A 57,671-nucleotide genomic window follows, 5' to 3' on the forward strand; every position below is an offset into this window, starting at 1 on the left:
CCGCCTCCACCGGACCGGGCCCCCGCTCCGACGATAAGCCGCCAGCGACCACAACAACAGTGCCCCATAGATTTCCGCAGATCAGAGCGCTGGAACTCCTACGCGATCAGTTTGTTCACAGGCACTAAGGATCGTCGGGAGCCCAAAGCATGCATGCATGCAGTGCAGACATCGCCCCTGCCTGGCCGCTAGGGTGTCGCGGGTGACGACATCGAGTTCGGGGAATTCCGCCGCTACCGATGTGCTGCCTGTCGAGCAGTATGTGGCCGGGTTGGCACGCAAGCGCATGGCAGCCGGGGTTTTGTTCCGCGACCCGGCCGAGCGGGTGCTGTTGGTCGAGCCGTCCTACAAACCGAACTGGGAGATCCCCGGGGGTGCCATCGAAGCGGATGAGGCTCCCTGGGCAACAGCGCAACGCGAGGTGATCGAGGAGTTGGGCCGGCACCTAGCGGTGGGCAGGTTGCTGGTTGTGGACTACGTCCGCCCGCAAGACAGCCGTCCCGAGGGCGTGGTGTTCGTCTTCGACGGCGGTGTCCTGGCCGAGGACGAGACGGCCTCGCTGGTATTGCGCGACGGTGAGATTCTTTCCGCCTCGTTCCATACCTTGGAGCAAGCCGGGGCGCGGGTGAAGCCGTTGCTCGCGGATCGCCTCTCCGCGGCGCTCACGGCTGCGCGTGAAGGTGTGACTGCGTTGTGCGAGCAGGGGCGGCGCATCGCCTGACCGGTGCGCCGCCTGGTTGGCTCGATGTGATCATGCCGGGGTATGCAGTGCTTCCAGGGCTCGTAATGGCGGCGCTGCCATGGTGTTCGGGTGGGTTATGTGTTGTTTGCCTGCCGCGCGGTAGAGGCTGTCGTGGATGCCGTCGGCGTAGAGCAACCCGTTCAGGTCATGGCGGATCTTGGCCAGGTGGCCGTCGGCTCGGAACCCCGCCGCACCCACTAACAGCACCAGCTCGCCGGCAGCCTGGTTGGCTACGTCGACACCGTGTGCTTTCGTTGCCGCACCCCATCGTTCGGCGTGAGGATGCCCGCTCTCCTCGAGCCGCGAAGCGACTACGGCTCCGAGTAGTGCGGTGACAATTTGGGTATGCGTGCGGCCGACCGTCATGAGCGTCGAGTCCCGCAATCGGAACGTCCCGTTCGCCGTCTGCCGGGCGGTGAGAGCTGTTGTCACGGTATCGAACACTGCGGCGGCACCGCCCAGGGCGGTGGCGGTGACCAGTGGCCGGTAGCTGGCGAAGTGCTTGCGCAACAACGCCATCCCCTCACCCCTCAGCACATCGTCGGGCCGGACCGGTACGGTGTCGAGATCGAGGATGCCCCACGTCCACCCGGCCAGCCCGGCCGGGGAGATCATCTGCCGGTGCAGCCCCGGTTCGCTAGCGTCGACCGCGGCGGCGGCCAACTGTCCGTCCGGGGCACGGAAGAACACCACGAACACCGCTGCTTCGGTCAGTCGGCTGATCCAGGTCTTGCGTCCGGTGACTTGCCAGGTGCCATCGGGCAAGGGCGTGGCGCTGGTGCGGGTGCCCGCCGGGTTGGATCCGCCGTGCGGTTCGGTCATCGCGATTCCGGCCAGCTCGCCGGCGAGCAAGCGTGGAAGCCACCGCTGACGGGCTACCGGGCCCGCGTGGCGTTCGATGAGGGCTCCGTGTCCGAGGCCGGTGGCGTCGCGTAGGTCGATGTCGCGGTAGCCGCACACGAACTGCGCCAGCAGCGCGAACAACGCCGGTTGATCGGCGGTGTCGAGCGCACCTCGCTCTGCAAGCGCCGCACGCACGGCCTGCAACCGGCGGCTGCGCTCTGGTCCAGGGGACAGCTCCGGCTCAATCCGGCAGGTTTCCAGAACGTCGCCCAATGCGCTGGCCAGCGTCCGCAGCCGCCGCCAGTCGATCCTGTTCGCGGTGTCGAGCACCGGCGCAAGCGGTTCCAGCCAGGTGCCGACCGCCTCCTGAAGTCCGATGGTGCTCACGGTGCCTCCCCCTGCACCCGTGCGGGGTGGCCGTAGGCCATGGCACCGGCTGGGATATCGTGTGTGACAAGGGAACCCGCTCCGATCAGGGCGTGTTCGCCGATCGTGATTCCGGCCAGGATCACCGAACTGCTGCCGATCTTGGCGCCGGTGTCGAACCGGGGCGCGAGCAACGTCGGCTGGCGGTGTGGGTCGCGCCAGGTCAGCGTCTTGTCGTTGATCGTGCGCACGCCGGCACCGAGGAAGACCCGATCTGCCACCAACGTGGCGCTTGTGATGTGCGAGCCGGGAGAGCATCTCACCTCCCGGCCGATGCGGGTAGCGCGCTCCACACAGAGGTGATGGCCGAGCACGGTGTCCGAGCCCACCTGCACGCCGCTGCGCAACAGCGAATAGTGCCCGATCACCGTGTTCGCCCCGACGTGAACGTCCGCGTACACGACTGCGCCGCAACGGATCACCGCGCCGGGACCGATCACGGTGGCGCTGCCGTTGCCCGGGTAGATCTGTCCGACCGCGTATCCGTGCTCGGGCTTACCGACGACGGAGTGTTCCTCGACACGAGCGTTTTCGGAAACGGTGGCCCCTCCGTGCACGACCGCGAAGGCACCGATCACGGCGTGGCGCTGGATCACCACCGGGTGCAGGACACCCAGTTCGTCGGCCGGGATGAACACAGCGAACCGGCTGATCTGCACGCTCTCATCGGCGTACAGTAATCCGGCTCGGTCGAGTTCGGCTACGGTCAGCTCCCGCCCGGTGGTCGATATACTCGACGCCGGTGAGGGTTTCGCAGGAATTGTCATCGCTGTACCTCCACCGCGGCAGGAAATGGGTGGGCTGCCGCGATATTTCCAGAACACGCCCGATCGCGGCCTCTGACCATCTGTTTTGCACGGCACGGCAACTCTTTGCGGGGTATGCAAATCGGCTGGCGCGGTGGATGATCGGGCGGATACGCTCTATTTCCCGGCCTGAACGAGGAACACGGGCATGGATCAGGCCCGCGCGATCTGGAACACCCCCGCCGTCCGCACCGCTGCCGAATCCGGCGACTACGGCGCGGTCGTTCGCGCGGTCCGGCGGGCCACCAATCTCACCCTCGCTGAACTTGCCGAACTCTGTAGTTACTCGATCTCTTCGCTGTCACGACTCGAGCGCGGCAAACAGCACCTCGGCGACGTTCGTGTGCTGCGCAGCCTCGCTGACGCCCTGGATATCCCGCCTCATCTGCTCGGATTGGCCAACACTCCACCGCAAACGGTGCGGCCGCGCCGTCCCGCCGCTATCGTCGGCGTCATCTCAGCGCCGGACGAGGAGAGCGAGCCTATGCGTCGTCGCACGCTGCTGACAGGACTGACCGGCCTGGCCGGCGCCGCGACCCTCGGCACTTCCGCGCTGCCCTCGGCCATCGGCAACCCCTTGACCGGACTGGAGCACGTCCTACTGGTGCCACCCTCGACCGGAAACCCTGTCGGACTACCGAGACTCGGGCACGATCTGGCCGCCGTGCGGTCGTCCTTCGACCTCGGCCGCTACGCCGATGTCGCCGCCGACCTCCCGAACTTGCTATGCAACGCCCTGGCCACGGTCGCCGCAGCCGACAGCGGCGACGACATCGGCGCAACCAACGCCGTGCTCGCGCAGATCTACGTCCTGGCATCCACAGTGACCGTCAAATTCGCCCACAACCAACTCGCATGGACCACCGCTGACCGTGCGATGCAGGCCGCTCACATCAGCGGAGACACGCTGACCCAGGCCGCCGCACACCGGGCCTGGGCCATCGTTCTGCGCCGCACCGGTCACGCCGACACCGGCACACGCCTGGTAGTCGACACCGCGGCATCCCTGCAGTCCAATCTGCACCGTGGACCCCAATACTTATCGGTCTACGGATCACTCCTGTCCACCGCGGCCTACACCGCTGCCGTCGACGGCGACCGCGCCACCGCCCACACCCTCATCGGCGAGGCCATCGAAGCCGCAACCAGACTCGACAACGACGCGAACAGCTCTCGCACGGGATTCAGCTCAACGACGGTCGGGTTGTACCGGATCAGCATCGCCAGAGTCCTCGGCGACTCCGGCACAGCCATCGAAGTCGCCCGACAGATCAACCCGGCCACCATCGCGTCAAGAGAGAGGCGAGCGCAGTACTGGTCCGATGTCGCCCGCGCATTTCACCAATGGGGCAAGCCCGAAGCGTGCTATCGCGCGTTGCTGGCTGCCGAGCAAACCTCCCCGGACGAAGTCCGTTACCGCAAGCAAATACAGCACATCACCCGCAGTCTGCTGCGCGACCCTGCGGCCACGTCCCTGCCCGGCGTGCAGGCATTCGCTCTTCGCACCGGAACCAAAGGCGCAGCACGATGATTCGAAGTATGGATACACCAAACACACGGGCTCTTTCTCGCCGAAATCGCCTAGGGTGCCGAATCGGACTTGATTGCTGACGACCACCGCGAGCCATCCGAAGATCGCGTAGAAGACGCCGCTGACGGTGAGTGTGCCCAGTACCTCGGCCCATCGGCCGGTGGCCGCAGCGATGCCGATACACACGCCCAGATGGAGCAGGGCCACTGTGACGACCACGAGAACCGGCCCGCGCGCCACCGTGTTCCGGCGTTCCGGCGCGGGCGCGGACGCGGCCGGGTACGGCGGCGAGTGCGGGTCTACGGCGAGGTCGGGCGCCCGCGGAGCAGATGCTTCCTCCGCGAACCTGACAGTGACACCGAGTACGCCAGCCCAGGAAGGCCGCAGGATGTCCTGCGGCCCTTCCTGTGCGATTAGGCCGAATGCTTCTCCCGCCCATTCTCGATCTGCGCCTGTTCGGAAAACGCTCAGCCACCTTCAGGTCACTGCGCCGATTCCGGCCGCATTTCCGTGAGCGAAACCCGAACTCACCCTGTTCAAGCGCCGTGAGGGCGGTACTCAGCTATCGAGAACTCCCATACTCGATGGTTGCCGCGTACTAGACCAAACCGAAGATGACGCCCGCTGCGGTGATCGCGACTCCGAGGATCGCGACGGAGAGATCTTTTACGGCCTGGACATCGAGGTCGGATTTGAGGTCGGCCAGCGCATCCGTGACGGCAGTGTCGGCGTCTTGCTGTGTGAACCGGGGCACCCGAACAGCGTCGGCGATCCCTTCCTGAAGTCGCTCGAAGTCATGGTGCAACTCGTTGACCGCGAAGAGCAGACTGTCCGCCTTCTGATCGGCATCCCACCCAGGGAGGAAGCCGTCAGTTTTCAACACCATCGCACTGTCCGTGGCGGTCACCGCGGTCCAGGCTTCGCCCTCGTGCCGGGACAGCGCCGCGTTGATGGATCCGGCGACTCCGGCGACCCCCAGGGCCAGCAGAGCGAGAAGATCAGGGCGATGGTGAGGATGCTCATGTCGTTCTACTTAACTTTCCTGCCACCCTTGGGCTCATCCCCGCGCGTGCGTGGAGCACTAGTTCCGCAGTTCGCGCAGATAGGTCGCGAAGGGCCCTCTTGCTGCGGCAGCCGCGCGGCTGCCGGGACATCGTCATCTGATGAAGCACTGTGCCTTGAGGGTCTGACAAGCCCGGCCCCGTGCCGCACGGCTCTGTCCTTATCGTCTCGGTGTCGGACCGATCGCTGGGCCTCCGCCGGGGGAGCTGTCCAGCGCCCGCCGCTACAGCGACTCCGGCGCTGATCGCCGCCACTGCTCGGGTATCGGTGTGAAGCTATATGTTGCCCGTTGCAAGTGGGTTGATAACAACTTCCAGTACGAACTGCTCACATCGGACCATCCTCTGGCTCAGCTCCAGCGACTTCATAGGCGCTGTCGAATTGCGAACCCACTCGGTCACATCGAGGCGGCTGGTGATGGCTTCCGTGATGTCCAGGTGGTCCCGGACCTGCTGTGCCTCCCAGCCTGCAGGGCTCTCCAGGTTCAAGATCGGTGTCGGTACCGACTCGTCGATCGGGATCAGCTTGTGTGCCTCGGCGAGGATGCCGCCCACGGGCTGTAGCGGCTTCCGGTGTCCGATCTTGATCTTTTCGATGTGGGGAGCGAGTGCGTGGCCTTGTCTGTGGCGGTCGATCCGGGCGAGTTCTTCGAGCCACCACAACACGTTCGAGCCATGGTCGGGCTGCGCATTGAAGGGCTGTACCTGCCGAAGCAACGCGAATGACTCATCGGACAGCGCCTTCATCCGCCCGCGGTGGTTCGTGTCGTCGTACTTCGCCGGGTCGGTGAATACAGGAAAGAAGATGCCACGCTCGGCCGGCGGCGGATTCTGGCCGCTATCTCGCACTGCGAGGTAGTACACGATTCCATCGAGCGCGGCGCGCAGTTCATACAGCCATTCCCCGAACAGGGCGCTGAGTCGAACCGGCATCGGAGTCAGCGTTTCGACCACGAAGGTCCACGATGTGTCCGTGTCTCCCCGAACGACGTCGAACCGGCGCGGATGGTCGGTCAGGTGTCTGGCCCATTCGGCCCCGATCTCGGCCCTGATCTCGCTGGCCCGGCGCACACGTTCACGACAGACATCGACGGCCCACTGCCCGTCACCGATTGAAGACACACCTGCACGGTACGCGTTGTCGCTGTTCACAGCCCTCGACACCACGAAGACGCACGACGACCATGAACAGGGACACTCGCGCCGTGGCCCGCTACGTCTCCAAGAGCGGGCGGCGCCGGATGGATAGCTGCATGCCGCGGAATCGACGAGGTAATGCTCAGCGGTCGTCGGCGGTGAGGGAGAACACCGGAGGTTTAGACCTCGCGGCCGCGACGCCAGCGCCCAGTGACTCCAGCATGTCGCGCCAGTAGGCCCGCCAGATCGCCCGGGTGGCGTCATCGGACAGTTCGGCGTCGACCTTGACTGTGCCCTCTTTGCCCTTTTCCTTGAACGGCCAGGGAGGCTGTTCTCCGCTGGCCAAGCAAATGCGGGCAAGGACGGTGCGCCGCACGATATCTCGCAGCCTGTCGACGGCGTACCCAAGCCGAACCAGGGTGTTCTCCTCGTCCTTCTCGCTGGGCACGCACTCCATCACTCGCAGCTTCCCGTTCAGGGACTTCACCGATACTTCTCCACCGTGGACGATGCTCGATCTCAGGCCATAGAGCTGCTTCAGATCCTCGAAAAGCGCTGCGGCGGGGTCGTCGTCGTGCGCAAGCAGCGCGGTAACACGGGTGCACAACCGAAGCGTCAAGCCCTCTCCCTCGTTCGTCCCGAGTACCAGCCCCTCCAATGAGGTGGCGAGATCTACGATCTGTTCGCCGAATCCTGTTGTGTCGTCGAAGTTCACGAACTTCTTGAGTGCTTCCCGGAAAGAGCTAAGCCAGATATCCGGACCGCCGGTCTTTGACTCGGCCTCCGCGACCAGCGCGGTCAGGGCGGTGATCGCTGGGCCTTCCGTTCCGTCGAGTCGTGCCGTTCGCCGCGTCGTCGTAACGTCGCTGTTCCGGGCCAGAAGGTTAAGCGAGGCCGGTTGGGCGGCAATTTTGCAGCTCGGTCCGAATACCTGATACGTGCCTTGCACGTTGGCTCCGGTCAGAAGGCAGACGCCGAGTTGGAACCGGTCCAGCGTCTGCGCCAGGCTACCAACGCCGAAGTAATCGACACCGGAGATCTGCTCGCGGACGATCAACAAGGCGTGCGGGGGCCGATAGGGCTTGGAGAGGCGTCGTTTCCAGGCATGATCGGCGTCAGGTATTTCCTTCCTGATGCGCAGCGTCATATGTGTGCGCCCGTCGGGAACGATGGTGACACCGTTGATCTCGATCTCACGCCCTGAATCCGGCACGAGATGAGAGACGTGGCGTGCCAGCACCATGTCGTAGGGCTCTCCGGACACCACCTGGATCAACTGCGCGATGGCAGCAGCCACTTGCGGACCGTTCGGATCGTAAGTGTTCTCGTAAGAACACTCGTGCACGCACAACTCAAGAAAACTCGTCAGCAGTAGCGAGGCCGCGAATTCCGGCCCGCCGGAACCCTGGTAGCTATCGCGGATGGCGTCAGGCGCCGCCGAAATCACCGACTCCGCGAGCCGCGCATACTCCGGAAGCGTCTCGATTGGGGAGATTTCAAAGTCGAGGCCGGCCTGGAGATGGCGATGGGAGGTAGATGTCGGGATCGCTCCTTCTGCTCGCAATCTTTCGAAGCAGACTGTTACGAACGCCTTGGCGGTCGACTCGAACTCGTTCAACGAACTCCTCGGTGGGCGTGAGTACCTTCTGGCCGTGGTGTCGAACAGCTGACCGAAACTGTTACGGAGACGCACCCAGTCACCGTGCCTGGTGAATCCGACCGCCCTGGCGATCCGAACTTCTCGCGCGTGTCAGTCCTGAGCGCCGACGATCGGAAGCCACGGGACAGCGTTGGGGCGGAAGCTCTGCCGCTCGGGCACCAAGCCGGTGTGATCATCGAGGCTCATCAGGGTGACGCCGACCAATTCGGCGTCACCGTCGTCCTGGGCGGCCACCGAACTTCCGCAGACACCGCAGAACCCGCGCTGGGAGTCTGGGACGGTGTTGTACCAGACCGGTTCTCCGCCCGGCCCGGTCCATTCGAAGCATTCGCGGGGGCAGTGGAGCCACGACATGACGGGGCTACCGGACAGCCGTTGGCAATGATCACAGCTACACAAGTGGACGAACGACAGCTGGCCTGATGCTTGGTACCGGATGTTGTCACAAGCAGCCGCCAGAGCGCATGCTGCACATACCCTTTCACGGAGTCGGTACTGAGCCGGGAAATGTCGAATGCCTCGGTGACAGCCGTCAGCGAGATCATTTGGCGCTCTCGGCCGGGGTGCTTCTCGCCTCAGACGTCGTCGATCCTAGTTGTGGTTCAGCTAGGCCAGGACCCGCGTAGACTGACCCGAGCCGCAGCGGGGGTCGTCGGCATCTCTGGACTGATCCATCGTGTCGCAGATACCCGGGAAAGGGGCGTGTGTAAGGCACCAAGGCGCGGAGGCGAAGTCTGTGGCCTGCTGGTGTCATCAGCTTGTGGTCCGGTAGTCCCTTTTCGTCGATTCTGCTGTGTACGGCCAGAATTCGATCGATTATGTGGGTATCCGGTCAGAGGTGGGAGGTGCCCGTGTCAGAGCTCGCGGTATTGATGATCGATGTGCAGAACGGCTATATCGCCGAGGACGGCATTCGGGATGTTCTGGGCTGGCCACCGATATGGCGCTTGGACGAAGTCCTCGGTGAGTGCGCTGACCTGCTGACCGCAGCTCGGGCAGCCGGCATTCCGATCGTCTACTCACGACAGGTCACGAGCCCAGCAGGTAGCTTGGCCGCTAATCCACGCGCAGCGCGGCACATGCTGTCACGGACATCAACATTGCCTGAATCGACAGCCGCACAACAGGAATGGCGAAGTGAAATCATCGACGGTGTTGCTCCCGTGCCTGGGGATCTGGTGCTCGAGAAGACCCGGCACAGCTTCTTCGCCTACACCGAACTCGATCCGGTCCTGCGAAGCCTCGGTGTTCAGCGGCTTCTCGTCGCGGGGTTGCAGACGAACGTCTGTATCGAAGCGACAGTGCGTGCTGCGCTGGAACGCAACTACGACGTAGCCGTCGCCGAGAACGCGGTCAGCACCGACGGGCCGGACCTGCACTACGGTGCGCTCAACTCGATGCGTGTCCTCTACGTCGAGGTGGCTCCGTGGCAGGAACTCATTGCCGAAGGCGCGCAGTGGAATCGGGCTTTCACCACGCCGAACTACGGGCGAAACCCGGAATACTGGGACGAGACCGTACTCGAAGTGGTGCCCCGGTGATCGGCCAAGGGCTTGTTGTCCAGGAACGGATCGCGAGCGCTGAGGAGTATCGGGCGCTTCGCTCCTCGGTTGGGTGGACAGTTCCCGAGTCGGCGAAAAGCGAAGCAGCGCTGGCACGGTCGCTGTTCGGGGTCGTTGCATTATGCGACGACAAGACGATCGGCATGGGTCGCGTTGTCGGTGACAACGAGCTGTACGCGACCATTGTGGATGTGGTTGTGGCGCAACAGTGTCAGCGCCGGGGCGTTGGCCGGAAGATCGTGGAAAGGCTCGTCGAATGGGCACGGGGGCGAGAGATCGTCCACCTCGGTGTGGTTGCCGATGACGCTGTCGTCGGCTATTACACCAACTTGACCTTCCAGCCCAGCGGCCGCTACCTTCGACTGCCACCCGTCGATTCCCGTCGCTGACGCGCTGAGCCCAGTCGCTTGATGCTTTCGGATCACCGGGCGAGCCGCCACAGAATCTGGCGGGAGGTCACCCCGCCCCGTGTCCTGGAAAGGATGTCGGCGGGCTTCAGATGCGGTGCACGCTATTCAGTCTGGTGGTTCTCGTGCCGTTCCTGTTCGGCCGGCCACGCACGTGAGTCCCCAGTTCTGCCGTAGGATCCGAGTCGGACTGGATCAAGTCACCAACACGGATGCGACCGGGCCGATTACCCAGAAGAGCCCCGCGAGTACATCGCTATTCCTGGTGGGGCTCTTCGCTTCCCGCTGCCGACTACTCGCCGCGGTGCGGGGGCCCGGGGTGATCACGTGATCCAGTATCGGAGAATGCGGGTGCCGTCGCTCCAGGTGAGTCTCGATTCGAGTTGGCCCGCACAGGATTCGATGATGCGTCGTGAGCCGGTGTTGGTTTCGTCGCAGCTGATAAGGATGTCACCGATGCCCAGTTGCTGGGCAATTGGTATCGATCGGCGCAGGATCTGGGTTCCGTAGCCGCGGCGCCGGTGCTCGGGCAGCACCGCGTAGCCGATGTGCCCGCCGCGTTGGCGCAGGTAGTCGTTGAGGGTGTGGCGGATCGAGGCGCGCCCAACGATTACGTCGGCGACGGTTGCCAGGAGAAACGTCGCGGGGACGATCCCCGCGGGAAGGTTGATGCCGTGCCGGTAGTTCTCCAGAGCGGCAAGATATTCCGGCCATGACATCGCGGCCGTGAGTCCGAGCGCGAAGTCGAAGCCGTCGTCGCGGGCCATCGCCCGGTGCGTGGTACGAAGGATCTGTTCGTCGGATGCGCGCGCCGGACGCAGACACACTCGATCAGCCGATGATCCACCTGATCCGTTTGTCACCAACACTCTCGCAGACCCTAGGCGCGGGTGCTGACCGTGTCGAGCGAATAAGGAGAGCTGGTCGGCCTCGGCGGCGGCGTGTTTCGACGGCACGCTGACCACGAGACGTTTCTTCGCGAGGCGGCGGTCGAGCGTGGGAGGTCGGTCGAAGGAGGCCACGGTTGCTCGGTCGCGGTGCTAGCGTGCCCGCCATGCTGATGTTCGCGATCGAGTCAGGTGAAATGGTCGAGTCCATTGAACGGCAAGCGAATTCCGCCGGAATCCGACACGGAGCGATTGTTTCGCTGATCGGGGGAGTGGACGAGTTCACAGTCTCGACGATGCCCGCGCACGACGCGACCGAGGACATCGTGTCGACCTATCGCATTCCGGGCGAGATGCACGGCGCTGGAGAAATCCGCGACGGCAAGGTCCATGTACACGCCACCTTCGCCATCCAAGGCGACCGTGCCGTCGCAGGCCATGTGCGCTCGGCAATCATCGGAACCTGGTTCGCTCGCGCGTACGTGATCCCGCTCGCCCAGACATGATCGGCCATGGGTCACCGTAGTCGACTGTGTCACTTCGTCATCGACGTCACCGATTTGGACGAGGCGACCAGGTTTTGGAGTGCGGTTCTCGGCGCGGTCGAGGAGCCGGTCAATCCGTCGAGTCGCCATGTCTACCGCCGCTTACGGTTGCCGGACAACGAGATACGGGTGCTGCTGCAAGCGACCGCTGATATCAAATCGACCAAGGAGCGGATGCATCTCGACATCGAGGCTGACGACGTGGAAGCCGAGGTCCGCCGCCTCGAATCGGTCGGTGCTGTGCGCTGGGATCATCAGCGCGAACGTGGTTACGACTTCTGGGTGCTGCACGATCCCTGGGGGAATGAATTCTGCGTCCTGCAAACCGAATTCCCCGACGTGCTGGCCCAGCGGCCTGAATGGGACTGAGGCGAGCAACCTCGGACGCTGCTCTCCCGGCGGGTGGAAATCGATGCGGTCGAACACCGGTGCCGGAGACTCTGCAAAACCTGGACAACCCGATAAGCGTAGAGCGGGCGCGAAGGCGCTGGCACCGAAATCATCGAGCGCACTGCGTGTTCGGGTCGGGAGTCACTGCAGCCCGGACACGTACCCGCACAGGCAGATTGGGGAGCGTCCGTGAACCGATCGGTGTACCACCCGGACACTCGAACCGGAAACTGGCTGTCTCGGGTTCGAATGAGGTGTCGTAAAACGTGAAGCCCAGCACTGTCTTTGGCCCTGCTCGTCGGCGGAACCCCTGTGCGTGGGGGTGTGAGAACTTGGATCGCCCAGCGAAACCTTCACTGTTGCTTCAGAATCGGCTGCATGAGTAACGATGATCTGGCCGACGTTCTGCGCGCTCAGGAAAGCACCCGTAACCACGATCCGGAGGTGGACGCACAACCTGATGTGCTCGTGAGTGAGATCGAGGACCCCGCTTCGCCTCAGGAATTTGGACGAACGAGCGCCCCAGCAGTGGTTGGATGACAAGCTGAGATAGGCAATCGGTTATTCCCGTAGCTGGTCAGTGAGGGGTCTACACGTTCCACACGGCAACGGACCGGGTGACTTTTTCACCCCTCGATATCGATCTGCCCGACGAAGAGACGAAGAGACTGTGCTGATGGTGGCGGCGGCCGATGAGCGTCTGCGGCCGCGATACCCGACGCCGCGGCGGCAATCGCGACATCCAACGCCGCCACATATCGCTGTGAGTCACAACTCAGCGCTGCTCCCGCGTCAGGTTGGTGGCGACCGCGAGCGTTCGGAAAAACCTGGGATTGGTGGTGGGGTTTCTCAGGTGGCGGTGTCGCCTGGTGTTGGGTCGGGGACGGCGTTGTGGGTGGCGGCGACGATTTCGGCGTACTCGGGGTCACGCGGGTGGGGGATGTTGTTGTTGGTGAAAGCATCGACGACTGCGGGGTTGTGGGCGTATTCGTCGAGGCAGGTGAGGGCGCCGGCGTAGGACCAGTCATCGTGGAGCATGTGGTGTATGAGAGCGGTGAGAGCGGTGGTGGTGAGCTCGGGTGAGGCATCGCTGTTGATCAGAATGTCGGCTATGGGTGTGAACACGGTGTGCCCTGCGGAGTTCCAGGCCATGGGTGGGTCCTTCCGATGCTGGTGCGCTGTCTTGACGTCGGAAATCCGTGTGCAGCCGCCTGCCGGTGCCCGCCCAGTGTCGGACCGCATCACCGGGGGATCGATGAAGCTGTGTCCACCGTCGCGTATGCGCGCACCGGGGCGGGTCTATTCGGTGTCTTTCGGCGCTTGGGGGGTGGTGATGGTGAGCGTGCGTTCGGTCGAGCGGCGGGGTGAGGTCACTGTGGCGTCCGGGGCTGCTGCGAGGATCGCTGCGTGGACGGCGGGGGCGAGGTGTCCGGGGATGGTGGCCGAGATGGTCACTGTCGGACCGTTGTCGAGGACCTCGACGGGAGTGCCCAGTAGCTCGGCCAGGCGTCCGTCGGCGATGGCGGCGACGACGAGTTCGGCGGGTTCGGTGAGCTCGCCTCGGCCGTCGTGCACCGTGCGTCGCCCGAGTCGGAGCACGACCGCCCATCGGCCGCCGGATTCGCGGTGGGCCTGCGCGTCGGCTACTTCGTTGCCGAGCCGGCCCAGCACCGCTCGCACCGCGTTCTCGACGATGCGAGAGACCGTCGTGGGTTGAGGCGGAAGGTGCGGGATGTGAGGCACTCGGAACGGGCGATCGGGTGTGCTCATCGCGAGAGCCGGTTGATCTGGGCCGGGGCGAGATCGGGGTGCGGCGGCTTTCCAGTGGACTTGTCCCACAACGATATTGACATTGCTTCTCCCGCATCGTTCTCGGTGAACAGAGGTCGTCCTGACGTTACTGCCGGCCCCTGACGTGCCGGCCCCGATTGGATCTGGTTGATCGCGCACGGACCTATGTCCCACTTCGAACCGACCCGGACCCGAGTTCCCACCGGCTTCGCCAATTCGTCACCCCGCCATCGCAATACACTCGATGCATGTACGTTCCGTGTGCGGTGTTCCGGCGGACTCCCCTCGAGCGGGCCGACGAACGCCTTGCCTGGGACCGGGACGATCAGTACTTCTTCGCGGCCGGCGCATGTCACGTTCTCGCGTATGCGTTCCTGTCCTGCCACAACGGATTCGGGGCGATGGGGCTTTGGCCCGCCGGTGCTGAAAACCCCGGCCATGTGTACGCCTCGAACGGGGTGTGGGCCTTCGATCACTCCGGATGGACACCGGAACCGGAACTTCTCCTGACTTCCCGCGCGGCCGAACCCGGCCCCGACTATCAGGCCCGGCCGATCGATTTGAGTCTGGAAGAGCTGTGCGCCCGGTACTGGATGCGCGGCCGCCGCGAGTTCGCCCACGACCCTTGGCAGCGCGCCCACAACTACATCGAACGGTTTCCCGACCCACGTCCTCGTGAGTGATCAAGATCGAATATCGTTGTGCCGCTGGCAAAGCGATTCCTTCCCTGTGGGAGTCGGGTTCCTGGTTAGCTCGGGGGGTGGCGATTCCGGAGGATCTGCTGCCACTGGTCGACCGGGTCGAGCGGGCGATCACTGGTGTGGCTGGGGCTGTGCAGGATGCGCGTTTTGACCGGCGTAGTGATGAGCCCGGCAGCGGGTTGCGTGTGGATCAGGCCGTCGCTGGTGTTGAAGCCGCGTCTCGGGAATGGTTCGCGGTCTCTGGTGAGCTGCAGGCGTCCTTGGAGCTCAAACGCCGGTGGCAGCCTCGGCTCGGCTCGGAGTGTCAGGCAGCGGAATCCGCGCTGACCATGTTGCATCTGGCGGTGACGTGCGAACTGGCTCTCGCGCAGCCGCTGGACTGGATCGAGGGCAACCCTCGGCTGCAGGACATTCCCGGCTGGCCTGGCGGTGAGGACGCGGTCCTGACGGAGGCCGCCTCCGGTGCCGGGCGCCTGCTCGCGCTGTTGCGTGGCGGTACTGACGACGACAGTAAGCAGGAGTCGTTCAGTGTTTACTCCGACAATGAAATCGCTTTCACGATTCGCGCGATTCTGTCCCAATCGAGCGATGCGATAGGCAGAGTGTTCGCGGGGCTGTCGGCCGTACCGCTGGTCGGTGTCGTTGCTCCCGACGCGACCGACAAGGTCCGGGAGATGCTCGAGCGGCTCGGCGACTGGGCGATCGAGCGCGCGATCGACGTCCTGCCTCAACGGGTCACCGCGTTGGTGCGGATCGCGTTGGGGCGAGCACGAGGATTGCTGCTGAAGGTGCTCGGCGCCTTCCGTGACCGGGTGGTCGCCGACGTCGACGTGTTGGTCGGCGATGGTGCCGCCGCCAGCGAATTCACGATCGGCACGTTGTTGGGCGGCATCTACGCCGTCAGTGACGTAAACGACCGGGCCTGCGAGGCCTTCAACGCCCCGAACATCACCAACCGGGACCGCCAGCAGCGCGGAGGGCGACTGGTCAAGCTCAAGAAATCGAACAATCGATGGGTGGTGGGCCCCGTCGAAGTGCTGGCGCTCGGACTCCCGACGCTGTGGACGGTCACCATTCCCCTCGGTGGGGTCGGTGTCGCGGCGGCCGTGCCCGCGGCGGCGATACTGCTGGCCTGGGTGGTGCTGATGTCCGGCGATCAGCTCGACGCCAGTCACTATCCCAATTTCTGGAAGGGTGTGGTCCGCCGCTCAGCGGGAGAATGACCGCGCCGGTGATGAGCATGTCGGTGTTCGCTTCCGGCGGCATCGTGAACCGCTGAGCGAGGGACCGGTGTGCTCGACTCCGCAGTATGCCGAATTCCGGGAATCGGCTCGGTGCCCGGTGCGGGTCAATGTCGACCGAGGGCGGGTTCGGTGCGCCGGTGGCGGCCGCCGACTTCGGACACCGCGTCGGTGATCGCCGGGAGTATGAGCGTGGGCGCATCGGTAAGGCTTCGCAGGTGTTCGACGAACGCGGCGATGCTGCCGTAGCGGGTCAGTACTTCATCGGCCAGCCTGCGCACTGCGGACTCGTTCATCGTGCCCCCTCAGATCACCGCGTCACCGCGGGACGAAACCTGTTGTCGGCATTGTGCCCGACAAGCCCACCCGTGCAGCTACTTTCGAGATATCTGCGACCGCAGGTGCCGGACACTGCGGTTTCGTGCCAGGTGACTGTGAATCCTGCCGTGTGGGCACTGATTTGAGCTAGCTTCTGCACCGGTGAACAGTGGGAAGCGGTCCGGATCCCGGGCGCGGTTACCGGTCCGCAGCGCGAATCAACATGACCGGCGTGACCATATCGCGAAGATGAATTCCGAGATTGTGACCGCGGCGTTGAGAGCGAGCTCGGCGTGTACGCGTTCGACGGTGCTCGCGGTGGCTCGGCCGTGTCCGGTTCCCGCGTCGTTGCGCAGCTCGGCCAGTCCTTGGACGACGGTGGTCATGCCCTGCACCATCTTTCGGACGCCTTCGCTCGCGTGCGGGCGGTTGACCACCAGCTCGTCATCGAGCGCGGCGGTGGCCACTCGAAACAGTTTGGGCAGGTCCCTGGGACGTTCCGCGGAGCCGGATGTGCCCTGGATTTGGTCGAGAACCTGATGGCAGATTGACTCGATCAGTTCTTTGCAGGATCCGATTGTCAGTTCCGGGTCGTTGTCGATGAGGCCGTTTTGTATGCGCTTGAGGTGCGCGTCCAGTCCCTTGCGGTCGCCGAGTTGGACGTCGCGGTCGGCGGTGAGTGCGGCGGGGCGCGGGCCGTGGAAGCTGTTTCGGGTGGTGGCGCGATATACGGCTCGGCCGTCTTTGAGGGTCTTGTCCACGGTCAGTTCGTAGGCGCTGCCGGCCAGCGCCTGGTTGACCTCGTCGACCAGTTCTTGGGCAGTGGGCGCCGAGTACTGGACGCGTGGGTGTACGGCGCGCTCGATGAATCGCAGGAACTCATCTGCCGGTCCGTGCCGGAGTTTGAAGCGGTCGTCGTAGAAGGGCCAGTCGTCGCCCCAGTCCGCAAAGCCGACATGGCAGGTGATGTCGCCGAGCGCTGACTTGTAGCGGTTGTCGGTGCTGGGGAGCTTGTCGAGGTCGTAGAGCCCCTTCAGGAATGCGACATCGCCGATGTCTCCCGCCCAGGTGCGGCCCGCGCTGAGAAGGTCGATGAGATCTTGGCGGATGGCATCGGGCAGCGCCGGCTCGGCGTCGGTGTCATCGTCCTCGACGACGTCATCGCTGTCCCATGGGTCAGCAAACGGATCTCCGGTCACGGCAGGCAGTATTTCACCCGAGTGCTGGGCTTTACCAGCAGTTTCCGACCGCCTCCGGGCGTGACGGCCGGCGGCGGACGCCGCGGGCGGTTCCGCAGCGGGGCGGCCGCGGGCGGACACAGGATCACCGAGGAGGCAGTCGGAACGGGCGATCCGGCGTGCTCATTGCGAGAACCGGTTTATCTGGGCCGGGGCGAGATCGGGGTGCGGCGGCTTTCCGGTGGACTTGTCCCACAACGATATTGACATTGCCTCCCCCGGCATCGCTCTCGGTGAACAGACGTCGTCCTGACGTTACCGCCGGCCCCTGACATGCCAGCCCCGATTGGATCCGGTTGATCGCGTAGCGGGAGTTCGACCGAGGACGATCACCGCAATCGGTCGGCACCAGCTTTTGCGGCGCCCGCGTGGTGTCGAACGGCCCCAGGCGGATGTGCCCTTGTCGAACCGCTTCCGAAGGTGTCCGCGGTGGCGCAATCTGATGCAGTGCAGCGTAATTCGCGCTTCAGGTGACTTCTGGGATGGGGAGGCTGGGATGACGGCAGCGATGGTGGCGGCGGTGGCCGCCACGCTGGGGATTGTCGTGGGGCGATTCTGGGATGTGCGTTCGGAGAGTGCGCGGTGGCGTCGGGACCAGATGGTGACGAGCTATCAGCGCCTGGCTGAGGCGTACCGGCGCACGGTGGAAGGGATCCGCACGGTGGCCTTGGCGGATCCGGCCGATCCGGCCCTTCCCGGTCTGGTCGCCCAGGTCCGCAGTGACAGCGAGTGGGATGACGGGTACGTGGCGGTGTTGCTGCATGGGTCACCGGAGGTGGCAGAGGCGGCCTTGGCGATGGATGTCGCGGTGACGGAACTGTTCTACGAGGCTCAGGATCGCCGGCACGGTGTCGAGGACTGGTATCGGATCCGGATTCCCGCTGGGCGGGCCCAGGAGGGGTTCATCGATGCTGTGCGCGCCGAGTTGGATTTGAAGCCGATCCCGGTGAAGTACCGTGCGGTGGCTCGGCAGGTGCCGGCTCCTGCCTCGGAATGAGAGGCTGAGGCGGACGGAGCAGTCGAGATCTGCTGATATCGGCTAAAACTGACGTCGCTGGGTGGTGTGTTGTGATGCTTCGGCGCGTGTTCTGAACGCACTATTCTGCCGAGTTGAGTGTGTAGATCAGCTCGGACTTAGACCAGGCCAAGCTCCCGAAGATAGATGTACCAGGGGTCGATCAACCACCAAGCCTCGCTTTGAATTTCGTGCGGGCCATGGATATCCCAGTATCGAGAGCCCAATGCCACCGTGTTGATGAACTCCGCGACACTCTCACACCGAAGAACGAAGCCGCTGTCCAACGCATGGCGGAAGTATAGAAAATCGAAGATGAACACGGCTTCGGTATCGACGTCGATCACGATCGACTTGCCCTGGTCCTCGACCCGGCCGATGGTCAGTGTGTTGCCGACATCGAGGATCTCACCGTTGTGGTCGATCAGCGGTTCGCTATGAAACCCTGTGTGCCCGTGGAACACCAAGTCGCCGAACTGTGGCGCCTGGGTCAGCGCCAAGAGGGTCCGCAGACCTGCTGGTAGATGGTCGGCCACCGCGATGCCTGCGGGCAGTTCCAAGGGCGAGACTACGTACATCTCGTCGAACTCCCCTTCCTCTTCCAGCCGGCGCTCGAGTTCTTCGACCGCGCCCCGACTGCGCAATAACTCGATCTTCGCGCACATTTCATCCAGATGGTCTGTCATTACGTCCCTGAAGTGGCAGTGCTGAGACTCTTCGTCTCGCTGGACGTTGATGGTAGATCCGAACACCGACACCGAGATTCGAGCTACCGCTGGATATCCGCTCATGCCGCTGACCGCGCTGATCGAACCGGCCACCGCGCGCTCGCGGAAGATCAACTGGCCGTGCTCATCCAAGGCCGGCGGAACGCACCGTACTGCCGATGATCGGGCATTCTGTTCGTGTGTTCGACGACCACCTACCTGTGTGCGACGGCCTCACGAGCTACTTAGCCGCCTGCCGCGCGGCCCGAAGCGATCTCCCCTGAGATCAGTCGGCAGAGGGTCACCGAACACGGTGACGTCCCGATGCGGGCTGCAAGCCAATGCCCAACTGCCGCAGTGGAATCACTGCGTCCTCCGGTAGATTCAGTGGTATGAGTTCCGGTGGCGATGAACTTACCGCCCGTAGTTATGCTGGCGTGGCCCACGGGGATCAGAAATACGGTGTGCAGCCGTATTCGAGTCATCTGGCGGCCGTGCGTGCGGTTCTGGATGACTTCGGGTACGGCGGGGATCTGGGAGTAGCTGCCTGGCTCCATGATGTTCTGGAGGACACGCACGTCACCCGGGAGGAACTCGAATCCACCTTCGGGTTGGCGGTCACCGAACTCGTGTGGGCCGTCACCGGAACAGGCAGCAGCCGTATGGACCGCAACGAGGACATGTATCGGAAGGTCGTCCGTTACCCGTTGGCGGTGATACTCAAGCTGGCCGACCGCATCGCCAATGTCGAGGCGAGCGTGGGCACCCACTGGCTGTCGATGTACCAGGGCGAACACGCGGAATTCCGTGCGCGGCTCGGTGGCAGCCTCATCGACGAAGATTCGGTCGTGCGTATGTGGAGTCGGCTCGACCAGGCGATCAATATCGCTGGATAGCCATCGAGGCGGCGGCGGACCGGACTCCGCAGCTATGCTCGTGACTCATACGGGAAGATCAACGGGCTGAGTCGATCTGAGGCCAACGGAACGTCCGCAATTGCCGATGAGCTGTCAACTGTGTCGTCCATCGGGACACACGGCTCCTTGCTCGTCACCGCGACACGCACGCGCCGCCACCACCATCACTCGATCAGGGGATGGTGTGTATTCGCTGACCCGCCGCAGTGACGAGCTCGTTCAGCTGGTCCACCCGCTCAACGGGTACGAACGTGACGGCATAGTCGTCACCCTCTGTGACAAAGGAGACCAGCGCGAACCCCAGGGGGCCGCAGTGTTCGCCGACCCGGCTGAGGAACACTTCGGTGAAGTCGCCTGAATGCCAATCGGCCGCGGACGTGACGAGGTCTGGAAACCAATCCCAAGGCAGGTCTCTCGGAAGGAAGATCGAGCGTTCCAGTCTTTCTCGTATTTCTTGCGCGTCCTGCTTCCACCAAAACTGTGCGAAGACGCCGATCCCGCCGTAACTGCAATCACCGAGGCAATCGAGCAGTCGACTCCACGAACTGAATCCGCGATCGGTGGCAGGATCCCGCAGCATGTAGCGAACTGTGTCGATGAGCCACTCATGATCGCCCAACAACGCCTCGGCGATTGTCAGCAGCGGATTCGGGTCGCCGCTAATCGAAGCAGACGAGGCTTCCCGCAACTGGTCGAATGGCACCTGCCAGTCATTACATTCGACCCATCCATCCAGCTGCAGATCCATTGGCGAGGCGACACCGAAAACCTCACGCAAGATCTCCACCGCTTCCACTGAGACCTCGCGATAATCGTCCGGGCCAGGCCGTTCTATCGAACACCGCCAAATGACGTCATCGGAATCCGGTGCGTACCAACCACGGTCGCGAAGGAACTGCCGCCCCGAGTCGTCGATCTCATCACACACGTGGACGTTGAGGCCGTGGCCGCCCGCGCTGTCATTCTTGCTGAAATCCAAGAATCTCTCGCCTGAACTGAGAATCAGAGCGGTATAGATGGGACACCGGCACAACACTCCCGCAAGACTTCTCGTGAACGCGTCCCATTCCTGGCTACTCATCGACACCCTTCGATCCGGCAACTCAATTGCGCCTCAGCATGATCGCATCACTCACCGACAACGCTCGACCGGAGGGTTGCCACCGAAGCGTTGGCCGCAGCAGGGACAGAGCAGCCGGGCTCGGCAAGATCAACAAGGTCGCGCTGTCATGCCGCGACCCGCGCGTTGGTCGGCCGTCCAAACTGGTTGGCTGACAGCTCTTCCGGATACGCGCCCATGCCGAGTTGAGGGGGAAGAGCGTCGACAGCCAGAACCCGCTACGCGCCGTCGATTCAATCGTGTTCCCGAACACTCATGACACCGAGCCCCCGCCGCGCAGGCGGGCGTACTCAGTGAAACGAACCGACATCTCCGCGTCGAAAGCGGTCGCCCGTTCCAGGGAATCGAACTTGTGGAACAGGTCTCGTTGCAGGTACCACTCCATCAACGACACCGCCTCCTGGGCCTGTCCCTGCGACAACGCCAATATCACGACATCACGCAACCGCGCAGGATCCGGATTGGACCTGTCCGGGTTCGTCAAGTTCGGCATGCGAGCCAGCTCCACAAGCTGCGCCAGACTCGCACGCTGTTCGAACCACTGAACGACCGAACCGCGCATCATGTCGATGATCTGGTTCACCCCATAATCCACATCGCCCTCGACGCTGATCCAGACCGTCGCCTGCCCCGGGTAGCTCGGATGCCGAAAAAACCCGAACTGAACCGACTCCAGGCATCCCAGCAACCGCGCCTTGGCATTGCTTTCCAACGCCTCGGCCGACAGCTCCGCTCGCATCCGAGCAACCGGTTCTGCCATCAACCTTGCGCGGCCCTCGAGGCCCACGCTCCCGCCGTTGCCTCGCAGCATGTAGGCCTCGACGACTCGCCTCAGCTGGGTATCGCTGTCCTCGGGGGAGGCGAACCATTCCCTGCGGTAGCGCGGATAGCGCTTGCCCGGCTCTGCCGACGTGAGCCCTTCCGGCGGCACCGACGGAGCGAAGCCCTCTGCGGCCAACCGCTCACTGAGACTGACCGTGATCATCTTCATCAACCGTGCCGACACGCTGGCCGCCATGGTGCGTCTCCCTCCCGATCAGCGCGTACACCCGCACCAATGCACCCTATTGCCGCATACCGCGCTGTTCGGAACGGCCAGCGCGGCACTTCGGAAGATCAACCAGCAGTATCCATCTGGTGTCGGCCGAACGCATGCTACTGCCGCTGATCGCGCTGACCGAACCGGCCAGAGCGGGAACGCCGAAGATTGCCGGGCTGTGGCGGTCCGCGGTCAACGGATGGTCTGTCTTATCGACTTGCGGGAGAGCGCGAACGGAGCCGGAGCGACGCTCGGTCGAGCCCGCGAATGTTGCATGTACTCGGTCGGTCCTGATAGTGAATCAGCACAACGGGTTTCGCGGGATCGACGAGTCACGATGCACTCCCGGGCGATGGGTCAGCCGGTCACCTTGGCGAACCAGCCGCCTGCCGGCAACTCTGGGCGCTCCGAGGGGGTCGGAGTCCACACGGAGCCTGTCTGCTCGGGCCACAGCACCTGTACACGATCGACCGCCTGCCGCAGCGGCTCGGTGTCGATCTCGACGCGGCTCTCGGGAACCCCGGCCGCCGGCCACGCGACCCAGATCGCCATCTGGCCCGCCGGCGGAATCGGGGCGAGTTGGAACGTGAAGGTGCTGTGCGCCGGACCCCCGCCTCCACTACCCGATGTGAGCACGGGCGCCGTCGCCGTCCGTCGCGTCGCCTGGTTGTCGATGTTGGTCGAGGCGCTGCCGTCAGGGAATTCGACACCGAACAGACACCGATCTCGCATGCTGGGCCCGCAAACACTCAGTGCGGACATGGCCGTGACCGGACTCGGTGCCTGAACATGAACGTGGACACACAGTTCGACTCCTTGGCTGTAGACCCGGGCCCCGTTGAGCGAAATCACGATGTGGTCCGTGCGCGCGAGCACCGCTTGGAGCGGCACCACCGCGGGTACCTCGTTGGTCGGCCGAGACCACCAGCGGCCGACTGCCGGTGACTGCGTGGCGTTTTCGGTCTCTTTGCCCATGGAGCACTCCTGACTGAGGTGATCCACCGCTTCCCCGCCGGTGGACCGAAGGCGGATGTCCCGAGGTGCGACAGGTCGACCTCGCCGACACGATATCCACACCCCCCGACAATCGCGGTGACCTCATCGACTCGTGACCGACGCCAGCAAAAACTGGTTACACCCAGACTCTCACCCAGCCACGCTGACAACCCGGGCACGCAATTTCTCCCTGATCGGGGGCCGAAACACGGCCATCCGCCGCCCACCCAACGCGCCAATCTGCCGCGACCCGGAGCCGCACCGCTCGTGTGACCAATGTTCGCGAGAATCGTTGTGGCACAGCGTGTTCCGAATGGGCGAATATGACATGTTCGAATATTGCCCATCCGCCACTCAAATTGCCGTCATCGGAATAGCCGCACGTTGCTGAAAAAGTAAGGCGTGGTAGTGAACTCGGGGTAATGCCGCTCACCCGAAGCTGCGGCAACCATGCCCCAAGTACAGATTGTTGGGCAAGGTCGACAACCTCCGCCAGGAACCGGAGCTGGTAGACGAGGAGAGGCGTGCCCTGGAATGCATGCCAACAATGAGCGAGGACGCCGAACGCCTTCTCGCAGCGCTGGTCTCGCGCCTGCATCTGCACAGCCCTACCGAAAATGGGGAGTGGGAGCACTGATCGACGATCCGCTCCGACGCCCACGACCACCGGCATCTCGAGCTGGGCGGGATCAGAGCTTTCTACTCGTTCGGTGCTCCAGGCTGTTGTGGAGGGGGCAGATGTTGCGTGTAAGTCGCGTTGTGTCCGCCCTGTACGTTGACCCCGTCTCCGACTTGGGCGTTAAGTACTGTTGACTTGTCACCCGCCGTCGGCGGCAGTGGAGCTGGAGCCGGGACGGCTCGTCGGGTGAGAACGACTCCCCAGCTCGCCACGCCGAGTGATAGGACACCGACTATCAGGCTGAAGATGGTGGCCAGCTGGGAAGCGCTATTCAGTCCAACATCCACGAAAAGCCAGATGCTCGCTCCCAAGCAGACGATTCCGAGGCCAACGAGACCTCCGCCCACAATCTTTGTACTCACGGGGTGAGTATGACGCCGAATTCCATTCGCCACGCTGTGATCGCCGCGACTGCAATACCGGACCGATAGGTACTGCGCTGCGCCCCGCGATCCGCCCCATCCGGGACACGAGTTCCTTACCATGGAGCGACATACGGACGGGAGCGGTCACCATGCAGGCGTCTGGTTCACTCGATAGTCGGAGTCCATCGCGCCCGTCCGACTTCGATGACCGCTAGATCTGCCGCGCCGCAGCCAGAGGAGCACGCGGCCGAAGTCCACCTGCAGGCGAGCCTGGTAGGTGCAGGCACCAGCGTCCAGGCCGGGCACGACGCATCAGCAGTCTTCATCCATGGTGACGCGGTCTTTTCGACGATCGTGGTCGGCAACAACAACACAGTTAACAGCGCCGCAAGGGTTTTCACCCTCGCTCCGATCGGTCCGAAACCGGCCATGCCAGGCAACACTGGACCCGCGGCACTGTTGGATCCTCGATACGAGACAGTCCCATTCCTGCCTACCCCGGATCAGGCCGTCCTCACCGAGTGGCTCACCGAACCTAGTTCGCTCAGCGCATGTTTGGTTTCCGCGCCCGGCGGCTACGGCAAGACACGGTTGGCGTGGCAGATCTGCCGAGACGCCGAACGCGCCGGGTGGCGCACTGCCGTAGCCAGGAACTCCTCGGATCTGCCGGCGCTGACACCGAACGACAGCGGCGTCACGCTCCCCCCGACCGAGCAGACTCTTGTGTTCCTCGACTATGCGGATCGATGGAGTCGTAGCGATCTGCAGGATCTGGCCCTCGGGCTCTCAAGGCTTCCTGGGAAAACCCGACTTCTTCTTACCGCGCGTTCTGAAGCGTTCTGGCCCATCGCTTCTCGCTCTCTGCGCGCACTCGGTTTTCAGCTCAGCCGGATCCGCCGGTCGGACCTGTCTGCGCGTCCGGAGGATTCGCGAGCGCACTACATTGCCGCGCTTCACGCGTACGGCACCGCACTGGGTCTCGGCGATCCGGACTCGGGCGTGATCGACGTGCAGTTGCCGCCATCGGTGAACTCTGCCCTTGAAATCCATGTCCTTGCACTACTCATCCGACTTGCCCAACATGAACCTGCGAGTTCGATCGGATCGGCATGGCCTGAGCTGTCCCGCGAACTGATCGAGCGTGAACTCGACCATTGGGCTCGAATGGCTAAAGACCCACCCGCTCCGATTCGGACAGATGTCGCCACCCTGTTTCGCGCGACGGTCTTCGCCACGCTGACCCGCGGCCTGGATTATGTCGACGCGCAACGGCTTCTCACGCAGCTCGGGTTCGACCTTGTCGACAGTCTCATCACCGACCATGCGGCCTTGTACCCGGCTCCAGATCGTAGGATCGTGATGTGGCCCTTGTTGCCTGATCGCATCGGTGAAGATCTGCTGGCATGCTCGCTCAGCGCTGCGCCGGAGGACTCCTTCCTGGCTGGATGGGGCGGGCCAGCGTGCGACAACCTCGTGCGAGCACTCTTCGCACTGAGAAAGCAGATCGACATTCCTGATCACAGCTCGATCCCCTTGGTCGAGGCTCATCTGGGACCTGCGTTGGCCGTCTTGGTCGACACGGCCGCGCGCTGGCCCCACGTTCGGGACGTGCTGCGTGAGGTGGTCCAGGCGAATCCGCAACTCGGAATTCTGACCAGCGGACCCACAATGGAGAAGATCGCCCAGTACGTGCCACTGCCCACGCTGCGCGAAGTGGCCACCGCCCTTGACGATTTCGCAGTCTCGCCTGTCGGAGCGGTCAACCTGACCTTGCACAACAGCTGGGTCGAGGTGCTCTCGGTCATCTCCACGAACGAGCAGTTCGACGATCTGCCGGCGGAGGAGAAAATCCAGATCCTCGACTCGCTGGCACAGTCCATGATGGATTCGGGACGATTCGATGAGGCGCTGACTCACTCGTCGCGAATGATGCGTTTGGTGCTCGAACACTGGGTAGCAACAGAATTCGGCCCGACCGAGCTGGTCAAACCCGACGACGTGGAGCTCCGACCCGATATCGACGTTCCACCAGCGGTTCACATGATTCTTCGTCACGCGAACCGATCCGTATCGGCAAATCAGCCGGAGGTTGGAACGTACTGGAGCGCGGTCGCTGCGCACCTGGCCACGAGCTTGCCGCCGGAGGATGCAATCCATGTGTCGGTGACGAGCGTGTACGCCGGTGCACTCGCCGCGGCCGGAGACCTCGACAACGCCGTGACATTGGAGAAGGCCCTGTTGGCGGCGTTGGTGAATCGCCAAGATCAGCTGGCCGACGAATCCGACCTTCGGATGATCGCGGCATCGATGCAAAACCTAGGCGTCCGCTTGCTACGAAAACGCGACTACGAGCAAGCCGGGGTATTTTTCAAGGAGGCCCTCCGAATCCGTGTGCACCTCCACGAAGAGATGCCCTGGCTGTTCGGTCCCGAGGTCGCCGAGTCGGCGCACAACCTCGCGATCACCGAAGGTAATGCAGGAAACGTCGACGGAGCTCGGATGCTGGCCGAGCAGGCGGTTGCGATCCGCCGCAATATGGTCAAGGCCGTGCCGGGCTCTTTCACACGTCAGCTGTTGATCTCGGTGAAGTTGCTGGTCAAGATCCATGTGAAACAAGGCGACACTGCACAAGCGCTTGAGCTCAACGACGAGTACTTGATCGAGTGGCGTCGCGCCGCCGCCCAGTTGGGTAGCAGCGCTATCCCCATACTGTTGGACGGCCTCGAAAACAGACTCGAGATCCTGCACCGTGTCGGCCGAATCGACGAGTTCCCGATCGATGTTGCACGGTTGCTGCACGGGACCCCTGGGCGAGCTGCCTTCGCAGAGTCCAGTCAAGGATTGATAGCGCTGAGTCTGGCAGGCCGTATCTTCCGTGCGCACCCGCAAGTCGCTGCCGACCTGACAGAAACGTATGCTCTCGTCCTGCAACATATTTCACCAGAATTGATCGACGCAAACACCGCTGTCTACGTCGCACTGGGATCGGTGACCGCCCAGGCGTTCGGTGCCACAGACGCAGCTTTGAAAGTGCTTGTTCGATCACGCGGATCTCGCGAGATCGACGAGTGGGTCAAACAACTCCGACCTCAATATCTGGAGGTCGTACCCCAGATCCTGCACCAATGGGAGGCGCTGCGCACCAACGACGATCAATCCCGATCGATCGTGCAGACCGCCGCCCCGTTGATTCCCGTACTGCGCGCTGCAGCGTCCATCTCACCCCGGATAAAGGTATCCGTGGCCGAAATAGCGCACCTGTCAGCCGCCTTGGGCATCGAATTGCATGAGGACTCGGGCACGACCGAGCTCGCAACGCTGGCCGTGAAGTGCAGTCACGAACTCGTCGCCGAGGGCCACCGCCCCACAGACGACCTATTGACAACGTTGAACACCCTGGCCCTGGCCTATCTGGATCTCGAGAACCCCGGAGCCTTGGCTGCTTCCATTCAAGCGGTAGCCCTTGCCCATCAGAGGCGTGAACGACATGGTTCAGCCATGACCGACAGCGACTTCGCGATGTGCATGGAGACCCATGCTCGCGCGTTGGCGGTGGCAGGCGACAAAGACCGTGCCCTCGAGGCATCGCGAGTGGGGTTCACTGTCCGACTGTCGATGGTCAAAGCCGGCGGCAATCAGATGCTCCCGGCCTTCCTCCTCGGCTGTCAAATAGCCGAAACCCTGCTCGTGAAGATCGGATTGCGGTCCATGATCCCTGCCCTGTGGCACAGCGCCGAGACGGCACTGGAACCAGAACTCTGGCAGGAGCTACAGCAGTTACGCGAACCGCAGAGCTAACTGGTGCTCGCACACGCGCCCCTTCAGCAGGTACGGATCCCAACTCATGTTGCACCCCCGCACGAGACCCGCATGGTCTCGAAGGCTAGACCAAAGCTCCGAAGCCAGAGTGCTGGCTAGCCGTGGACGACCGAAGGGACACGATGCATTCGGCAGAATAGTGCGTTCGGCGGACGCGCCGAGTCAACTGAACACGCCAGTCGATGGCCTCGGATTTCGCCGATGCCACCGGATCGTGACCGTGCTTCACGGGGAATCGTCCGCCGATGATCGACGTCGGATTCACCTGCACAGCAGTCGGGTGTGGAGGTCAGGTTGTGGAGGCGGCGATCCCTTGTTTCCGGGTGTTTTCCCCCGGTTGTGCAGCCAGCTGCCGGACGACGCCGCGCCGATCGTGACGGGCCGGCCACGGAGCTGGCGATGTCGGGCTGGATGAGAGTTACTCTGTGGCGTTCTTGCCGACCGTTCGCGTCAGATGTTCGGCGAGGCTGTTGATCGGTGGTAGTTCATTGTTGTCGAGGGTGAATCGTTCGATACCGTCAGCGATGCGCAGTGAGTGCAGGGCGGTGGTTGCCGCAGTTCGGATGTTTTGACGGGTGAAACCTGTTGCCCAGTCGATAGTTATGGCCGTATTCGAGTCAGCGCATCGGCGTTGCACAATGCCCGCCTTCATGTCGAAGACTCCCGGGCCTGTGGCGATGCCGTCGTCCGCGATTTGGAATCGCCATTCGGTGATCGTTCCCAAGGGCCAGACCGTATCGAAATGCCCGACGACCAACACGCGTGGTCGCGGGGCCTGGGCTACCAGGTGCACGTTTTCTCCGGACCACACGAGATCTACGGGTCGCCCCAGGGCTTTGTCCAGCCAGGGTGCAAGCAACTGGGCGCAGTTACGCAGAGCCTCAGGGGAATTCGAGGGAGATTCGCACTCCACCAGCTCGCCCAACTGCTTCAACATTGTCGGCATCATCGCGGTGGCCGACTCCAGCGTGTGGTGTTCGTTTCCCATGCGAATTAATCATCGTCCGATCTTGCGCCGCGTGCACGCTCAGTCGCCTCTGCGGTCTGGCGGATCGAGCCCCGTCCTGACAGCGCTGCTGCGGGCGCGTCCACGACGCCCCGGCCACGACAGCACCACCGCTGCGGCGGGGAGGACCGCCACGACCACCACGAACCGCCACAACGCAGGGCACCTCATCATCGCCTCACGCACCGTCTTACCGCGTTCGCTCCACATCGCCTGTCTCCGTCCCGTACTCGTCCCGAATGGATCGAAACCCACTCCAGCACAGGAAAACCCGTAGATAGGAAGCCCGATCAAATCCGATGAAGAAGGCGCGGAAACGATCGGAAGTGGCGCGAGACCGCCACGATTCACGGTCTGGGTACCCCAGCCCAGCACACAGAGAATTCGGAAGGCGATCGTTTTCCGAACGGTCCGCTACGGCATGTAGTAAGCCAACGTCTGTACGAGTTGTTGCTGCAGACCCGGAATCGGCAGTCTGGCAGGGATCGGCTCTTGATCGGAGGATCCGACTCGGGGCTGGTCCTTGACGAGGTACGCACGGCCATCGATCCCCACCATCGGCATCGGCGGGCAACCGCAGGAGTATCTACCAGAGTCTGATACGCCGGAGCATGGTGCGACGGCGCTTCGCGAGGTCAGACCCCACCCCTGCACAGGCACAAGCTCGTCGTGGGTGTAGTTGTAGCTCTTAACGGACCGATGTTCGGCCGGTTCGATCCCCAATTGGCTGATCACGGACACGAATTCGTTCAATGCCCGCTGCTCTTTCTCCACCAACGCCGCGGCGACGGCATCGAGCTCAGCGGCTTTCGCTGCCTGTTTAGCTTTTGCGCGCTGCGCATCCTCATACAACCCCATGGCGGCACCTACCTCCGTGATTCTCGGGAATCTCGGAGTCGTAGACCCGCTGATTCCTCTCTCGCGGGCATCAGCCCGTCTCTTGACAGTGTGGGCGCATAACCCCAGTCATCGGGCGTTGCCTGCACCGATCAGTGCGAGTTGATCGTTTTCCGAACGACCGCCGCAGGAGGTGGCACGCCGACACTCCCCGCATTTTTGGGGAGCTGGACCCTCAGATAATGGGGGGGTGTGCAGACAGTGAGAGGTCGGATCCACCCTCGAATCCGACTCGGCTGGACCACGATCGGCACCGCGGTCGGGGTGAGCAAGCGGGGCGCGCTTGATTGGTACACCCCGCAAGGTCGCGGACCAGGAGCAGTACGTCGGTAAGCATTACGACGCCGACCCTGCCCGCGTAGTCGTGCCCGAGTAGCGCTGGGCCGCTGCCGGATTCGACACAACTGCGGAGACTCACTTCATGCCGGGTACGGGTGTACCCCAAACGACAGGCTGGTCACGAGGACCGAAATCGGCTGTGCCCCCGTGGGAGTCAACTGTTCCCAGCGCGCGCCCGCCGAAACCAAATCTCGGCTTCAGCGAGGTCCCCCCGGGTTTTCAGCAGGATCCCGAGGTTGTTCATCGCGGTCGGGTGGCCGGTGGTGGCGGCTTTGCGGTACAAGGTCTCTGCTTCGATGAGATCGCCCTGCTCTTTGAGCAGGAACCCGAGGTTGTTCATCGCGTGCGCGTTGCCGGTGGTGGCGGCTTTGCGGTACCAGGTCTCGGCTTCGGCGAGCTGCCCCCGTTCTTTGAGCAGGAACCCGAGATTGCTCATAGCGTTCGCGTCGCCGGTGGCGGCACTCTTGCGGTACCAGCTCTCGGCTTCGGTGAGTTCGCCCCTGCTTTTGAGCAGGGTCCCGAGGTTGTTCATCGCGTCCGCGTTGCCGGTGGCGGCACTCTTGCGGTACCAGGTTTCGGCTTCGGTGAGGTCGCCCCGTTCTTTGAGCAGGACCCCGAGGTTGTTCATCGCGTCCGCGTACCCGGTGGTGGCGGCTTTGCGGAACCAGGTCTCGGCTTCGGTGAGTTTGCCCCGTTCTTTGAGGAGGATCCCGAGGTTGTTCATCGCGGTCGGGTGGCCGGTGGTGGCGGCTTTGCGGTACCAGGTTTCGGCTTCGGCGAGATCCCCGTGCTGATGAAGGTGGTATCCGAGACCGAACATCACCACAGGATTGTGCGGGTCCGCGGCATGTGCGCGCCGAGCCTCGGCGACCTCCCGATCCTCTTCGACAGGTGCTGGAGACGGCGCACGTGTGGTGGCGGTGACCGCACGCACCAGGTCCGCCGCCAACTCCTGACACGAGGGGTACCGGTCAGCGGGGTCCTTGGCCAGCGCGGTCGCGATCACCGCGTCCACATGCACCGGCCGATCCGGGCGCAATATCCGCACCGACGGGACCGGCGCGCTCATGTGCGCGGTCAGGAACTCGATCGGCGCCCGTGCGGGGAACGGGACCTGCCCGGTGAACAGCTGGAACATCGTGCACCCGAGGGAGTAGATATCCGCGCGATGATCCACCGGACCGTACGCGAACCGCTCCGGTGCGGCATACGCGAGCGACAACGCCACACTGGTGGCGGTGGTGGCCGAACCGACCGCACGAGCGATCCCGAAATCGGTGAGCACCGCGATACGACCATGCCGAGGGTCGTGCTCGATCAGCAGATTCGCCGGTTTCACATCCCTGTGCAGCACACCGTGGGTGTGTGCGTGATCGAGAGCATGCGCGGTATCGATGATCAGCGCAAGTACCTCCTCGGCAGGCAACCCGCCAGGCGCGGCAGCCAGCAGCCCGGCCGCGTCCCCGCCGGCGATATGACGCATCGAGAGCCACAACGCCCGATCCCCGGGGTCGCTGCGGTCGTACACCTGCACGATGTTCGGGTGATCGAGTTGGGAGGCCAGTTCCGCTTCCCGATCGAACGCCGCCCGCGTCCCGGCCTCCGCAGCCCACTGCTCGTGCAGAACCTTCAGCGCCACATCACGTTTGAGCCGCGGGTGCCGGGCGAGGTAGACCACACCCATCCCGCCCGTGCCCAGGCGCGCTTTGATCACGTACCCCGCGAACACCGACCCCACACCCACCACCAGGCCCACCCCCGATCAGTCGCACCGCATTCCCGCGGTGCTGCAGGCAGGCTACGGGCCATCGCTTTCACCTGGCCAGCAAAACTGTTAATCGCACTGGCCGCCTTCAATTCTCGACAGGCCACGATCGGGATCGGGCCGTAGGTGTGGATGTGCATGCGCAGCAACTTGGGGCGGGCTGGTCTCGTCCATCCTCAACTCTCTCCGCATCGTGTTGTCCGGCAGTGCCCCCCGACACTACGACAGAGTCAAGTTTATAGATCGGCTCCGGGGTCGGTGGTGTTCGTACGGTCGACCGTGTCGGGTCCGATATCGCGCGCGGGGAATTGCGATTCGACGCTGTCGGTGTCTCGGCGGTGATGCTGTTCGGCTTCTGCTGCGTCAGCGGTGAGTTGGAATCGTCGTTGTTGTTCGTGTTGTAGTTCGCTCAATTCATCGATCAGCCAGTCGTTGTCGGGGCTCGATGATGTGTCGGGTTGGAGTTGGGCGGGCCCGTAGAGCAGCGCTTCGGTATCGGCGAGTGCGAGGCGGAGGGTGATGTCCTCGATGCGTTGAGCCAGTTCGGTGTCGGCAAGCACGCGGAGCGGGTTTGCGCTGGCGGGATCAGGGGCGGTGGGGCTTAAAGGGGTGATGGCATCGGTGAGGTGTTGGGTGACCCAGGTTTCGATCTGTGCGCGGAGGTCGGCGGTGGGTGCGCTGTACCAGTCACGACGCAGCATCGTCAACGCCGCAGATGTGGGGTAGAGGTCGGCGATGTGTGCGCAACGCGCCGCAATATGGTCGCGTGGTTCGTGGTCGGGGATCACGGGGGCGTCGTTGTCGCGGCACTCGCCGCACAACCCGTCGTCGCCGCGGCGGCCCGGGGGTGGGGTGGCGTCGAGGACAGCCCGCTCGAGACCGCAGTGCACGCAGCCGAATCCGCGGCTGTCGGGTACTGCGGCGAGGTCGTAGTCCAAGGGGTGCTGGGTCGGGCGCGGGTCGTGGGGGTTCGGGTTGTAGTACCGGTGGGGTGCGCCTTCGGGCAATGGCAGATGACGTGGTGCGGCATCGATATCGGCGCGTGTGTCGAGGTATTCGGCGGTGCCACGGGCAGCGGCGATGTCGGCGGCGGTGGGCCGTACGCGCGGCGAGTTGTCATCGATGCGGGGTTCGTGGTCGCGGGCGGCGTGCTCGGTGCCGGCGACGGTGCGCGAGAGTGGGACCCCGAAATCAGGGTTGTAGGTGTGCGGGTCGGTGTCGGGTGTTGCGGCTTCGATGAGCGTGCGGTGCTGGGGAAACTGTTCGGCGGCCCACCGCAGTCGAGCCTTGGCGACCGGGAAACTGTTTTGGTAGAGCGTGGTCGCGACCCGTTGGAGCACATCGAGTTCGGTGTCGGTGGCTGTGCGGGAAGCCGCGATGAGTGCGTCCTTGGCCTCGGCGATGCGTCCGGCGTGGAGAAGGGCGGCGACGACGCGAAGCTCAGCGGTGACCGCACCGCCGGGATCGGTATCGCGAGGATGGTCGTGTGGGCCGGCTCGACGTTGTTCCTCGGGCCGCGAGGCTGCGGCGCCGTCGTCATGTTGTGGCATGGTCTGGTCCGAATCTGTTTCTGTGGTGCGGCTTTCGTCACGTTCTGTCGCAGTGGCCGGTGATGGGGTGACGGGGTTCAGGAGGGCTTCGATGCGCCAGGCGATTGCGGTGGCGTACTGGTCCGGTCGCGGTCCCGGGTCCTCGTGCACGGCAGCGGCAAGTAGCTCCTGGGCGGTGGTGAGTAACTCGTGTGGATCCCAGCCCTCGGTGGTGCCGTGGTCGACCGCGGCAACCAAGCGCGGCCAGGCCGGGCTGGCAAGGACGGTGTCGGTGAGGTCGTCGCCGAGCACATCGTGAAGGTGGGCGGTCCAGTCGGGCCGTAGATGGGTGTGATCGGTCGAGGTCTGTAGCGCGGAAGGGTCGAGTCCGAGCCGGAACCAGAGTGCGGCAGCGGGCATCTCGTCGGGCAGCGGCCGTGCGCTCGCGGCGTGCGTGAGTAACGTGTCGATGTCGAGTCCGGTTCGGGCGGCGGCGTCGAGTCTGTCGGCCAGTTGCGGCCACCACGGGTCGTCGAGAACGCGGGCGTCGAGGCGTTTGGCCAGCGGCGACCACATGTCGATCGCGGTATGGAGGTCGCCGAGTACGTCAGTTACCCGTGCATCCAGTAGCCGTTGATGGTCGTGCTCGCGGGCCGTGAAACCGGGTGGGCCCGTGGGCCGTAGATCGGTGTCGATGGTGTGGCGGCCCGCCCGCCAGACCGCGAGCTCACCCAGTAGTGCGTCGTGGCCGAGCAGCGGTCTCGCCCACACCGGCGCCGTCGTCGCTGTCCAGCCCTGGGCATCGGCGCGGATCTGGTCCGCGAGATGGGAAGTCAGGCGTGCACGGGCGCGCAGATGCTCCGATACCAGACCCTGCGGCAGGTTCCGCGGCAGCCCCCGTACCCAGGGCAGAGGTTGAGTCTCGCGGGGATAGGCATGGCCGGTGTCCAGCCGCCAGTGCAGCACCGCGGCGGGATCGGCGGCGGTGCCCAACTCTCGCGCGGCGAGCGCAGAAGCGAGCGCGTCGCGAGGGTTGCGCCCGGATAACGCGATGAGGGAGAGGACCTCACGCAGTGCCGGGTAGGCGGGTGTGTCGGTGAGTCCCGGCCACAGGTGTTCGGCGTGGGCGTCGAGGGCGGTCAGCTGCTCGGTGCCGAGTGTGTCTTCGGCGGCGAGTGCGAGTGCGTCGTGGTAGGCGTCGATGGCGTGGCCGAGGCGTTGGTGCGGGTCGAGTGCGTCGCGTAGTTCGGTGTGTGGGGAGTGGTTGGTGTTGTCGCGGGCCAGGATTCGCTGCAGGACTTCGACGGCGGTGCGGGGGAACATGCCGGGTTCGGTCCAGAAGGAGGCTTCGCTCCCATCGATCGCGGTGGTGACGTACACGGTGTTGGTGGTGGCGCCGCGGGTGAGGGCGACGTAGAGCTGGTTGCGCGATTCGGTGCCGGTGAGCACGACGTGGCAGGTGCCGGCGGTGATTCCTTGCGCGGAGTCGATGGTCATCGCGTACCCGAGCCGCACATGCTCGCGCACATAGTCAGCGGGCAACACCGTGGTCTCGCCGGTGCGGCGGCCGGAACGCAGATGGGTGACGGTGAGAGCGCCGTCGGGATTGACGGCAGTGACTGTCCACCGGTAGCCGTTGCGGACCCAGTCGTGTTGTCCCAGGCGCAGTCTGGGGTTGTTGCGGCGGGCGCTGACGATGTCACCGAGCGATGCGTGTAGCCCGTCGGCCAGTTCGGCTTCCACACCGACCGTACTGTCGTTGCGGGCGATGCGGTCGGCGCGGGCTTGGTCGTTGAGTGCGGTGACGATGTCGTTGGTGGCGGCGAGCATCACGGTGTCACGGCCGGCGAGCTGGTCGGCGATCCATCCGGCATAGGCTTGCTCGCGCACCGCGGCCGGTGACCCTGAACGGATGCGTTGGTGGTCGAGGTAGAAGCCAAGGGCGCTCGGATCTCCTTCGCGCAGTGCGAGACTGGCGGAGGCTTCGATGGTGGAGGCGAAGCGCACCACCTGGGTCATGGTCGAGGCGCGCGCGGCGTCCGTGGTGTCGGCTGCTGAGCCGCTGGCTTCGATCGCGGGTAGTTGATGGTCGTCGCCGACGCACCGTACCGGCGCTTGGCGGTCGAGAAGGAACTCGAACAGCGCCAGTCGTTTGTCGTCGCCGAGGCGCACGTGCTCATCGACGATGACCAGTGTGCGTGGGTCGATCTCGAGAACCCACTGCGGCAGCGACGGCGGAAACGGTCGATCGCCGTCGCCCGTGGCCACGGCGGTGGGGGAGTGCTTACGCAGTACGTCGAGGAGTTTGTCGATCGTTTCGGTGCGGGCGTTGATCGCTTCGCCGAGCACTGCCGCCGCGGCGGCAGTGGGCGCCAATCCGAGCACGGTGCCGCCGTCGACGCGCCACGCGTCGGCCAGCACGCGCATCGCAGTGGTCTTCCCGGCACCGGCGGGTGCGTTGGTGGTGGTGATGAACCAAGGGGAGCGGGCGAAATCGGTGATGACCGAGACCTGTCCGGCGTTGAGCCGCCGCCCGGCGTTTGCCCGATCCAGGTGGTAGGCACCGATCGCGGAATCGACATCGTCGGCTGCCAGGGTGTGGGCGCCGACGCGTAGCGACAGCTCGATCAACCGCTGCGTGGTGCTCAAACGATGCACGCTGGTGTAGGTCTGGGTACCGGCGCTGGTGTAAACGCTGGTGCGATTGGTGCGCTGGTACAGGGGTGGAACGTCGGCGAGGACGGGTTCGTGGGCCAGGTCCGGATCACCGCGCGCGACCGCGTGCCGTTGTGAAAGCGCCTCGGCGACCACCGCGTCGACCGTGGTGGCCCACTCGTCTCTGTTCAGTAGTCCGCGTAGCTGTCGTTCGGCTTCGGCGCGGACGTGATGCCACTGCCAGCTCGACCGCTCCCCGGACACTGTCGCCACAATGCGCCCCCCGATCTCCGTGATCTGGGTGGCGGTGAGTCGGCGGCGCGGTGCGGGCCGGTGAGACAGAACGGTCGACACCGTCTTCGACAGCATTTCCGGTGAGCCGAGGACTGTTTCGGCTTGCCGGCGCCAGTCGGCGCGTTGTTCGGCCCACGAGCGTGATCGGTGCCGTGCCGGGCGGGTTTCCAGGGTGGCGCGCTCCATCAGCGCGAACATTTCTTTCGGCATCGGTTCACGCCCGACTTCACGCTCGAACTTGGCCGCGAGCGTCCCGAGGCACGCGGTGATCGCGGCATCACGACGGGACCAGTACTCGATCAATACCACTGGCACACCCTCGATTTCACGGATCGGCCGCTTGGCCGGATCGGTGCCGGGACGTTCACTGAACGACACCGCGAGGTCAGGCTCGAGATGGTGTTCCAGGCGGGTGTTGTAAATCTCGCTGACGGTCACCATCAGCCGGTAGATGACCACGGCGTCGAGGGTGAGCCAGCGGCCATCGAGGGTGCGGACCCGGTTGGCGATCAACAGGTGTGTGTGCAGATCGGGGTCCCCGCACCGTGATTCACGGTGAACGAACCGCGCGGCGATGATCCCCTCGACATCGACCTGCCGTATCCCGTTGGCTCCCAATCGGGAGTAGATCGCGTGCTTCTCCAGCCAGGTGACCGCATCGTCGATCGCCTTGTCGTGCGCGGCGGATATCTTGTCCGAGACTGCTTTCGGGGCGATAGCCCACAACGCTGACACGCTCTTGACCGGGCTGAAAGTGATGTCGAATCCGGCGACCGCCGCCGATCGCGGGCGCGAGTTGCGGGCCACCCACCCCGACAACTCACGCGCATCCAAAGGCGGCCGCCCGATCATTTCGGTGAACATCGTGGTCGCGACACGGCTGCGGATCCGGGCACGGACATCGTCGTCGACGGCTGCTGATCTGGGCAGGCCACCGGCGGCGTTGTGCTCGGCGAACGCGGCTGCGCAACGTTCCCGGAATTCGTTGCCGCCCTGGTACACCCGGAAAGGACGCCCCAGCCGGGTGGCCGTGTCCGCGGCGCGCAGAGCATCTTTGGGTTTGGCGCCGGCGGTGATCTCGCGGTCGAGGACCGCGGTCTCGATGGCGTCGGCGTTCGGGTGGCGTCCTTCGCCGAACAGGCTCTTCATCTGCGCTTCGGTGACGAGGTCTCCGCCGTTCAGGCCCACCGCGGACAGGCCGCTGCCGTGCCACCGACCGGGTGATTCACCCCGTGCCGAGTAGTAGTCGGCGAGCGTCCCGGGGCCCCGGTGGGTGGAATCATCGGCGGCGACTTGGCGCAGGTAATACAGATAGCCGTTGCCGGCCAACACTTTGTGCAGCGTCGCTGTCACATATCCATCGAAACCCTGTGCCACAGTGCATGTCCAGGGCCGAAACTGATGAAGAAATTACCAGTTCGACTATTTTGCCTGGTCGTAATCGAATTGTGTCCCGCTATGCAAGAGGTCTGAATGGCGCGAATAGGAGGAAGAAGGGGGGATTGGGGTGTGGGAGAAGAAGTAAACATTAGGTGAGGAAGTGTGATTGAGAGGGTGTGGGGGAGTTGCTGTGAGGGATATGGGTGAGATGGGGAGGAGAGAGGATAGGGGTTCGGCAGGTAAGCAGAGTGGACTGCTCACCTGCCGAAATCGACCCTGAAGGCGGACAGCCTGTTACGTCGGGAGAGTAACCGGACCGGTTGGGGGACAAGTGATCTCGATCGGAGGGTTCAGGTAGACGTGCAGCACATGAAGAAGCAGGCAGAAGGCGCAGTAAAACGCGGCGAAAGCGAGCATGTAGAGGAGATAAGCGATCGTGTACCGCAGGATCTCGGATGCAGGCGGCATGGGGCAGCTCCTTCGTGAATGTCGGGTAGGTGCGTGGTGGTGGCCGGTCCGCCGCAGGCGTGAGCCCTGCGGCGGACCGGAGAACGGGAAGGGTTGAAGTCAGGCGGCGTGCTCGCGGCGGGCAGGCACGTCCAGGCCGATCCAGACCAGGCACTGGGTGCAGAGGCTGTCGGTGTTGACAGCGGTGATGCGGGTACACGCATCACAGCGGCCAGTGCGCTGACCCGCACCCAGCACCGGGCCGCGCCGCCGCGGCTGCCGCCGCGCCGGAGCCACCGGTGGTTGCGGGTCGGGGTCGGACGGTGCGCCACCGGGAAGGGCTGCGGTGTCGAGGAATTCGTCGATGAGCGCGATCAGCCACTGCGGCGCACGACCACGAACTTCCGCCAACAGGCCCCGCGCCGCGGTGGGGTAGATATCGGCGAAGAACCGGAAGTACGCGCGAGCGAGATCACGCGCGGTGAAACCGGCAGGCAGCGGCGGGAGCCCGGGGCGGTCGTCGGCGCGGCACATGTCACACAGTCCGTCGTCGCTGCGGAGTTCTCCGGCGCGGGCGTGGATCAGGTGTTGGTCGGTGTCGCTGCGTTCGATGAAGCAGGACACGCACCGCCATCCGCGGACCGGGGTCATGGCTTCATGGTCGTAGTCCAGGCCGTTGCCCTGGAAGGGAATTGCGGTGCGCCGGTCGGTGTAGCCGCGCAACGTGGTGCGGGTGGCGGCGTGGGTGAGGGCGTTGTCGTCGCTGATCGCGGATTTCCCGGCGATGGCGAGTGCGTGCTGGTGTTGCTCGGCGACGTAGTGGGCGTAGGCGTGATTCCAGAGCGCGCGTGCTTCCTCCGCATCGAGGGGTGGCTTCTCGGCGGGGAAGCGCGGTGTCCACGAACCGATTTCGGGTCGGGCGAGCAGTCCGCGTTCGCGGGCACGGTTCTCGGCGGCGCGGGCGTCGGTGAGTTCACTGTCGACGGTGTCGGTATAGAGATTCTCGGCAACGTATTTGGTGACGAGCTCCGGCTCGGTGACAACAGGGCGGCGCTTGCTGCGCCGGGCGGCGCGGTACTTGATCTGCTCGGGTGTCTGGCGTGACTTCTCGGTGCCACGGTTGGGGGCGAGGTAAGTACGTGCGGGTGGGTTGCGCCATTGCCGCATCGGTGTGCGCGGCAACTCCGCGGACGGCAGTGCGACGTGCAGGGCGGAGTATTCCTCCTCGACACTGGTGTTATTGCGCTGGGCGCGGGCTTGCATCTCCGCGACCCGGTCGGCGCGGTCACGGATGAACAACCTCGGATCGGTGTCGGGCACCAAGGCGACCAAGCGGCGCTGGTTGTCCGGCTCGGCGGCGTACTGGGCAGCAAGCCTTTTCATGGCAGACTCGAACGGGTAGAGAGTGAAGGTGTCCACGAGCCGATCCAGAAAAGCTCGATCCTCGGCGGTGGCCAGGGTGAGCGCGGCGGGGAACGCACGGCGTGCGGCGCGGCGGTCGGTGGTGAAGGTGATGTCGAGTGCGGCAATGGCGTCGATGAAGGCACTGGTTTCGGTCACGAGTGGTTTCCCATCTGGACGGTGATGTCGGCGAGCACCCCGGCGCGTGAGCAACCTCGACACCCGGGATGGCCGGCTGGTCCGGACGACCAGCCGAGGGCGCGAGACCGGCCCCGGGTGCGACGCGCGGCGGAGAACGCGCCAGAGCGTGCGGAAGCGAATTTCCGTGCGCTCACCCACGAGACAGGCGCTGACGGATCAGCAGGGGCGCACGGGGATTCGGTTGCGCCGGGCGCGGGCTCAGTGGCGCGGCGCGGTCGGGGCCGGTAGCCCTCGAGATGGCTGGTCGTCCGGACCAGCAGGACATCCCACCCCCCACCTATCCCTGCACCGGCGACCGCCGGTGCAGGCAAGGACGGTGAGGCAGGAGACTCAGAAGGTCGGGTCGTCGGTGAAGCGGTTCGACCCGACGACCGCGAGTGCCGGTGCGTGCCACGGGTCCTGACCCTCGGCGGGCTGATCGACACCGTCGGCGGACTGACCGAACCCGTTCCCGGCGGTCGTACGCCGCGTCGGTCCCGCGCCGTTGCCGGTCGCGTTCTTCGTTACCTTCGCTGTGGCGTATCGCAGCGAGGGACCCACCTCCTCGACGTCGAGTTCGACGACGGTGCGCTTCTCGCCTTCTCGGGTTTCGTAGGAGCGTTGCTTCAATCGTCCCGAGACAATGACACGTGCCCCGCGGGTCAGGCTCTCGGCAAAGTTTTCCGCGGCTTGCCGCCAAATACCGCAGCGCAGGAACAAGGCTTCGCTATCGCGCCACTCGCCGGACTTCCGGTCGAAGTAGCGGGGTGTGGAGGCGACGGTGAAATTGGTGACCGCTTCCCCTGCTGGGGTGAATCGCAACTCGGGGTCACCGGTCAAATTCCCGATGACCGTTATAACGGTGTCCTGAGCCATAATTCGGCTCCCTTTCTCGAAACAGTTGATACGTCGCCGCTGTCGGGTCGGGATCAGCGATGGATCGCGCCGGGATATCGGTTCGGATGCGCGGCATGTCGGTGGGTCAGGCAGCGGTGGCTGTGGCGGCCGCGTCGAGATTGATGTCGGCGTCGATGTCGATGTCGTGAAAATCGATGAGCCCGGCGGCGGCTTGCTCGACATCGACGAGCTCGAACTCGAGCTGCTCGCCGACAGCGGCGAGGAATCGCAGATACCGCTGGAGGCCGCGGTCGTTGTAGCGCCAGGAGTCCTTCCCGGCGCGCGATTCGAACGCACCCAGCACCATGCCGAGCACGATCACCCACGACCGGCTCGCGGTCGCGGACTGGATCGAGGCGACCAGCTCGCTGGTGAATCCGGAAACCCCGAGCAGGTTCAGCGCGGTCCGAGGGGCGTGGAAGGACCCCAGCAGGTCCGACTCCCAGGCCAGGGATTCGGCGACGAACTGGCCGGCCTGCGGCGGCGGGGTACGCCGAGACAGCAACCGGCCCAGGAATTCCTCGCGCCGCTCCTTGGCAGCGAGACCACGTTTGTTGAGCTCGCGCACCCGCCTCCGCTCCTGGCGCGCCGCATCCCTGTCCGCAGCGGCCTGCGCGGCCTCGGCACGCAGTTGCTCGGCACGCTCGCTGCCAGCTGCCCCGTTGTTCTGGGCGAAAGTGCGCACGCGCAACCCGGACTCGGATAGCTGCTCGGCCGCAAGGAAGTACAGGGGAGTCCAGCGGTCGCGGTATTCGACCGAATCGGCGTGAGGGCGTCCCCCGGCGGGCGGGGATTCGGTGTTGCCCTGGGTGTCCCAGTCGACGTGGTCGGGGTCGACGAGTTCGCCGGTGAGGGTGTCGACGAGTTGCCCGTTCTCCTCCACGTCGACATACACAAGCCATCGGTGCGCGTGCGCGGCGATCAGGTCCTCGGTTACCGGCCTGGAATCGACGGTCTCGAGCAGCTCGGCCGGAAGGATCTGCGGCTCGGTCGAGCTGGTGTCGGGTTCAGAGGTGAGGACACCGAAGCCCAGGGCCGCGTACAACAGGGATGCTTCGAGTCGAGTGCGGGTTTCTCGGCGGTCGGCGGCGATCTGCTTGGCCCGGTAGCTGAAGCTCGATCGTGGCACCTGCGCCAGATACTCGACTGCTTCGGTGTCGCCGAGGGTTTCGTACTCGGCGATGACCGCGAGCTGCTCGAGACTGTAGGAACTGGAATCGACGAGTCCGCGCGCGGTGGGCGATGCGGCGATCGCGGCATTGTGCTTGATCTCGGAGCGTTTGCGCTGCAAGCCCTTCGCGACCCGCGTCACTGACGCACCCAGGTCCAACATCAAGGCGATCCCGTCGGCGCGGTCGGCCTCGACCATGGGCACGCGCCGGTCGTTGACATTCATCTGCATCAACGTCCGGGAGATACGGCGCTCGTTCTCCGGAATACTCGGGTCGGCATCGGTCACCCACACCGGAACCTTCTCGGTGCCGACGTCGGCGGCCATGAGTGCGCGCAGTTGGCCTTCGGTGACATGCAGACTGCCGTCGGGTTGACGCTCGGCGAGGATCGGAATGCTGACGCCGAACTCCTTGATGGAATCCCGCACGTCGGGATGGGCGCCGAGATCGAAGGTTTTACGGACGTTCTCTGCGATCACCAACTCGCTCGGGCCGCGCCAGAGCGCTTCGACCTTCGGCAGCGGCTCCGCGGCGGAGTCCGACTCGCTTTCGAAGGCCGTGGAAGAGACAACGATTTCAGCGGGCTCGATGACGTCGGCGTCGAGAACCGTTACGGCAGTGGGGGCGGAATCAGATTCCACGGGACAGACCTCCAGGTACAGGAGTGGGGCCCGATACGCTGCGGCGTATCGGGCCCCACAGGCAGAGATGGCGGATGGGTGGTGTGTGTCAGGCAGCGATCGGGCGGCGCTCGGCGCGGGTGACGTTGAGCGGGCGCAGCCGCAGCACGTCACGGTCGTCGGCGATGAACCTCCAGTGCCGGCCGCGCCAGTCGGGGTGCTCGGCGCGCCACCGATCCAGTACCGGAGTGGACTCGATCGCCGGCACGGCTCCGGCACGGCCACGATGCACCAGTTGCTCATACTCACCACGCGAGATACTGATGACAGCAAAGGATTTGACGGACATGAATGACCTCCGAGGATGTTGACAATCGATAGCGCGGGAAGGGTGTGTGGTTACGCAGGACCGCGGTGGCTGCCGCGAGTCGCAGCAACGGCGCGAGATATCGGGATCAGTGCTCGAGTAGGTCCAAGACCTCGTGTGCGCTGGTGACCAGCCGCGCCTGACCGGTGCGGATGAACTCGTGGCAGCCGCGGGAAGCGGCTGAGTCGATCGGCCCAGGTACGGCCATGACGGGCCGCCGCAGTTTGTTGCCCCAGCGCACGGTGTTGGCGGTACCACTGCGGATCCCGGACTCGCACACCACGATTCCCGCCGCCAGGGCCGCGACGATGCGGTTGCGCCCGAGGAACAAATTCCTATTGGGTTCGACACCGGGCGGGTATTCACTGACCAGCAGCCCGGTCTTCTCGATCTCGGCCAGCAGGTCGGCGTTGCCCTGGGGGAAGAGCCGGTGCAGTCCGCACGGCAGGACTGCCACGGTGGGCTGCCCGGCCTCGAGAGCGGCCGCATGAGCAGTCGCATCGATACCGAACGCGCCACCACTGAGGATGGTCCACCCCTGTGCAGCCAGGTCCATGCCGACATACCGGGCGACCTTCTCGCCATACCCGGTGGAGGCGCGTGCACCGACGACGGCGATGGAGCGGTCGGTGAGCAGGTTCAACTGCCCGGGCCCACGGGTCCACAACGCGATCGGAGTGTGGGCCTCGACGGTGTCGAGATCACTGAGCGCGGCCGGCCAGCCCGGGTCGTCACGGGTGAGCAGCCGACCGCCGACGCGCTCAGCCCGTTCGAGGTCGAGCTCTGCCGTGCCGCGGGTCTGCGGGCCGAATCGTGAACGCACCCCGTCGGCAGCAATGCGTTCGGCCGAATCGACCGGCCCGTGCGCCGCGAGCAGAGCGCGCACCGTATCCGGGGAAGCCAACGCTGCGCGCGAGAGCAGCGCCCACGCCAGCAGACGCTCATCGTTTGTGGCCATCGAGGTTCTCCTTGGTGTGTGAATCAGGTTCTGCAGCACCGAGATCGATGCGCAGCACAGCAGCGGCCTCTATCCCGGTACGGCACAATCGGCGCATCCGCTGCGGCGGTGTAGCAGTCGCGGCTGCAATGCCCAGCAGGTATGCCATGCGGTGCTCGGGGTCCGCGGCCAGCGCGGCGTCCACCGCGATTCCTGCGCGCACCCCCTCACCGCGCAGCAGCGCGTGGAAAGCCAGCAGGGTGGCCGCTTCGGCGCGGTCCGGGTCCGGTAGCGCCCGCGTCAGAACAGTCCAGAGCCGTTCGGCGCGGTCGGCATAGACACCGGCGGCGACGCCGAACATCACGTCCCGTACGTCCGTATCACGCAGAGCGACAGCCACGTTCGCCAATGTCTGCGGTGCGGGGACGGTGTTGGCGGAGAAGGCTTTGATGGTCTGCATCACCTGCCACACCTCTTGGCGGGTGTAGGCGTCCGGGTCGCCGATGCGCACCGTGCGGGCCAACCGCTGTTGCGTGTCCGCGGCGGCGTTCGGTAGCAGTGCGGCCACTTGATCGCGCAGTGCCAGATCGATATCCACGAAAGCGGCGAGTTCGTCGCGCGTGCGGTGGATAGGCCGACCAATAGCCTTGTGTCTTAGCGCGATCGGTGACCTGGCAGGGTTCGGGAGGTGCCCGTGCTGTTGGGGGTCGAGTGGGTTCCACCATGCGGCGTCGGTAGTGATGACACGTGCACTGAAGGCCCCGCCGAGTTTCAGGCCCATCGAATCGAGATGCGTATCCAGAGCCTCGAGAACAGAGCCGTACCGGTCATCGGTGGTGACCGGTACGGCAGGTCGCGGTTGGCGGTCATCGACCAGGACCGCCAGCACGGCGGACGCGTCCGCCTGGCGACACATTCGTGCCGCGAGGTGTGCGATCTCGGTGTCGGTGAGTCGTTCCTGCTCCAGCGGAGACGCCGTGCGCACTGCGAGCGGTACGGAGAGCGCTCGATCGCAACCGGTTTCACGTTTCACGAAGACCAGGACCAGTGACCGGTTCGGGGTGAAGCCGAGCATGGCGGGGACAGAAACGATCAGGTCGGCTGGATCGGCGATAGGCGGCGGCGAATGCATGCAGGGAACTCCTAATCGTGTGGCAGCGAGGAGATTCGGACGACGTGGCATCGGTCGGCGACGCGCATGTGGCCCAGGTATGTGAGGGAGCCCGCCGCCGCAGTGCCCTTGGGCACGGTCGGTTGTGCGGGCGTGTGCAACGAATCGGCGAAGGTCTCGCAGCGTGTGACTGGTGGTCGGTAGCGTGAGGTGCGCGAGGGACTGGCTGGGTTGTCGTGTACCTGTCAGGAGTTGTTCGCCATGACCGAAGACCCTCACCCGCGTCGGGCTCGCTCTCTCGCCCCGCAGTCGCCGGAACTTGTTGCACGCCTGCAACGCTCACGCCAGCGCAGTCTGCAACGCCGCGCCGCGGCCACCGAGCGGGAGAAGACCATTACCCGCGCAGTGGGCGACTACCTCGCTGCATGGAACGCGATTACCCACACACAACAGCGCCGCGATAATGAAGTCGAGCGGTTGCAAACGCAGATCGCCGCTGTGATCGATGATGCGATGGCCGAGATCGCGACCCACGAAGACGAACAAGCCGCTGCCGCAGCGGTGGTTCGCGCGCAGGTGCCCACCGACGAGGAAGTCGCCGATCTGCTCGAAATTGCAGTCAAACGCGCTCGCCAACTTCTCGGCGGTTCCCGCGCGGGCACCTCACACCAGTCCAGACGCAGGCCACCACCCCAATCCGCGGAATCCACGGATCTGCCAGCCGCCGCTACGGTCCCCCCAGGTCGACACCCGTCCACGAACAACGCCCCGGTCGGTAACACTTCCGACCCGGCCCAAGGCAGGGCGGAAAACCCAGCGGGCACCGGGACGGCGCAGCCCTCCCCGACAACGTGCCCCCCGCCCCAACCCACGGCACTGAATCCAATGCAGCAATGAACTCTGCGGGTTTGGCATCGTCGCAGATTGCTCACGCCGACACCGATACTCGCGAGCAGCGCCGGAAGGGGGAACCCTCTTCCGAGGCTCCGTGATCGTGTGTGTCATCGCCTGGCTCGAACCGGCCACACGATGCCTCAGGCAAGGGATGTAGTTCGCTGCGCGGCGTAATCCAAGCCATCGCCGATGGTACGTTCGGCCTCGGCGTGAGTGAACCGTTCTATGCCGATATGAGTGGCGGCCGCGTCGTAGAGGGCGGCCTGCGCGTCGCGCCGGGCGAGAATGCCCTGTCCGACAAGCCTTCCCAGGCTATTGGCCGCCAGCAACAGCGTCCGATGCCGTGTCCCCGGGAAGGCTGCGCGCACCCGGGCGGCCTGATTGGCCACCGCGGCCCGTACGTACGCGTCAGGATGGTGCGGCCGGTTCTCGCCGCGGATGGGCTCTGTCGGCGGTGGCGGTGTCATCAGCGCTGCGAGCCATGCGGGTAAGCCGAGGGGCTCTCGTGGATCGAGCACCTGGTAGTGACCGTGTCGCAGCCGCGAGCCCGCCGCGACGACGTAACCACCCTGTGCCCGGGTATCGATTCGCGGTCCGAGAAGACCGATCGTGTTGCGCAACTGCGGAAACCGATCGGCTCGGTAATACAAGTGGCAGCCGCCCGACGGGGTCGCCACACAGAAAGTCGGCACCGGCATCGGCCGGCTGTGCCGGACTGCCAAGTCTGCGAGCGAGTCTCGTCCCTCGTGGGTCTTGCGCGGTTCTGTTTCCGGATGCTGGTGCGCAGCATCCAGGTCGAGCACGAGCAACTGGCTCGGCCCGCAGGCGATCGCGACGTTCAGGGCCGGGCCGCGAGTCCACCACGCACGGATCCGGTCGGGGTCCCGCGATGCCTGGTTCTCCCAGTCGGTGATCGCGGGAAGTTTGGAGTAGGCGTGCAGAGGAAAGATGTGGAAGCCGCGTTCAGCGTTGGCCAAGGCCGTAGGCAGCATTCCCGCGGATTGTCGGGAAGCCCGACGCCCGGTGCGTGCGGGCGTGCGGGTGTCCGCTGATCGTGCCCAGGTCATAGGGTGTCGGTGAGCCGGTTGAGATCCAGTGCCGCTGCCACCATATCGAGTACTGTCGGCTCGTTGTCGGGGGTGCCGCGTACTTTGCGTAGTCGCACGATCGGCACCTTGTGCAAGCGGACACCGTACCCGGAGGGGCTGGATTCGTTGCCGTCGACATGGACGATCTCGTAGTCGCGTGCGTCGATCAACGCGGAATACCACGGGTCGGCGGGTTTGCCCGCACGTTGGGCTTCTGCGGATTCGGGATCGGGCATGGTCCATTGGTGGCACTCGCAGTCGGGGTCATCGCACGGTGTGATGCGCGCGGCCACGGCATTGGATCGGTAGGTCGGCATGCGCCCGCCCAGCATCGGGCACCCCCGTGTCGAGTAGGCGGCGCACGAAGGGTGTAGCCCGGGTTCGGGTGCGATGCCACGGAGCCAGTCCTGCGGCCGGATGAAGACCACGACCTGGTTGCCGGGCCCTTCTCCCTTCCCGAGCTCTTCGCCGCAGACCTGGCACAACCGCAGCCCGAGCACCACTGCGTAGCGTTCGGGGTCGATCGCGCCCCAGACCGGTGAGCGGCGTCCGCGGTGACACAGCGTCAGATACGGAATGGTCAGACCTTGCGCGGTCGGCGCGTCGTGCAGGTCAGCTAGGACGGGGGGTCGGGACGAATTCGCTGACGATGCATCGAAATTCACAGCTCTCTCCTCGGAACGGGCGATTGCTCGCGGAAGCAACGTGGTCAGGACGATGCGGAGTCGTTGTCAGTGGTCGGGTGCGCGGACAAGGTCACGATGATCGAGCGTGTCGGCCGGGCCGCGGACTCGATTCGTACGTGGACCACAGCAGAGACGGCGCCCGGGCCCGCCGGTTCCGCGAGCCAGGGACCGAACGCCGCAGGGGCGACCTCAGGCAGGGACGCCTCGATCCACGCCAGCAGAGCCTTGGCGTCGGTGATCACCATCGGGTGTGCCCGGTGTGCGGGTTGGCGTTGTGCACGGCGACCACGGTCGGTGCGAAGGGGACCTCGGCGCTCACCGACCGTGTCAGTACCGCCTGGTAGCCGCTGGCGCTCCACGCGCCGGACGCGATGACGAAACCTCGTTCGGGGCAGGCATCGACTGGCAGTAGGTGCCACTGAATCCCGGAGTCGCCGAAGCCTGTGAAATGGTTTTCTTCCCAGCGGATTTCGCTGTTGCCATCGGCGTTTCTGCTGTGGATCCGGGTGGCGCGTTCGACCGAGATCAATGCCATGCGTGGTGCGGTCGAGGTGGCGGTCGCGGCTGTGCTGATCGCGGCGAAGGCCGCTACCGGTGTTCCGCCCTCGGGTGCGGTGGCGAAGCTGACGCGATAGCCGACGACGAGCACCCCGCCCGAGGGCGCCTCGGGGAGCGCATCCTCGCAGCCGGGCACGATGCGCAGCCGGGCGGTATGGCTGTGCGGGTCAGTGACCACCGATATCACCGCCACTGTGGTTGGGCAGCTGAGAAACGCTGCGCCGGTTCGAGTTCGATGGGATGGACGAGGGAATCACGCGGGAACTCCGTTCTGTCGATGCGTGGCCGCGACTCTCGGACGGTGTGGTCGGTGATGGAGCGTTCCGGGTCGGCACGGTCAGGCGGCGTCGAAGTATTTGAGGTCGGCGTAGCGATCGGTGCCGGCGAGGAATTCGCAGTCGCAGTGCGGGAATTCGTGCCAGCACTCCTCACAGAACCCGCATGCCGCGCAGTGCGGTCCGGTGCGTTCGATGTCGTACTGGCCGCAGTAGTCGCAGTAGTCGTAGAGGTAGCTACCGGGCTTCGCGGTGGTGCCGGGTGCGCGCCACCGATACGAGTGGTTGGAGTACCAGATCCCGTCGGCGGACCAGTGCCCGTGGTGTTCGTTGAGCAGGTATGCGGTGTGCTTGTAGCGTGGGTCGACGGTCAAGATGATCATCTTGTCGCTGTTCAGCCAGTACTCGAGCCCGGTGCGGCCGGTCCAGGAATCGATTGGCCCGAACGGCTCATGGGGAAGGAAGTCCTCGGCCGCCACCCGGGTGTCCGAGCGCGGATCGCCGATCCGGGGGTGCACGATCTGGGGGAGGACCCCGTTGTGTGCCAGCACCGTTCGCTCATCCCCGCCGATCGCGAAGGGATGGCAGTTCTGCTCGCTGACATATCCGTGGGTGGCGAAGCGGGAATGAAACAACGCCGGAGTATCGGGGAACAGTGCTCGCGCGGAAGCGAATTCGTTGATCACTGCGTCGGCGTCGAGCCCGCGGCCGACGAGGATGTGGTCGTCGGCCACGATCGCGTAGCCGTGTCCGTGCGGGTTTGCGGCCGCCCCGTCGCGCAGCGTTTCCAGATCGGGGACGATGCCGGGCTTGTAGAAGCTCAAGATGCACATGAAAGGGCCTCCATTTCCGCCAGCAAGGGCAGGTAGATCGGGTGTGCTCGCACCCAGGTGACGAACGCGGTCCATTCCCAACCCCGCCGGCGCGCCACGTCACCGGAGGTGAGGGTGCGGGTGTATTCCACCGAGGCGGCGACGAAGGCCAGAGCGGCTTGGACCTGTTGGGGGTGTAGGGAACTGGCGAAGATGCGCACTTCGAAGGTCTCTTGCGGATAGACGTTGATAGCCTGGTAGCGGCCGTAGCCGAAGCGTTCGCCCTTGGCGAATTTGGCGATGCCGGCGCGAGTTTCGGGAGTGAAGCTGGCCCAGTCCTCGCTGCGGCGGCGAGCCAGCCGCACGGCATGGGATTCGTTGCGGTAGAAAAACTTCATCCACCGGTACACGTGCGCCGGGGAGTCGAATCCGTCGCGGGAGACGTGGACGTGGATCCCGACCTCGTTGTCGATATAGGCGCCACGAACACGCAGCTCCCGCAACACATTCCAGGGAAACTTTTCGATGGCCCAGGTGTAGCTCATCGGGTGGGTGACCAGTTCGAATCCGTTGCCGTAGCCGATGGATCCGTCCTCTTTGAGGTAGCCGATCCGCCCGAGATGGTTGGTGGCGATGTCGACGCAGTCCTCGAGGGCACGGCTCGGTGTTTTGACCTCGAGTTCCAGCCCGAGGTAGACCGGGCCTTCGCCGTGGAAGACGGGGTCGGGTTTGTAGGTGTAGTCGTAGATCCGGTCATCGCGCTGGTGGGCATCGCAATAGGAGCAGTAGGTGCTGCTGGTGAGGCGATCGCAGTCGTGGCATTCGCGGTATTGGTCCGCGCAGTCGCCGCAGACGTTTTCATCGTTGTCGAGCAGTCGTACGGAGCGGGCGTACAGGCGGCATTCCGAGCACCACCAGTAGTGGTAGTCGCGGCACCCGTCGCAGACGACGCCGTCGGTGACGGTGTGGTCCTCGGAAGAGGTGTAGAGCTCGCAGCATTCGCATTCGCGCCATCGCGCAGCGCAGTCGGTGCACAAGGTCCCGTCATCGACGGTGGTGTGAACCGTGGTGACGCGGTCACCGCAGTCGTTGCAGAACGGAAGACTCTCGCAGGCCGCGCACAGCGCCCCGCGCTCGTGGCCAGGGGGATCGTCGGGAAGCGTTGCAGCGCAACGGGCGCAGGGGGTGCGGGCTGTCAGCGTAGTGGGCATAGGGGGCCTTCCTGGGCGATGAAGAAGGGCAGGCGGAATCCGAGGATGGGCAGACGAAATCGCCGCCGTAGGCGCGTGTGCTCGGCGTGCATGGAACTTCGGGGGTGGGGCGCGCGAGTTTCGCGAACACATCGCGTGTGCGCGGCGAAGACGGCCGGATCAGCCGCGGCTGGACCGACGGATGCGGTCGGAGGAGGTAGACATATGAGAGCGCAACTGGAGATTTGATGTTGCTGGAGAACTGATGCCGCCGGTTCACCGAAGGGTGGAGCTAGCGGATGTCGCTGTGGCGCAGCGCGAGGGCGGGCGTGCGTGAAGCCGCGCCACAATCGCAGTGGGGAAAGACGTTGGCGCAGTGAAAACACCAACCGCAGCGGCCGCAGTACCGGCCGCGTCGGCTGAAGTCGACATCACCGCAGCCTTCACACACATACATCCATGCCCGTGCGCGCAGCAGCCCAGATGTCATGTCAGGTCGATAGCCAGGGTTGGAATACCAGATCCCGGTATCCCAGATCCCGGCCGATTCGTTGAACACATAGGCGTTCTCGGCGAAACTCGGGTCGACCGTCAGCAGGACGAGTTTGCTGCTCCCGAGCCACGACTCCAGGCAACGCCGACCACGCAGGGTGTCGTAGGACCCGAAAGGATCTCGCGGGAGGTAGGTTTCGGCGGCGATTCGGGTATCCGAACGAGGGTCGTACGGCGCTGGCTGTACCCGACGGGGGAGAACACCGTTGTGCGCCAACACTGTTCGCTCATCTCGGCCGAGCCGGAACGGGTGGCAGTTGTCGAGGCTGACCGTGCCGTGAGTGGCGTAGCGGCTGTGGAACAGTGCCGGGTGGTCCGGATGCCGCCTCCGGACAGCGGTGAAGTCATCGATCACCTGCTCGGCGTCCATGCCGCGGCCGACCAGGATGCCGGTATCGGTGACCACGGCGAACCCGTGACCGTCCCTGTTGACGTGAGCGCCGTTTCTCAGCGCCGCAATATCAGGGTCGATGCCGCTCGGCAGAAACGTCAGCAAGCACATGCGAGCACCGCCATCTCCGCGGCCAGGGGTGCGTATTGCTCGCGCTGGTTCACCCACGCGGTGAACTGATCCCAGTCCCAGCCGTGCTGCTGGATGACGTCGGTGGAGGTGAGGGTGCGGGTGTATTCGACGGTGGCCGCAGCGAACGCCAGTGCTGCTTGAACCTGTTGCAGGTCAAGGGATCCGGCGAATACACGCAATTCCAGGCTTTGGCGTGGGTGCGGATTGATGGCCTGGTACCGGTTCAATCCGTACCGGTGCATATCGTTCTTGGCGGTGTGCTTGACCCGCTCGCGCGCGGTGGTGGAGAACTCGGCGTATGTCGATCGTCGCCGGGCCAGGGCTACTGTTTGCGGTTCGTTGCGGTAGATCAGTTTGGCCCACCGGTAGATGTGTGCGGCCGAGTCGAACCCGTCGCGCGAAACATGCACGTGGATACCGACGTTCTGATCCGAGCGGCACCCGAGATTCCTCAGACGCTCGAGCAGCTGCCAGGGAAACTGCTCCATCGCGAACCGGTAGTCCATCGGATGGGTGACCAGTTCGAAGCCCAGCGGCTCGATCGAGGAGTCGTACTTGAGATACGCCAAATCACGCACATGGTCGCTGACCGTCGACGCACACGCCTGGTAATTATGGGACGGGACAACGATTTCCAGTTCCAGGCCGAGAAACACCGGGCCGTGGCCGAAGAATCGCGGATCGGGCTTGTAGTTGTAATTCCAGATCCGACCACCGGAATCGCAGCTGTCGCAGTCGGTGTGCTCGGGCATGAGCGTCCCGCAGTCCACACACGAGCGGTAATTCTGTGCGCACCGCGAGCACACGCGGAAGCCGCCGGAGACGTAGCGGCTATCGGCGGTGTAGAGGGTGCATACAGTGCAGCGGTCGAAGAATCGGTTGACGCAGTGTGGGCAGACCCGGTCACCGGTATCGGTGCGAAATGTGGTGGGCGCGTGGTACCGGCAGCGCGCGCATTCCGACCATCCCGCTGCACACGTGCGGCACAGCCGCCCGAGTTCGACGGTCACTGCCAGGTACCGACTGGGTTCGCGACACCGGTCGCAGCGCGGCAAGACCGACACACATGGTGGGCAGACTGTCTCGGCATCCAAGATTCGTTGTCGCCGACCGGAAACTACAGAATGACACACCGCGCACGACGGCGCCGGCGAAGCAGGTACGGGCATAGCGGGATCGCCTTCCACTGGGTCGAGAAACGACAAACGCCGCGACGGAGGGAATTCCGTCACGGCAAAGAAGAATCGAGCATTCTGAGCAGAAGAAATGAAGGTGCAGTCTGGCGCGGAGTGGTATCAGAGGGTGGCCGCGCTTGTAGCCAAGGCTCCGTCATGCACAGCTCGCATGACTTCGGGATATCTCTACTCAGGCGCCCAGAGCGAATACAACGTCACGCTTCGGGGTCTACATGCTGCCGCTTTGTTCTGGGGCACGTGCGATAGCGGTACGTGTGGATAGGCAGGTGCTGGTAGTCAGGGCAATGAGGGCGCCTTCGATCGTGCAGCGCTCCTGTCCCGTAGCTGCGAGGATCTACAGCTAGATATTTGCGTAATCGCCTGCACTCCAAACGATCCGGCGGAAGTCGTTGGGAGAGAATGACTGTTGTGCCGGAATCCCGGGTGCAACGGCGTACGGCCAGAAGCAGTAGCCACATCGGTGGCAGTAGTAGCCAGCGTTCCAAACACTTCGAGCGGCGTGGCGACCGCGGATGATTCGATTGTTGCGGCGCCTCCGAAGTACGGCTGCTGTGAGTAGCAGCAGAGAAGGGGTCGCGAGTGAGAACACGTAACCCATACATACGAGGATGTACAGGGGTACTGAGACATCCTTGTGGGGTTCAACGATTCCTATGACAGCAGCAACAGCGATGAGAAGCGCGGGCATCGAGAGTATGAGGCCGAGCAGAATCAGCTTGCCTGTGCGTCGCTGCGCCGGTTCCGGTGCCAGCGACTGCGCCAGCCGGGTGGAGCGGGTTCGCTCGATCGTGGTCGAGCCGAACACCGGGACGAGACCGCTCGGGCCGATACCGACCCCGGAGTAGTAGTCGGATCCGAAGGACGTCGCGGTTCCCGATGCCCGGATCGCGGGCACGCTCTGTACCTGGTCGTCGTGTTGGCATGTGGGGCAGTTGAAGTCGTATCCCACGGTGGCATCCTGTCCCGCTGCGGTTGCGCCGCGACGGAGACGGTTGCCGCGCAACAGCGCCTGTGCTGGTTCCCGGTGGTGCGATGTTTCGATCCATCGAACACCGTTGCGGCGCGACTGTCGAGTGGGAGTTGTGTGGTTGATCTCTGATGTCATCAACGGTTCCTTCATGTTCGACGCGTTCGCTGGTGGCACGACAGTGCGGGGGCGGTATAGCCGGTCAATGGGTCGGAAGTGCGGCCTCCTCATCGCCCGCTTCGGCACACTCCAGGCAAGGTGATCTGGCAACCCGTCTCACCAACGCTCATGAAAGCCGTTGTCTAGCAACGTGAACACGATGCCCAGCCTGACGAACAGCTACCCCGATACAGTGCGGGGCCGACATCATGCGGCCGTCACTCAGGATCTGCCCGGGAGAACCATCCCCCGCGTGCGGGGGCTGATGCCCCAATCCATGGTGTCGCAACGGGGTTCGACCCGCCGACGTAGTGATGCGCCAGGATGGTTGAGACGTGTTTGCTGGGGAGTCGCTGGATTTTGATATTTCTCCGCGTGTCTTGGCGTGACGCGCCGGTGGGTTCGGCGGAGGGGCTGCGGTAGTTGATTGCGCGTTAGCGCTTGAGGTATCGGCGCCGGATAGGCAGCCGCGATCTCAGCCCTGTCCTACGCGGTATGTCTGCACAAGTTGATCGCCGTGCGTGGTGGCTCGGCAATTGGAACCTCGGCTTAACCGATCGGCCCCTCGGCACCTTGTCGGGTCGTTCTGAGTGCAGATGTGGGGACGTCGGGTTCTGTCTGGGCGTGGTGGCCGGATGAGGGCGACCTGCCGACCTAATGATTTCGCGTTCACGAAGTTCCGGGTACAGGCCGCATGGGGCTGGCGCACAGATACCCCGTATCGGTATGCGGCCTGTCCCGTCATAATCCCGTTGCGTGAGTCGACTGGCTGAGAAACGTCGGGAAATGATGAGCTTCGATGGGAGCTAGCTTGTGCAGGTAGAAGCCCCCAAACCTAGCTTGACGGCACCACGAATTTCTGACTCCCGATGATGATGAACATAGGGCGGCAATTCCCGCTGCCGACAACATCAAACGTGCAGGACGTGGTGTTGTCCGCAAAATCAGCGCCCGCGGCTCGACAGCGTGAGTACGGCCGCGAAGGCGCTCGCGTCATCGACGCCGCCGGGCCATGCGCCGGTGCCATCCGGGACCGTGGACGGCGGTGTCCGCAGGACAGTCGTCCGCAGGATCCGCTGGGTGACACCGGGGGCCGGTTGATAGGAAAAGCCCAGTGCTTGGGCTACGTCCCAGGTATGGATGACCGTGTTCCTGATTTGCTCCTCGTAAAGGGTCGCAATGTCGACCTCTTCCTGAAACCCCTTCACTCGACGAAGCCGGCTCATATCTGTCACGGAGGCGAAGGAGTTCTCCATGAGACCGGCCGTCCGCCGGTAGCCCACTTCGAGTCCGGCACCGCCGTAGTAATAGTCCACGGAGGTATCAAGGGAGGCCCTGTCCAACGAGCCGGCCCACTGCCGGTATGCGACCTTCTCGCCTGCGACCGCTGTGGCGACGTCGATGTTCTGGTCGATGAGGTGCAGGCACAGCTCACCCACGTCCCGCGCGGAATGCGGCACCGGACACCCCAGCGCGTCCTGTGTGACTTCGGATAGGAACGACGCCAGGTCTTCGGTCAGGGTGTGCAACATGGATACATCCACGGCGTGTCCTCACTTCCCACTTCGCTGGTCTCCACATCCTGGTGAGGTGGGGACTCGGCACATCCCGGCGCCCGTGCTGGGGTCGGGGACACTGAACACGCCGGATGCCGGCGCGGTAGATCCTCTACCACGGTAGACTATTTATGAAAGGGCGTCTATGTCTGAGAAGGGCGAGGCGGGGGACGAGCCGGACCTGGGTGCACTGCTGGCTCACGTGTTTCCACAGCTGGCGGCGCTGGAGGAACCGATCCTGCGGGAGGCGGGGCTGTCGATGTGGGAGTACGCGATTGTGACCGAGTTGGCGTCGACGGAGGTCGTGTCGCAGGTCGAGCTGTCGCGCCGCACCCGCCGCGACCCGACTCGATTGGGCAGGCATCTGGACGAGCTGACCGTGCGCGGACTCGTCGCTCGTGCACGTGCGAGCGATCAACGACAGCGGACTGTTCACCTGACCGGTAGCGGGCGCGATCTGTACGCGAGGGTCAAGAAGCGCGTCAGGGTTGTGGAGGACGAGTTCCTCCACACGACCCTGTCCGTGGGAGAAGCCGCAAGCCTCCGGGACCTGCTCGCTCGGCTCGCGGCGCCCAGTGCGCCGGTCGGTGACCGCTGATCCACCGGCACGGAAATGACTGCTGCCGAAGCTGTTTCGTTCATTCTGCATGCAGCGAGGCCCGCCGACTGCCGGCTCGCTCGGCTGCCGATCCCGAAGTACGTGGCGCGGCGGCCGGGCCGTCTCAGCGGGGTCGCCGGTAGGCGGCTTCGGCGTAGGTGATCCAGCGGGCGGTGTCGGTGTGCGGGACGACGACCCAGTCCTTCATCGGGCGATGGCGGTCGGAGGGGTCGAACAGGGCGGCGCCCGGCAGGGCGAGAGCTTCGATATGTTCCTCGGTGCCGGAGATCAGTCGGCAGGCCAGACCGTCTCGGAAGAGGCAGGCGAAGGCTTTGCCGTTCGCGTCCTTATAGGCGGGCTTGCCGAAGACCTTCGATGTAACGACGCCGAGGTCGGCGAGTTGCGCGGCGACGCGCTCGAAGTCTTCCTGAGGAGTCATGGACGCGAGTGTATTTCGGGGTGGCCGCCGGGGCGCGGTGGCCCGCCTAGAGCGCCTTCTCTCCGATGGCGGCCAGCAGGTCTTTGAACACCGGGTACTGATACAGCAGGCTCAGGGGTATCGGAACCGCGTTCTTGCCGAGCTCGGTGCTGAGGTGGATGGCTGCGAGCGAATTTCCTCCGGACAGGAAGAAATTGTCTTCCGCGCCGGGCTCGACGCCGAGGACCGACGACCATACTCGGGTCAGGATCGGTTGTGCGCCAGTCGTTTCCGCTGCGGAATCCGGCGCGGGTGCCGGCTCGGCCGGGTGCGAGCCGGTGTCGGGTGCGGGCAGGCGTGCGGTATCGACCTTTCCATTGGTGGTGAGTGGAATCTTGTCCACGACCGTGTAGGACGCCGGCCGCATGTACAAGGGCAGCATGCGGGAGACCGCGCCGCGCAGCTCGGACAGATCCAGCTCGTCCCCGACTACATAGGCGTCCAGGCGTGCGGTTTCGAACCGGCCACCGGCCTTGTTGAACACCACGATCGCGTCCCGGACGCCGGCTTGGCGTGCGATGCAGTTACGGATCTCATCCAGTTCGATGCGGTAGCCGTTGATCTTGATCTGATGGTCGATGCGGCCGAGATGCTCGAGCGTGCCGTCGGTGCGGATTCGCCCTAGGTCGCCGCTGCGGTACCACCGCTGTCCTTCGGGGCCCGCCACGAACTTCGTTGCGGTCAGCGCGGGATTTCCCGAATAGTAGAGCGCCAGACCGGCACCGGCGACGAATATCTCGCCCGGAAATCCCGGGGGCGCCGGTCGGAGGTCGGGGCCCAGCACGGTGCAGTGCCAACCCGCGATGGCGTGTCCCACCGATCGGGGCGCGCGCAGTGTCGTGTGCTTGGTCACCGGTTGCGCGGTGACGTGGACGGTGGTCTCGGTGATCCCGTACATGTTCACCAGCTGGCAGCGACTTGCGGGATAGCGGTCCAGCCAGGCTGCGGAACTGTTCGCCTGCAATGCTTCTCCGCCCAGGATCACGAGCCGGACCGCGTCGAGCAGTGGTGCGTGCGCATCGAAATCCACCAGGTGGGCGAAGGCCGACGGCGTCTGGTTCAGCACCGTCACACCGGTTCTGCGCAGCAGCTCGTGGAACTGGTGCGGATCGCGCGCCGCGCTCTTCGGTACGACGACCACGGCGGCGCCGGTGGCCAGTGCGCCCCAGATCTCCCACACCGAGAAGTCGAAGGCGGGT

Annotated in this window: 51 protein-coding genes (1 of these 51 running past the window's edge); 13 read left to right on the top strand and 38 right to left on the bottom strand. The window is 64.5% G+C overall.

Annotation, left to right across the window (positions count from 1 at the left end; translation table 11 throughout):
* The first annotated feature begins 202 nt into the window (after window positions 1–202).
* Complete coding sequence (locus JWN03_RS28240; protein ID WP_297621422.1) at window positions 203–721, top strand: NUDIX domain-containing protein; 519 nt, start codon at window positions 203–205, stop codon at window positions 719–721.
* Between the two features lie 30 nt (window positions 722–751).
* Here JWN03_RS28240 and JWN03_RS28245 read toward each other — a convergent pair whose 3' ends face one another.
* Both JWN03_RS28245 and JWN03_RS28250 read right to left on the bottom strand, forming a co-directional pair.
* A complete protein-coding gene (locus JWN03_RS28245; RefSeq protein ID WP_297621424.1) occupies window positions 752–1,972 on the bottom strand; it encodes an acyl-CoA dehydrogenase family protein in 1,221 nt (406 codons plus the stop codon).
* Window positions 1,969–2,778, bottom strand: coding sequence for a DapH/DapD/GlmU-related protein (locus tag JWN03_RS28250; RefSeq protein WP_297621426.1), 810 nt, complete (start codon window positions 2,776–2,778; stop codon window positions 1,969–1,971). Before JWN03_RS28250 ends, JWN03_RS28245 begins: the two co-directional genes overlap by 4 nt.
* A 187-nt stretch (window positions 2,779–2,965) precedes the next feature.
* Here JWN03_RS28250 and JWN03_RS28255 point away from each other — a divergent pair, with 187 nt between their 5' ends.
* Window positions 2,966–4,348, top strand: a complete 1,383-nt coding sequence (locus JWN03_RS28255) for a helix-turn-helix domain-containing protein (protein WP_297621428.1) — start codon at window positions 2,966–2,968, stop codon at window positions 4,346–4,348.
* Between the two features lie 598 nt (window positions 4,349–4,946).
* Here JWN03_RS28255 and JWN03_RS28260 read toward each other — a convergent pair.
* From JWN03_RS28260 to JWN03_RS28275, 4 genes are all read right to left on the bottom strand, one after another.
* Entirely contained in the window at window positions 4,947–5,255 is a 309-nt protein-coding gene (locus tag JWN03_RS28260; RefSeq protein ID WP_297621430.1) for a hypothetical protein, read from the bottom strand.
* 430 nt (window positions 5,256–5,685) lie between these two features.
* Window positions 5,686–6,561, bottom strand: coding sequence for a hypothetical protein (locus JWN03_RS28265; RefSeq protein ID WP_297621432.1), 876 nt, complete (start codon window positions 6,559–6,561; stop codon window positions 5,686–5,688).
* Window positions 6,562–6,688: 127 nt separating this feature from the next.
* Entirely contained in the window at window positions 6,689–8,164 is a 1,476-nt protein-coding gene (locus JWN03_RS28270) for a HEPN domain-containing protein (RefSeq protein ID WP_297621434.1), read from the bottom strand.
* Between the two features lie 132 nt (window positions 8,165–8,296).
* Entirely contained in the window at window positions 8,297–8,605 is a 309-nt protein-coding gene (locus JWN03_RS28275; protein WP_441343070.1) for a GFA family protein, read from the bottom strand.
* A 452-nt stretch (window positions 8,606–9,057) separates the two neighbouring features.
* On the opposite strand from JWN03_RS28275, the gene JWN03_RS28280 reads away from it, so the two are divergent.
* Window positions 9,058–9,747 (top strand): cysteine hydrolase family protein, encoded by a 690-nt coding sequence (locus JWN03_RS28280; RefSeq protein WP_297621438.1) that lies wholly within the window; start codon window positions 9,058–9,060, stop codon window positions 9,745–9,747.
* Window positions 9,744–10,157 (top strand): GNAT family N-acetyltransferase, encoded by a 414-nt coding sequence (locus JWN03_RS28285; protein WP_297621440.1) that lies wholly within the window; start codon window positions 9,744–9,746, stop codon window positions 10,155–10,157. Before JWN03_RS28280 ends, JWN03_RS28285 begins: the two co-directional genes overlap by 4 nt.
* Before the next feature lie 341 nt (window positions 10,158–10,498).
* Here JWN03_RS28285 and JWN03_RS28290 read toward each other — a convergent pair whose 3' ends face one another.
* Complete coding sequence (locus JWN03_RS28290; RefSeq protein WP_366914482.1) at window positions 10,499–11,197, bottom strand: GNAT family N-acetyltransferase; 699 nt, start codon at window positions 11,195–11,197, stop codon at window positions 10,499–10,501.
* A gap of 32 nt (window positions 11,198–11,229) precedes the next feature.
* Here JWN03_RS28290 and JWN03_RS28295 point away from each other — a divergent pair, with 32 nt between their 5' ends.
* The 3 genes from JWN03_RS28295 to JWN03_RS28305 all read left to right on the top strand — a co-directional run bounded on the left by JWN03_RS28295 (window position 11,230) and on the right by JWN03_RS28305 (window position 12,537).
* A complete protein-coding gene (locus JWN03_RS28295) occupies window positions 11,230–11,568 on the top strand; it encodes a PCC domain-containing protein (RefSeq protein ID WP_297621442.1) in 339 nt (112 codons plus the stop codon).
* Window positions 11,569–11,574: 6 nt separating this feature from the next.
* Window positions 11,575–11,976 (top strand): VOC family protein, encoded by a 402-nt coding sequence (locus JWN03_RS28300; protein WP_297621444.1) that lies wholly within the window; start codon window positions 11,575–11,577, stop codon window positions 11,974–11,976.
* A 399-nt stretch (window positions 11,977–12,375) separates the two neighbouring features.
* Window positions 12,376–12,537, top strand: a complete 162-nt coding sequence (locus JWN03_RS28305) for a hypothetical protein (protein WP_297621446.1) — start codon at window positions 12,376–12,378, stop codon at window positions 12,535–12,537.
* Window positions 12,538–12,846: 309 nt separating this feature from the next.
* On the opposite strand, the gene JWN03_RS28310 is transcribed toward JWN03_RS28305, so the two are convergent.
* Together JWN03_RS28310 and JWN03_RS28315 are read right to left on the bottom strand one after the other, a co-directional pair.
* Entirely contained in the window at window positions 12,847–13,149 is a 303-nt protein-coding gene (locus JWN03_RS28310) for a hypothetical protein (protein ID WP_297621448.1), read from the bottom strand.
* Between the two features lie 147 nt (window positions 13,150–13,296).
* The gene (locus JWN03_RS28315; RefSeq protein ID WP_297621451.1) at window positions 13,297–13,767 is read right to left on the bottom strand and encodes a hypothetical protein; all 471 of its coding nucleotides are present in this window, start codon (window positions 13,765–13,767) and stop codon (window positions 13,297–13,299) included.
* 269 nt (window positions 13,768–14,036) lie between these two features.
* Between JWN03_RS28315 and JWN03_RS28320 the strand changes: the two genes are divergently transcribed.
* Window positions 14,037–14,471 carry a hypothetical protein gene (locus JWN03_RS28320; RefSeq protein WP_297621453.1) on the top strand — a complete coding sequence of 145 codons (435 nt, stop codon included), beginning with the start codon at window positions 14,037–14,039 and terminating at the stop codon, window positions 14,469–14,471.
* Window positions 14,468–15,712: a hypothetical protein gene (locus JWN03_RS28325; protein ID WP_297621455.1), complete on the top strand. Its 1,245-nt coding sequence runs from the start codon at window positions 14,468–14,470 to the stop codon at window positions 15,710–15,712. The genes JWN03_RS28320 and JWN03_RS28325 overlap by 4 nt, the downstream gene beginning before the upstream one ends.
* 125 nt (window positions 15,713–15,837) lie before the next feature.
* On the opposite strand, the gene JWN03_RS28330 is transcribed toward JWN03_RS28325, so the two are convergent.
* Both JWN03_RS28330 and JWN03_RS28335 read right to left on the bottom strand, forming a co-directional pair.
* The gene (locus tag JWN03_RS28330; RefSeq protein WP_297621457.1) at window positions 15,838–16,026 is read right to left on the bottom strand and encodes a hypothetical protein; all 189 of its coding nucleotides are present in this window, start codon (window positions 16,024–16,026) and stop codon (window positions 15,838–15,840) included.
* Window positions 16,027–16,266: 240 nt separating this feature from the next.
* On the bottom strand, window positions 16,267–17,247 hold the full coding sequence (locus tag JWN03_RS28335) for an abortive infection family protein (RefSeq protein ID WP_297621459.1): 981 nt from the start codon (window positions 17,245–17,247) through the stop codon (window positions 16,267–16,269).
* A gap of 535 nt (window positions 17,248–17,782) precedes the next feature.
* On the opposite strand from JWN03_RS28335, the gene JWN03_RS28340 reads away from it, so the two are divergent.
* The gene (locus JWN03_RS28340) at window positions 17,783–18,283 is read left to right on the top strand and encodes a hypothetical protein (RefSeq protein ID WP_297621461.1); all 501 of its coding nucleotides are present in this window, start codon (window positions 17,783–17,785) and stop codon (window positions 18,281–18,283) included.
* Between the two features lie 137 nt (window positions 18,284–18,420).
* Here JWN03_RS28340 and JWN03_RS28345 read toward each other — a convergent pair whose 3' ends face one another.
* Window positions 18,421–19,161: a hypothetical protein gene (locus JWN03_RS28345; RefSeq protein WP_297621463.1), complete on the bottom strand. Its 741-nt coding sequence runs from the start codon at window positions 19,159–19,161 to the stop codon at window positions 18,421–18,423.
* A 239-nt stretch (window positions 19,162–19,400) separates the two neighbouring features.
* On the opposite strand from JWN03_RS28345, the gene JWN03_RS28350 reads away from it, so the two are divergent.
* Window positions 19,401–19,904, top strand: coding sequence for an HD domain-containing protein (locus tag JWN03_RS28350; RefSeq protein WP_297621465.1), 504 nt, complete (start codon window positions 19,401–19,403; stop codon window positions 19,902–19,904).
* Window positions 19,905–20,097: 193 nt separating this feature from the next.
* Here JWN03_RS28350 and JWN03_RS28355 read toward each other — a convergent pair whose 3' ends face one another.
* The 3 genes from JWN03_RS28355 to JWN03_RS28365 all read right to left on the bottom strand — a co-directional run bounded on the left by JWN03_RS28355 (window position 20,098) and on the right by JWN03_RS28365 (window position 23,059).
* Entirely contained in the window at window positions 20,098–21,006 is a 909-nt protein-coding gene (locus JWN03_RS28355) for a DUF6630 family protein (RefSeq protein WP_441343071.1), read from the bottom strand.
* A gap of 292 nt (window positions 21,007–21,298) precedes the next feature.
* Window positions 21,299–22,063: a hypothetical protein gene (locus tag JWN03_RS28360; RefSeq protein WP_297621469.1), complete on the bottom strand. Its 765-nt coding sequence runs from the start codon at window positions 22,061–22,063 to the stop codon at window positions 21,299–21,301.
* 378 nt (window positions 22,064–22,441) lie between these two features.
* Complete coding sequence (locus JWN03_RS28365; protein WP_297621471.1) at window positions 22,442–23,059, bottom strand: hypothetical protein; 618 nt, start codon at window positions 23,057–23,059, stop codon at window positions 22,442–22,444.
* A gap of 1,269 nt (window positions 23,060–24,328) precedes the next feature.
* Here JWN03_RS28365 and JWN03_RS28370 point away from each other — a divergent pair.
* Entirely contained in the window at window positions 24,329–27,922 is a 3,594-nt protein-coding gene (locus JWN03_RS28370) for a tetratricopeptide repeat protein (RefSeq protein WP_297621473.1), read from the top strand.
* Between the two features lie 439 nt (window positions 27,923–28,361).
* Here JWN03_RS28370 and JWN03_RS28375 read toward each other — a convergent pair whose 3' ends face one another.
* The 21 genes from JWN03_RS28375 to JWN03_RS28475 all read right to left on the bottom strand — a co-directional run bounded on the left by JWN03_RS28375 (window position 28,362) and on the right by JWN03_RS28475 (window position 55,372).
* Window positions 28,362–28,931 (bottom strand): hypothetical protein, encoded by a 570-nt coding sequence (locus tag JWN03_RS28375; protein WP_297621475.1) that lies wholly within the window; start codon window positions 28,929–28,931, stop codon window positions 28,362–28,364.
* 432 nt (window positions 28,932–29,363) lie between these two features.
* Entirely contained in the window at window positions 29,364–29,807 is a 444-nt protein-coding gene (locus JWN03_RS28380; RefSeq protein WP_297621477.1) for a hypothetical protein, read from the bottom strand.
* Window positions 29,808–30,339: 532 nt separating this feature from the next.
* Window positions 30,340–31,932: a serine/threonine-protein kinase gene (locus tag JWN03_RS28385; protein ID WP_297621479.1), complete on the bottom strand. Its 1,593-nt coding sequence runs from the start codon at window positions 31,930–31,932 to the stop codon at window positions 30,340–30,342.
* A 254-nt stretch (window positions 31,933–32,186) separates the two neighbouring features.
* Window positions 32,187–37,781, bottom strand: coding sequence for a MobF family relaxase (mobF, locus tag JWN03_RS28390; protein ID WP_297621481.1), 5,595 nt, complete (start codon window positions 37,779–37,781; stop codon window positions 32,187–32,189).
* A 594-nt stretch (window positions 37,782–38,375) separates the two neighbouring features.
* Complete coding sequence (locus JWN03_RS28395; RefSeq protein ID WP_297621483.1) at window positions 38,376–39,815, bottom strand: hypothetical protein; 1,440 nt, start codon at window positions 39,813–39,815, stop codon at window positions 38,376–38,378.
* 372 nt (window positions 39,816–40,187) lie between these two features.
* A complete protein-coding gene (locus tag JWN03_RS28400; protein WP_297621485.1) occupies window positions 40,188–40,712 on the bottom strand; it encodes a single-stranded DNA-binding protein in 525 nt (174 codons plus the stop codon).
* Window positions 40,713–40,818: 106 nt separating this feature from the next.
* On the bottom strand, window positions 40,819–42,546 hold the full coding sequence (locus tag JWN03_RS28405) for a ParB/RepB/Spo0J family partition protein (RefSeq protein WP_297621487.1): 1,728 nt from the start codon (window positions 42,544–42,546) through the stop codon (window positions 40,819–40,821).
* A gap of 88 nt (window positions 42,547–42,634) precedes the next feature.
* Window positions 42,635–42,874, bottom strand: coding sequence for a hypothetical protein (locus tag JWN03_RS28410; protein WP_297621489.1), 240 nt, complete (start codon window positions 42,872–42,874; stop codon window positions 42,635–42,637).
* A gap of 106 nt (window positions 42,875–42,980) precedes the next feature.
* Window positions 42,981–43,850 carry a DNA-processing protein DprA gene (gene dprA / locus JWN03_RS28415; protein WP_297621491.1) on the bottom strand — a complete coding sequence of 290 codons (870 nt, stop codon included), beginning with the start codon at window positions 43,848–43,850 and terminating at the stop codon, window positions 42,981–42,983.
* On the bottom strand, window positions 43,834–44,961 hold the full coding sequence (locus JWN03_RS28420; RefSeq protein ID WP_297621493.1) for a DUF4192 domain-containing protein: 1,128 nt from the start codon (window positions 44,959–44,961) through the stop codon (window positions 43,834–43,836). Before JWN03_RS28420 ends, dprA begins: the two co-directional genes overlap by 17 nt.
* A gap of 318 nt (window positions 44,962–45,279) precedes the next feature.
* On the bottom strand, window positions 45,280–45,576 hold the full coding sequence (locus JWN03_RS28425) for a hypothetical protein (protein WP_297621494.1): 297 nt from the start codon (window positions 45,574–45,576) through the stop codon (window positions 45,280–45,282).
* A 398-nt stretch (window positions 45,577–45,974) separates the two neighbouring features.
* Entirely contained in the window at window positions 45,975–46,826 is an 852-nt protein-coding gene (locus tag JWN03_RS28430) for a bifunctional DNA primase/polymerase (RefSeq protein WP_297621496.1), read from the bottom strand.
* Window positions 46,827–46,897: 71 nt separating this feature from the next.
* Window positions 46,898–47,587 carry a hypothetical protein gene (locus tag JWN03_RS28435; RefSeq protein ID WP_297621498.1) on the bottom strand — a complete coding sequence of 230 codons (690 nt, stop codon included), beginning with the start codon at window positions 47,585–47,587 and terminating at the stop codon, window positions 46,898–46,900.
* 44 nt (window positions 47,588–47,631) lie between these two features.
* A complete protein-coding gene (locus JWN03_RS28440) occupies window positions 47,632–47,853 on the bottom strand; it encodes a hypothetical protein (RefSeq protein ID WP_297621500.1) in 222 nt (73 codons plus the stop codon).
* The gene (locus JWN03_RS28445) at window positions 47,847–48,344 is read right to left on the bottom strand and encodes a hypothetical protein (RefSeq protein ID WP_297621502.1); all 498 of its coding nucleotides are present in this window, start codon (window positions 48,342–48,344) and stop codon (window positions 47,847–47,849) included. The genes JWN03_RS28440 and JWN03_RS28445 overlap by 7 nt, the downstream gene beginning before the upstream one ends.
* Before the next feature lie 159 nt (window positions 48,345–48,503).
* A complete protein-coding gene (locus tag JWN03_RS28450; protein ID WP_297621504.1) occupies window positions 48,504–49,274 on the bottom strand; it encodes a class II glutamine amidotransferase in 771 nt (256 codons plus the stop codon).
* A complete protein-coding gene (locus tag JWN03_RS28455) occupies window positions 49,262–50,464 on the bottom strand; it encodes a hypothetical protein (RefSeq protein ID WP_297621506.1) in 1,203 nt (400 codons plus the stop codon). The genes JWN03_RS28450 and JWN03_RS28455 overlap by 13 nt, the downstream gene beginning before the upstream one ends.
* A 271-nt stretch (window positions 50,465–50,735) precedes the next feature.
* Window positions 50,736–51,497: a class II glutamine amidotransferase gene (locus tag JWN03_RS28460; RefSeq protein ID WP_297621508.1), complete on the bottom strand. Its 762-nt coding sequence runs from the start codon at window positions 51,495–51,497 to the stop codon at window positions 50,736–50,738.
* Window positions 51,485–52,270 (bottom strand): hypothetical protein, encoded by a 786-nt coding sequence (locus tag JWN03_RS28465; RefSeq protein ID WP_297621511.1) that lies wholly within the window; start codon window positions 52,268–52,270, stop codon window positions 51,485–51,487. Before JWN03_RS28465 ends, JWN03_RS28460 begins: the two co-directional genes overlap by 13 nt.
* Before the next feature lie 784 nt (window positions 52,271–53,054).
* Window positions 53,055–53,819, bottom strand: coding sequence for a hypothetical protein (locus JWN03_RS28470; protein ID WP_297621513.1), 765 nt, complete (start codon window positions 53,817–53,819; stop codon window positions 53,055–53,057).
* Between the two features lie 965 nt (window positions 53,820–54,784).
* On the bottom strand, window positions 54,785–55,372 hold the full coding sequence (locus tag JWN03_RS28475; RefSeq protein WP_297621515.1) for a hypothetical protein: 588 nt from the start codon (window positions 55,370–55,372) through the stop codon (window positions 54,785–54,787).
* 169 nt (window positions 55,373–55,541) lie between these two features.
* Between JWN03_RS28475 and JWN03_RS28480 the strand changes: the two genes are divergently transcribed.
* On the top strand, window positions 55,542–55,994 hold the full coding sequence (locus JWN03_RS28480) for a MarR family winged helix-turn-helix transcriptional regulator (protein WP_297621517.1): 453 nt from the start codon (window positions 55,542–55,544) through the stop codon (window positions 55,992–55,994).
* Window positions 55,995–56,118: 124 nt separating this feature from the next.
* Here JWN03_RS28480 and JWN03_RS28485 read toward each other — a convergent pair whose 3' ends face one another.
* Window positions 56,119–56,433: a hypothetical protein gene (locus JWN03_RS28485; protein ID WP_297621519.1), complete on the bottom strand. Its 315-nt coding sequence runs from the start codon at window positions 56,431–56,433 to the stop codon at window positions 56,119–56,121.
* Between the two features lie 46 nt (window positions 56,434–56,479).
* Window positions 56,480–57,671 carry the final stretch of a non-ribosomal peptide synthetase gene (locus JWN03_RS28490; RefSeq protein WP_297621521.1) on the bottom strand. 1,550 nt of this gene lie beyond the right edge of the window, so 1,192 of the gene's 2,742 nt are visible here — the last part of the coding sequence; its start codon lies beyond the right edge, outside the window; its stop codon occupies window positions 56,480–56,482.

The sequence above is a fragment of the Nocardia sp. genome, from assembly GCF_025465275.1.
Lineage (GTDB): Bacteria > Actinomycetota > Actinomycetes > Mycobacteriales > Mycobacteriaceae > Nocardia.

Bases quoted from the DNA above. Each gene is read 5' to 3' on its own strand.
- JWN03_RS28320 (WP_297621453.1), top strand. From the start codon at position 14,037: ATGTACGTTCCGTGTGCGGTGTTCCGGCGGACTCCCCTCGAGCGGGCC.
- JWN03_RS28310 (WP_297621448.1), bottom strand. From the start codon at position 13,149: ATGGCCTGGAACTCCGCAGGGCACACCGTGTTCACACCCATAGCCGAC.
- JWN03_RS28340 (WP_297621461.1), top strand. From the start codon at position 17,783: ATGACGGCAGCGATGGTGGCGGCGGTGGCCGCCACGCTGGGGATTGTC.
- JWN03_RS28300 (WP_297621444.1), top strand. From the start codon at position 11,575: ATGGGTCACCGTAGTCGACTGTGTCACTTCGTCATCGACGTCACCGAT.
- JWN03_RS28440 (WP_297621500.1), bottom strand. From the start codon at position 47,853: ATGGTGATCACCGACGCCAAGGCTCTGCTGGCGTGGATCGAGGCGTCC.
- JWN03_RS28400 (WP_297621485.1), bottom strand. From the start codon at position 40,712: ATGGCTCAGGACACCGTTATAACGGTCATCGGGAATTTGACCGGTGAC.
- dprA (WP_297621491.1), bottom strand. From the start codon at position 43,850: ATGGCCACAAACGATGAGCGTCTGCTGGCGTGGGCGCTGCTCTCGCGC.
- JWN03_RS28460 (WP_297621508.1), bottom strand. From the start codon at position 51,497: ATGTGCTTGCTGACGTTTCTGCCGAGCGGCATCGACCCTGATATTGCG.
- JWN03_RS28305 (WP_297621446.1), top strand. From the start codon at position 12,376: ATGAGTAACGATGATCTGGCCGACGTTCTGCGCGCTCAGGAAAGCACC.
- JWN03_RS28380 (WP_297621477.1), bottom strand. From the start codon at position 29,807: ATGGGGTTGTATGAGGATGCGCAGCGCGCAAAAGCTAAACAGGCAGCG.
- JWN03_RS28295 (WP_297621442.1), top strand. From the start codon at position 11,230: ATGCTGATGTTCGCGATCGAGTCAGGTGAAATGGTCGAGTCCATTGAA.
- JWN03_RS28365 (WP_297621471.1), bottom strand. From the start codon at position 23,059: ATGGGCAAAGAGACCGAAAACGCCACGCAGTCACCGGCAGTCGGCCGC.
- JWN03_RS28355 (WP_441343071.1), bottom strand. From the start codon at position 21,006: ATGAGTAGCCAGGAATGGGACGCGTTCACGAGAAGTCTTGCGGGAGTG.
- JWN03_RS28450 (WP_297621504.1), bottom strand. From the start codon at position 49,274: ATGTGCATCTTGAGCTTCTACAAGCCCGGCATCGTCCCCGATCTGGAA.
- JWN03_RS28375 (WP_297621475.1), bottom strand. From the start codon at position 28,931: ATGGGAAACGAACACCACACGCTGGAGTCGGCCACCGCGATGATGCCG.
- JWN03_RS28410 (WP_297621489.1), bottom strand. From the start codon at position 42,874: ATGTCCGTCAAATCCTTTGCTGTCATCAGTATCTCGCGTGGTGAGTAT.
- JWN03_RS28315 (WP_297621451.1), bottom strand. From the start codon at position 13,767: ATGAGCACACCCGATCGCCCGTTCCGAGTGCCTCACATCCCGCACCTT.
- JWN03_RS28360 (WP_297621469.1), bottom strand. From the start codon at position 22,063: ATGGCGGCCAGCGTGTCGGCACGGTTGATGAAGATGATCACGGTCAGT.
- JWN03_RS28455 (WP_297621506.1), bottom strand. From the start codon at position 50,464: ATGCCCACTACGCTGACAGCCCGCACCCCCTGCGCCCGTTGCGCTGCA.
- JWN03_RS28370 (WP_297621473.1), top strand. From the start codon at position 24,329: ATGACCGCTAGATCTGCCGCGCCGCAGCCAGAGGAGCACGCGGCCGAA.
- JWN03_RS28470 (WP_297621513.1), bottom strand. From the start codon at position 53,819: ATGACATCAGAGATCAACCACACAACTCCCACTCGACAGTCGCGCCGC.
- JWN03_RS28250 (WP_297621426.1), bottom strand. From the start codon at position 2,778: ATGACAATTCCTGCGAAACCCTCACCGGCGTCGAGTATATCGACCACC.
- JWN03_RS28330 (WP_297621457.1), bottom strand. From the start codon at position 16,026: ATGAACGAGTCCGCAGTGCGCAGGCTGGCCGATGAAGTACTGACCCGC.
- JWN03_RS28350 (WP_297621465.1), top strand. From the start codon at position 19,401: ATGAGTTCCGGTGGCGATGAACTTACCGCCCGTAGTTATGCTGGCGTG.
- JWN03_RS28485 (WP_297621519.1), bottom strand. From the start codon at position 56,433: ATGACTCCTCAGGAAGACTTCGAGCGCGTCGCCGCGCAACTCGCCGAC.
- JWN03_RS28480 (WP_297621517.1), top strand. From the start codon at position 55,542: ATGTCTGAGAAGGGCGAGGCGGGGGACGAGCCGGACCTGGGTGCACTG.
- JWN03_RS28465 (WP_297621511.1), bottom strand. From the start codon at position 52,270: ATGCCCGAGCACACCGACTGCGACAGCTGCGATTCCGGTGGTCGGATC.
- JWN03_RS28255 (WP_297621428.1), top strand. From the start codon at position 2,966: ATGGATCAGGCCCGCGCGATCTGGAACACCCCCGCCGTCCGCACCGCT.
- JWN03_RS28420 (WP_297621493.1), bottom strand. From the start codon at position 44,961: ATGCATTCGCCGCCGCCTATCGCCGATCCAGCCGACCTGATCGTTTCT.
- JWN03_RS28430 (WP_297621496.1), bottom strand. From the start codon at position 46,826: ATGCTGCCTACGGCCTTGGCCAACGCTGAACGCGGCTTCCACATCTTT.
- JWN03_RS28475 (WP_297621515.1), bottom strand. From the start codon at position 55,372: ATGTTGCACACCCTGACCGAAGACCTGGCGTCGTTCCTATCCGAAGTC.